Here is a 54189-nt window from a genome sequence, read left to right as displayed (position 1 = left end):
CGGGAAGATCTCATCGGTCGCCGAGGGCGCCCCGTTCCACGTCTCGATGAGCGCGCTGTATTCCGAACAGGAGATGAGGCCGTCGCCGTTGAGGTCGATGGCCTCGAACATCGCGTCGGCAGTGCCGGAGACCGCGTCGGTCATGTCACCGAGTCTTTCCACGACGCGAAGCACCTCGTCGAGGGAGACGGCGTCGTCGCGACCGGGGCCGGAGGCGGCTCGGAGCACGGGCCACCAACCGGTCATGATGGAGGCCAGTCGCTCTGGGTCGACGGACCCCCCGACGGCCGTCCAGCGGTGGGCGAGCGCCTGGAAGTCGGCCTGGGTCAGTCGGCCGTCGCCGTCCACATCCATCGCCCGAAAGACTCTGCCGACCTTTCTACGCTGGAACTCACTGGCCACATCCGCCTCCGCTCTTCGGAAGACTCAATGTTTTCGAGAGATCACCAATTGTGACCATAGTCATTTGAGTGATGAACACATTACTTAGCGTAGAAGCCCTGGTTCGTGACGTAGGAAATCGTCATCCGAAGGACAGGGTCAACGAGGACCAGAGAATCGTCCCGGCCGCCCCGAGAGCACGTGCGGTCGATCGCGCCACAGCCACCTTGCGGCCGTGGGAGCAGCGCCAAATGGTGGCGACAGTTTCTAGTGGGAGGGGAACGGACCGGTCCTGGTCAGGGACTGTTCTCGCGCGGTGTATCACCGTGGCACTACACACCGTGCCTATCGAACTCGCTGACCGAGTGCCGTACCGCCGCTCACGCACCAGAGTGCAGCTGCTCCACGGCCGACTCCACCGTCTCGCGGAACCTGAACGCCCGGTCCAGCCCTATCCGTCGACAGTGTGCCAGCAGGTCAGCAGGAGCTGCCGCGACAACCAGCGCTCCGCCACCTGTCATCACTCGCTTCGCGCTCGAAAGAACCGCTCCGATGGTCCAGCTGTCCCAGGCGTCAACGCCGGCAAGGTCGAGGACCAGATAGGGCGGATCCGGCATGGGCAGCGCCGTCATCGCATCGCGAAGACGAGCCCCTAAGCGAGCATTGTGGCAGAACTCACCGCTCACGTGCAGGACCGCATACCAATCGTGCAACGCTCCATGTATTTCCAGCGCAGTGCCAGGTTGCTCGCTCATGCTGCAACCCCCGTCTCTGCCGATTGCCCTCCATTCTGCCTCCGGCTCGGGCTCCAGCTCCAACTCCGGCTCCGGCTCCGGCTCCGGGGTGATCGCCGTACTGCGGCAGGGTCGTAGATGGCTGAGGTGAAAGCCTGGGCTCGACCTGGACGATGGCACCGAAGAACCGCTGCCGAGCGCGCTCGCGCTGGCCGAGCGTGCCACCGGAGTGCGGTTGCACCGCGCCGACTACATCAGACCTTCACTGATCGGCTCGGTTGGTCAGGCCTGAGCGAAGCGCGAGGAGATCGCGACCGCCTGCACAGGAACCGCCTACGGACGCTCATCGAATCCCGATGGCCTTCCACCGACTCGGCGCGGTAGGCGAGGTCATCGGCGGACGCGGTAGCGGAGGTGTGTGGCTTCCCGTCCTCGGATGACCTGGATGGTCTCCAGTTCGATGTGGTCGGCGCCGAGGTGTTCGAAGAGTCGGCGGCCCTCACCGAGCAGGACCGGGACCAGGTGGATCTGTATCTCGTCGAGGAGCCCGGCCAGGAGACAACCCTGGGCAGTACCCACGCCATGGACCAGCACGTTCTTCTCGCCGGCGGCCTCCTTGGCGCGGCGTACGGCGTCCTTGAGATCGCTCAGATAAGTGACGTTGGGCCACTTCGCGTATCGGGGGCCGGGTTGGTGGCGGCTGAGAATGAAGATGGGCACGCCGTCGTGATGATCTCCGTCCCAGCCTCCGGCTGGTTCGAAGGTCCCGCGGCCGGCGAGCACCGCTCCGGTGGAGAGAGAATCGTCAAGGACCTCACGATCGGCGCCGTCCAGTTGTTCGGCGTCGCCGACGCCTCCCGTCCATTCGTGGAGGCGGTGTCCGCCGTCACCCAGGCCGTTATCGGGTCCCTCATTGGGGCCGGCGACGAAGCCGTCGAGGGACATGGACATGTAGAGGACGGTCGACGACATGACAGGGTTCTCCTTTGTTCGAATGATGAGCAGGGGTGGCGCAAATCTGATATCGCTTCACCGCCGGGCCGCGCACAGCCGTGGGACGCCAGGTGTGTGAGTTGACCGACCTGATTCTCTTCGCGATCGGTGGCGTTCAGAACGGGCTGGAGAGGTGTGCGTCTGGAAGGTTGGGATCCTTGTCGGCCTTGCTGGCGTTGGTCGAGCGATGGATCGCCGCCCAGACGCCCAGAGGTCCGGAGAGTGGTTGGTTGCCGCATTACCGGTCGTGTGGCAGGTCAGGCCATTCGCCAGGTTCGTCGAGGTTTGTTGTGCGGGCGTCCGGGGATGCCGGGGCGTTGCTGCCATGGGCGGGGTCCGTCGGGCGGGCGGTAGGCGACGCCCAGCGCGTCCAGGCGGGCGTAGTGTGCCGCGTTCATCCGGCGCTCGAAGCCGTCGAAGTCGCGTTCGTCGGGAGCCGGCAGGTCCGACCAGGCCACTTCGGCGAACGCGACCAGCCGGGGAAACGCCTGGTAGTCCACTCGCCCGCGATTTTCGGCGACTTCCGTCCACAGGTTGGCCTGGGTGCCGATGACGCGGGCCGCGTGAACCGTGCCCGCCAGCCGGGGCGGTACGGGCTCGAACCGGTAGACGTCCTCCAGCGTGTGCACCCAGCCGAACGGCACGGGCTCCCGGGCATCCTGGGACTGGACGTGATCGAGGTAGACCTCCTGCTGAGGGCACATCACCACGTCGTGACCGGCCTCGGCAGCGGCGATGCCGCCCGTGTACCAGCGCCAGCACGCGACGGCGGCGCCCTCCGCCAGGCCGCCCTCCAAGATCTCGTCCCAGCCGATGAGACGACGGCCACGCTCGGCTAGCCAGCGGCCGAAGTGGCTGATCATCCAGGACTGGAGCCCGTCCTCGTCCTTGAGCCCCAATTCCCTGATGCGTGCCTGCGCCGTGGGTGACTCGCGCCATTGGCCTTTGAGACACTCGTCACCGCCGATGTGGATGAACAGGCTGGGGAAAACCTCCAGCACCTCTTCCAGAACGCCCTCATAGAAGCGCAGTACGGCGTCGGTCGGCGCGAGCACGTTTGGGCTCTTTCCCCATTCGGTCCACACCTCCAGCGCGGTGGTGTCGATGACGTCGGTGTTCCCCAGTTCGGGATAGGCGGCGATGGCCGCCTGCGAATGACCTGGGATGTCGATCTCGGGTACGACCGTGATGTGCCGCTCCCCCGCGTACGCGACGATCTCGCGTAAGTCGTCCTTGGTGTAGAACCCGCCGTGCGGCCGTTCCTCCCAGATCGCCGGCTCGCCCCAGCCCATGCGGGTACGCGGTCGCCACGCGCCGACCTCGGTCAGCTTGGGATAACGCTCGATCTGGACGCGCCAGCCCTGGTCATCGGTGAGATGCAGATGGAACACGTTGAGTTTGTGCGCGGCCAGCAAGTCGACGTACCGCATCAGGTCTTCCTTGGGCAGGAAATGGCGTGCGACGTCGAGCATGAATCCCCGCCAGGCGAACCGCGGCGCGTCGTGTACGGTCACGTACGGCACCATGACCGGCTCTCGTGCGATGGGGGCACGGCGAAAGGCGTCCAAGCCCTGGATCTGCCGTAAGGTCTGACACCCCCAGAAAACACCGGCCTCGTCACCGCCCGCGATCTCGGCGCCGTCGGCCGACACGGTCAGTCGATATGCCTCAGGCCGGAGCAACGGATCGACGCGGGTACGCACGACCCCTGTGAACGGCCCGGAACCTCCGGCCCATTCGAGCCGGCCCGGTGCGGGAATCAAGCCCAGTTCGATCGCCACCGGCCTATTCTGCGCTCGGCCGGCGGCATGGGAAAGGCAGCCGGGCCGGCAGAGATATCCACTGGAAATTTCGCCGCCGGACCGCGAACCTGGCGAGCATCCATCAAGGCCAGTGTTCGAACATCTGGAAGGCGTACCCGATGACACAGACCTCCCAAGAGCATCCGGACCTGCTGGTGAAGGGGCATCCTTTCCGGCAGTGGAAGACGTGGCGGATCCCCGGCACCGCGTTCACCCTCACCGGTTACTCCCGGGCGAACGACAAGACCTTCTTCCACATACCGGAGTTGCGATGCGCCCTGGACGCCGGGTTGTGCGAAGGGCGGCAGCCCGAGACGGTCTTCTTGACGCACGCGCACCACGACCACGCCAAGGATCTCGACTACCTCGCCTCCAGGCCATCCGGTGCCGACATCTACCTGCCGGCCGAGGCGCTGCCCTATGTGGAGGCTTTTCTGCGTGCGTCCGCCGAGCTGAATCACGCGGCGCCGTACGATCCGGCGCTGGCCCCGGCCTATCGTCTTCACGGCGTGCGGCAGGACGACGAATTCGCTTTCGGCTCCCGTGGCCACCACGTGCGCGTGGTGGGATGCGAGCACAAGGTGCCCTGCGTGGGCTACGCGTTCAGTGAGGACGTCAAAGAACTGCTGCCCGAATTCCAGGACCTGCGGGACGAACTCGTCCGGGACGGACGCGGCGCGGAGTTCGGCCGGATCATGGCGCGGAAACGGCGAGAAGGCGTGGAGGTCGACCGGCAGATACGCCGCCCCCTTTTCGCCTTCCTCGGCGATACGCATGTGTCGGTGTTCGAGCGGAACCTCTGGCTGTTCACCTATCCGGTCATCATCACCGAGTGCACTTTTCTCCACGACAGCGAGCTGCCTCGCGCGGACCGGGTCGGGCACACGGTGTGGAGCCGGCTCAAACCCGTGATCGAGGCGCACCCGGACACGCTGTTCGTGCTGACCCACTTCAGCCTGCGCCATTCCGACCAGGAGGTGGTCGATTTCTTTCGGCGGGAACGGCATGACAACGTCCTGGTGTGGGCGCATTCGGAAAGCCATCTGCCCGAGCAGCACCAGTCCGGGCACGCAGACCAGTAGACGGTCGAAGGAGAGGATGAGGTCATGCTGCCCGCGGACAGTCATGTTCACAGCGAATGGTCGTGGGATGCGCCGGGCGGCTCGATGGAGCGGACCTGCGCGCGGGCGGTGGAGTCAGGGCTGCCCGCGGTCGCGTTCACCGAGCACGTGGATTTCACGGCCTGGGTGGTCCTTGCCGACGACCTCGACGAATACGCGCATCTCAAGCCGTTCGTCACGCCGGCCGGAACGCCGGCCGGAACGCTGACTCCGCCGAGATTCGATCCCGGCGGATATCTGGAGTGCGTGCGGCGCTGCCGCGATCGGTTCCCGAGCCTGCGCATCATCACCGGGGTGGAATTGGGCGAACCGCATTGGTACGGCGACGAGGTCGCGAGGCTGCTCGCGGCCGGGCAGTTCGACCGGGTGCTCGGTTCGCTGCACTGCCTGCCGGTGGGGCGGCAGTTCTCCGAGCCGCCGTACCTGTACCGTCAGCGACCGGCCGCGGAGGTGATCCGGGAATACCTGGCCGAGATACCTCGCCTGATCAGGAGCTCGGACGCCTTCGGGGTGCTCGCCCACATCGACTACCCGCTTCGCTACTGGCCTGCGCAGGCCGGGTCGTTCGATCCGAACGCGTTCCAGGAGGAGTTCCGTCATGCCTTGCGCGTGCTCGCCGACAGCGGCCGGGCTCTGGAGGTCAACACGCGGGGGCCGCTCCATCCCGAGATCGTTCGCTGGTGGCGTGACGAAGGCGGAGACGCGGTCACCTTCGGCAGCGATGCCCACGACCCGACCGGAGTCGCGTACCGCTTCGCCGAGGCGACGGCCATGGTCGAGGCCCAGGGGTTCCGGCCCGGCCGTCACCCCCATGACTACTGGACGCGTACAGGCTGACCGCCGGTGAAGTACTTCCCCGCCATCCGCGTGTGCAGCGGGAACGCCAGCTCCTGCGGCCGGTCGATCACCAGCCACTCCGTCGTTTCGGCCGTGGCCGTCACCGGTGGAAGGGCGGCCGAGCTCGTACGCGGCCCCAAGCCGAAGATCAGCACCGTGCTGTCAGGGGCACTGAGCACATCGAACAGCCGGACGTCGTCCGCCTCGACGAGGATGCCCGTCTCTTCCCGAAGCTCTCGGGCGGCCGCCTGCTGCCAGGATTCGCCCAGGTCGATGAAGCCGCCGGGCAGGGCGAGCTCGCCGCGGTGCGGCTCGACGTCGCGGCGGATCACCAGCAGTCCCTCGTCCACCGGCAGCACCATCACGGCGACGGGCAGCGGGTTGAGGTAGCTGGTGTTGCCGCAGCCGGCGCAGGTCCGCGGCCACTCCTGGCCGGGGACGTAGGCCGTGCCGCAGAAGGAGCAATGCGAGTTTCTGGTCGTCACGATCACGAGGCTAACGCCGTGACCGAAAACGGCCGACTGTCGCTGAGCCGCCGGCCGCAAGAAGGAAGCGATGGAGAAGAGACACGGAAGCCCCGGCTGCCACGCTTTCGGCGCAATCGAGAAAGGACGAGTGGCTTCATGCTGTGGAACAAGGTCAGGAACGTGGCGGCGGCGGGGGCCGTCGGCGCGTTCGTAGCGGCAGAGGAGCTGGCGGTGCCGCAAACTGACGGGTGAGCACTGGGACCACAGCGCTACGGCATCCTGGCGACTCCGCTGAGCAGGGGCTCCTCCCAGGGGGGCGAGGGGCCAGGGATGCGGCTCGTCCGAGAAGTGCACAACGACGGGCTTCACCAGTGCGAGCCCGTCGAAGAAGCTCGTGGCGTGGAGCGTCACCTCCAGCCGGCGCCTTGGCCTTCGGGGGTTCGGAGGCCAAGGCGCTGTTGGAGGCCGGCCAGGTGATTACCCGACCGGCGCCTGTCCTGAGGAACGAGGGTCCGAGGGCAGTTCGGGGTCGTTCATCGGTTATGGAACGCTCTGACCCATGCAACTCAGAACGGGCGCGCCGCGCGACGCCGACCTCATCGCGGCGTTGCACGCCGAGAGCTGGCAGACGGCCTACGCCGGGATCATGCCCGCCTCCTTCCTCGACGGCCCGCTCCTGGAGGACCGCAAGGCGCTCTGGGCCGCCCGGCTCGCGTCCAGTGAGCCGGGCAGCGTCGAGAACGCCTCCCACCTGCTGCTCGCCGAGCAGGACGACGCGCTGCAGGGTTTCACCTACCTGATCGCCCAGCCCGACGGCCGGGTCCTGCTCGACAACCTCCACGTCCGCCCCGCCCGCAAACGCTCCGGTATCGGACGCCTGCTCATGAGCCGCGCCTTCGGCTGGGCAGCCGCCCAGCACCCCGGCAAGGCGGTCTACCTGGAGGTGCTCAGGGACAACGCCCCGGCCATCGCCTTCTACGAGCGATGCGGCGGCAGCGCCACGCGGGACTTCTGGGAGAGCGTGCCGGGAGGGGTCGAACTGCCCGTGATCGAGTACGCCTGGACGCCCGAAAGCGTCAAGGCCCTGGCCGGCTGATCAGAGGTTCAGTTGACCGGTTCGGCGAAGGCCGCCACGATCCCCCACTTCTCCTGGCCGATCAAGAAGCGTTATTCCTTGATGACGTTGTCGCGTGGACCGCCGTAGACAGGGTTGCGGTCGTAACGCTTGTCGGTGACGAGCAGGCGGATCACCCCGGGCTCGCGGATGGACTCCTCCGCCTCCCAGACGACCCAGTCGTCGCCCACGGGAGTGGTCCGCGTGGGGCCCTCGCCGAATCCGCCCGGGTTGCCCGGCGCGATCTCCATGATGAGGAAGGTGACCTTCAGTCCGCGCTTCCTGAGCTCGGGCAGGACCTCGCCGACGGTCTTCTCGTCCACCCGGAGCCCGGCGAGCGAGCGGCCCTTCACGGTCGCCAGCCGGTAGTCGGACTTGACCTCCTTCCGCACGGGCTCGTCCTCCAGGACGCACGGCCCGATCGGGCCGGTCATCAGGATGGTGGTGGTGGTCTGCTCTCCGATCGTCCAGACGAAGGTCTGGCCGGGCTTGAACAGCTTGGTGTCGATCCGCATCTGCCAGCCGCGCCCCTCCTCTCCGGGAATGTTCTCCGGTACGGAGTACAGGCCCCGGGGGATGTCCTCGACGTGGGTCCCGCGCGGCTCCCGGCACATCTTGCCCGGAGGCACGTAGTCGACGACGGCGGGGACGTTGAGCTCCTGCAGTTGCCTCGTCAGCCCCGCGGCGTCACGGAAATCCCGCAGCTTGACGTACACGACGCCGTCGGAGTCCTTGGTGACCGCGTACGAAGGCGGCACGCCGGTCCGCAGCAGGCCCTGCCCCACCACGATGCCCACGGCGAGTGTGGCCGCCACGGCCAGCCCCAGGAACAGGCGCCGGGCCCGGTACGGGCGCGGGCGGGCCGCGGGCGGGCCGGGCTCGGTGGCGGTGATCGAGGCCAGCAGTGTCCGCGCCCCCGCGTCGGACACCTGCCCCCCTGGCCGGCCCGGCTCCACTCGGGCCAGTGAGCGGGTGATCGTGTCGATGTCGTCGGTGTTCTTCACAGCTGCCTCTCCGCCGGGATCAGCCGGCTCTCCGACGTGAAACGGACGTCCGCCTCGGCCAGCGCGCGGGCGAAGCGCTTGCGGGCGCGGTGCAGCCTGATGCGTACGGCGTTGCGCGACAGGCCGAGCACGGCGGCGACCTCCTGCCGGTCCAGGCCCTCCCACGCGACCAGCGCCAGCAGCTCGCGGTCGTCGTCGGACAGGCTCCGGAAGACGTGCGCGATCGCGGACAACTCGACCCGGCTGTCGGGCGAGGCTCCGTACAGGTCGGCCATCTCGGTGTCGAGCTCCACGCTGCGCGCCTGACGGCGGACCTCGCCGCGATAGTGGTTGGCCAGCACCTTGCGTGCCGTGCCGTACAGCCACAGCGTGGCTTCCTCCCCGTCCGGGAGGTCGTGTATCCGCCGCCAGGCGACGGCGAAGGTCTCCGCCACCACGTCCGCCGCATCCTGCGGGGTGTCGCAACGGCGCGCCGCGTACGCCGTGATCAGGCCGTACGTTTCCTGGTAGACGGACTCGAACCTGGCCCGTTCCTCATCCACGAGGCATCCCCATGCCCGGCTCCTTCATAGTGCGATGTACGGACATCTGTGCCTATGTAAGGAGACGGGCCATCATTTCGCGTCAGAGCGGAGGAAGTTCGAGGGAGCTCAGTCAGTCGCGCGTTCGAAGGCACTGAGCACGCGGGTGGTCGGGTCCGGCGCCCCCTCGTCTCTGAGGCGGTCGGTGAGGAGGAAATCGGTCAGCTCGAACGCGGCGGCGTGCTCGTCCTCGCTCAGGACGAAGACCCCGCCGGCGGCGTCGGGGTCCCAGCCATGCGTCAGCGCATGGTCGATGACCTCCCGCACGTCCTTCGGGGTCGGGTAGGAGTTGTCGCTCGCGCAGCCCCACGGCAGGACCGCCTTCGACAGCAGGTCCGCCTGGAGCACGCGGCTGTTCTTCCCGGCGCCCCAGACCCGCAGGCGGACGCATCTGTGGCAGTCGCGCCCGCCGGACACGTGGTGGATCTCGCCCTTCCACACGAACTCCCGCCCACCCGCGCGGAGCTTGCGCAATCTCGTTCGTATGGTGCCCACCCCCGCGCCGAAGCCTAGCCGACCCGGCGAACGGGAACGCCTGGTCATCCTTCGAAGCGGATCGTCGCCCCCCGGTCGGTGATCGACAGCACGCGGAAGTTAAGCGTGCGCTTGCTCCCGTACCGGAACTCCCCCCTGGCGCCCTCTCCGAGTGACGAGGTGAGGCCGGGGGCCCGCACGACGACCATGTCCTGGTTGAAGAGGCCGCCCATGTACTCCTTGGAGACGCGCACTCTGCCGAGGCCGTACGCGCTGGAGACGCGGAAGCTCACGGCCCTCGTGAACGTGAACTTACACTTCCCGTCGTAACAGGCCCGGAGGTTCGGGGCGGAGGCGGCGGCCGGGGTCGCGGCGAGGACCGGCGTCGCGACCAGCGCGCAGGAGAGGGTCAGGGCGGTGATGGCCTTCCGGGGGTGCATGGTCTCCCTTTCGTCGGCTGTTGCGGCCCGGTACGCCGTGCTCGCGTGGCCCGGCCGCAGGGGGTGAGGCCTTTCTACAAGGCCTGCGCCGGGAGGGGTCCCGAGCGGAGGCGCTAACGCGGGCGGGCGAGGTCGTACACGGCGGCCACCAGGGAGAGGAAGATGAACAGCAGGACCACAGCCAGGCCGTGACGGAAGGCGGTCGCCCAGTCCGCGCCGAGCGCGCCGAAGAACGTGGAGCCGGCCGTCGCGATGCCGATCGCCGAGCCCAGCCGCTGGCCCGTCTGCAGGACCCCCGCCGCGCTCCCGCCGCCCTCGGGCGGCACCTCCGACAGGGTGATGGCCTGGTTGGGCGAGATGACCAGGCCGCTGCCGATGCCCGCGACCAGCAGCGGCAGGGCGGTGGCCAGGCCCGCGCCGGGCCCCGGCACCAGCACGGTGGCGGCCATGGTCGCCGCCAGGCCGGCGATCACCGTGAGCAGGCCGATGACCACCACGCGGCGTCCCGCGCGGGACACCAGCCGCCCGCCCACCACGCTGGACGACGCCGAGCCGAGGGCGAACGGCGTGATCGACAGGCCCGCCAGCAGGGGGCTGTAGTGGAGGCCGCTCTGCAGGTACAGGGTGAAGATGAAGAAAATGCCGGTGAATCCGGCGAAGTAGAACAGCCCAATGGCCGTGCCGAGGCGATAGGAGCGTTTCCTGAACAGCGCCAGGTCCACGAGAGGCTCGCGGCGGTAGAACCGTTCCCAGGTCACGAACCCGCCCAGGATCAGGAGCGAGGCGGGGATGATCAGCCATTTGGCGTTCCCCTCCCACTGGTGGCGCTGGATGAAGGGCAGCAGCAGGCCCGCCACCCCGACGCCCAGGAGGAGCACGCCCACCGGATCCATGCTCTCCCGCCGCCGCGGCACGTCCTGGCGCGGGGCCGGCAGGACGTGCCAGGCCAGCGGCAGCAGGGCCAGCCCGATCGGCACGTTCACCAGGAACACCCACCGCCACCCCAGCTCGGGCCCGGACAGGGTGACCAGTGCGCCGCCGATCAGCGGCCCGGCGGCCGTGGAGAGGCCGATGGTGGCGCCCAGCGCGCCGAACGCCCGGCCCCGCTCGTGCCGCGCGAACATCTGCTGGATCAGCCCCGACACCTGCGGGTTCACCGTTCCGGCGGCCATGCCCTGCACGAGCCTGGCCGCGATCAGCACCTTCATGTCCCAGGCGAAGCCGCACGCCGCGCTGGCGAGCGTGAACAGCGCCACACCCCACATGAACAGCGTCCTGCGGCTCCTGGCGTCCCCCATGCGCCCAGCCGGGACCAGCAGCAGGCCGAACGTCAGCGCGTAGCCGGAGACCGTCCACTGCAGGCCGTCCGCCGTCGCGTGCAGGCCGGCGCGGATCGACGGCAGCGCCACGTTGACGATGCTCACGTCCAGCCCGGTCATGAACGCCGACACCAGGCACACGGCCAGTGCGTGCCGCCGCCTGTCGAACCCGGTGGTCTCCGCGCTCATGCCGTCCAGACTCTCACCGACCGTCCAAGGGTTCTCTTACCGGGTATGGGGCGAGTAACGTCCGATCATGGACACGATGACCGTCGAGCAGAACGGCATCAACGCGGTCCCCGAGGCCGAGCGGCACGGCCGGCCGGGGGATCTCTTCTGGCCGTGGGCCGGCTCCAACCTCTCCCTGTTCGGTGTCGCCTTCGGCGTGTACATGGTCGGTCTCGGTCTGGGCATGATCCCCGCGATCATCACCGGGGCGGTCGGGTACGCGCTGTCGTTCCTGCTGGTGGGCCTGGTCGCGGTCGCGGGGACGCGGTCGGGCGTGCCGACGATGACGCTGGGACGGGCGCCGTTCGGGTACCAGGGGAACAAGCTGCCCGCCGTTCTCTCCTACATCTCGAACGTCGGCTGGGAGATCGTGCTCGTCACGCTCTCCGCGCAGAGCGGCGCGGCGATCCTCGCGCGGCTCGCGCCCGGCGTCCCCGCCACCACGGCCACCGCCGTGTGCTTCGCCGTCGCGGCCGTCGTGGTGATCGCGGTCGGCGTGTACGGCCACGCCCTGATCATGGCGGTCCAGCGCTACCTGACGTACGCGTTCGTCGTGCTGACGATCGTCTACATGGCCCTCATGGTGCCGAAGCTCGGCGGGGCGCTGAAGAGCGACGCGGGTCCCGGCGAGTGGGTCGGCGGGGTCGTCTTCGCCATGACGCTGCTGGGCCTGGGCTGGGTCAACTGCGGCGCCGACTACTCCCGCTACCTGCCCTCGAACTCCCGGGCCAGGTCGGTGGCGCTGTGGACCACGCTGGGTGGCGCGGTGCCGCCCATGGTGCTGCTCGTGTTCGGCGTGCTGCTGGCGGGCGGCGATCCGAAGCTGGCCGAGGCCGCCGGGGGCGACCCGGTGGGCGCGCTGGCCCAGGCGCTGCCGACGTGGTTCCTGCTGCCGTACCTGCTGACCGCCATCGGCGGCTTCCTGGCCGGGGCGATCATGGACATCTACTCGTCCGGGCTGTCGATGCTGGCGCTCGGCGTGCCGGTCAGGCGGCACTACGCGGTGCTGATCGACGGCGTGCTCATGGTGCTCGGCGGCTACTACCTGCTGTTCGTGTCCAGCAGCTTCCTCGGCACCTTCCAGGCGTTCCTGGCGATCATCGGGGTGGTGATGGCGGCCTGGGTGGCGATCTTCCTGGTGGACATGTGGCGGCTGCGCGCGGGCGGCAGGTCGTACGACGAGCGGCTGCTGCGGCCGGGCGCGCCCGCGCTCAACTGGGCCGGGCTGGTCTCGCTGGTCGTGGCGTCGGCCGTGGGCCTCGGGCTGATCACCTCGGGCGACCCGAACATCGCCAGGATCGTCGGCTTCCTGATGAGCGACGAGATGAAGGCGGGCACGTTCGGGGGGGCGAACATCGGCGTGGTCATCGCCCTCGTGCTGGCCGGGCTGCTGTACTTCCTGATCACCATCTTCACCGGGCGGCGCCGCGAGGCGTGACGGCGCCGAGTCCTGAGGTTACTCTTGGTGAGTAATGATGGACATTCCGTCGCGGTTGCTGCGGTGGGCGGTGCATGCCACGGCCTGCGGGCTTCTGGTGCCCGCGGTGGTGGGCTCGCTGCGCGAGGACCAGGTGGCCGTGGCCGTCGGGGGGCTGGTGCTCGGCTTCGCCTATGCCGCCGGTCCGCTGACGTCCGGAGGGCTGCGGGTCGTGTGGCTCGGGCTCGTGACGGCCGGATGGGTCGTGCTGGCGGTGGCGGCGCCGCCGTTCGTGTGGCTGGCGTTCCCGCTGCTGTTCGCGTACCTGGACGTGCTGCCGCTGTGGGGGGCGATGTTCGGGGTGGCGGTGCTGACCTCGGCGGCGATCCTGGCGGCGGTGTGGCACGCCGGTGAGCTGACCCTGCCGCTGGTGCTCGGGCCGGGCATCGGGGCCGCGGTGGTGACGCTGCTGGCGCTGGCCTGCAAGGCGCTGCGCCACGAGGTCGAACGGCCCGAGCAAGAGCCCTCGCTCAGGCCGTGACGACCTGAGCGAGGGCAGAGGCTCAGGCCGTGACGATGGCGAAGTCGGGTGTCGCGTGGTCGAGCACGGCGACCAGCCGTTGCAGCGCCCCCGTGTCCCCCTCGCGCTCCACGCCCCCGACCCCCTTGCCCGCCAGCAGCCCCACGAGCTGGTCCTTCGTCAGCCGCAGCGTCAGGTCGGCGCTCTCGTCCGCGGGCTCCCGCTGCTGGATGAGCGCGCCGTTCGAGAGCGTCGTACGGTACCGCTCCCCCAGGTCGGTCAGGTACCAGTCGATCGACAGCCGCTCGTGCCAGGCGCGCGGCCCGTCCACGCGGATGGCGAGCGAGTCGAAGATCTGCTCCACGGACAGCGCGGCGAGCAGGTCGAGCGAGCCGGCGTCCACGGTGGCGGGCACGATGCCGTCGGACAGCTCCAGGGCTCCCATGAGGTAGAAGTTGCGCCACACGGCGTTCTCGGCGCCGTGGCCGAGCCGGGTGTAGACCTCGGCGAGCAGGTCGCGGGCCTCCTTGTTGCCCTCGTCGGCGAAGACGGCGTGGTTGAGCAGTTGGGCGGCGAAGCGCAGGTCGTTCTCGTCGATGTAGCGCCTGGCGAACGCGACCACGGCCGAGCCACCGCCCAGGCAGTCGACGTACCGGACGGCGCTCTCCCGCGGCGGGTGCTCCCACAGATGCGCCGGGTTCCCGTCGAACCATCCCAGGTAGCGCTGGTAGACGGCCTTGACGTTGTGGCTGACCGAGCCGTAGTAGCCGTGCGTGTGCCAGGCCTGCTCCAGCTCGGGCGGCATGTGCATGGCCTCGGCGATCTCGGGCCCGGTCAGGCCCTTGTTGAGCAGCCGCAGCGTCTGGTCGTGCAGGTACGCGTACATGTCCCGCTGCTGTTCGAGGAAGCGGACGATGCCGTCGCGGCCCCAGGTGGGCCAGTGGTGCGAGGCGAAGGCGACGTCGACCCGGTCGGCGAACAGCGTGACGGCCTCGTTCAGGTAGCGCGCCCAGGCGCGGGCGTCGCGGACCATGGCGCCGCGCAGGGTGATGACGTTGTGCTGGTTGTGCGTGGCGTTCTCGGCCAGGCACAGGACGCGGCGGTCGGGGAAGAGGAAGTTCATCTCGGCGGGGGCCTCGGTGCCGGGCGTGAGCTGGAAGAGCATCCGGATCCCGTCGACGGTCTCCTCCTGGCCGGTACGGGTGATGTCCGTCGTGGGCGGGATGAGCGAGACGGTGCCCGTCGAGTTGGTCATGCCGAGGCCGCAGCCGATCTGGCCCTCGGGCGAGCGGGGCAGGGCGGGGCCGTACATGTAGACGGCCCGGCGGGTCATGGCCGGGCCCGCGTAGACGTTCTCCGACACCGCGTGCTCCATGAACCCCTCCGGGGCCAGGATCGGCACGCCTCCCCCGGTGACGCCGCGTACGCCGCCGAAGTGGTCGACGTGCGAGTGCGTGTAGACCACGCCGGTGACCGGGCGGTCGCCGCGGTGCTCGCGGTAGAGCCGGAGCGCGGCGGCGGCGCACTCCGTGGAGATCAGCGGGTCGATCACGAGGACGCCGCGCTCGCCCTCGACCAGGGTCATGTTCGACAGGTCCAGGCCGCGTACCTGGTAGACGCCCTCGGCGACCTCGTACAGACCTTGCCTGGCGCACAGCTGGCCCTGCCGCCAGAGGCTGGGATGGGCCGTCGCCGGGCACTCCCCCTGGAGGAAGTCGTAGGAGTCGTTGTCCCAGATGACCCGGCCGTCGGCCGCTTGGATCACTGCCGGACTCAGCTTCGCGATGAAGCCGCGGTCGGCGTCCGCGAAGTCGTCCTTGTCGTGAAATGGAAGGTCTGCCATGTCTAGCCGAGTGCCCGGGAATCACTCCAGATAGCTCAATAAACACCCCTAATAGCATGAATCTAGGGCAATACGGACAGACCTGACCCGGCTCCTCGGCGCCGAGTGATTGGGCCGTGTGGTTGGCTGGTCGGGTGGAAGCGTGCGTGTTCGACCTCGATGGCGTGCTGGTGGACTCCGAGCCCGTGTGGGAGGAGGTGCGCCGGGCGTTCGTCGCCGAACACGGCGGCACCTGGCAGCCCGACACGCAGTCCAGGCTCATGGGCATGAGCACCGGGGAGTGGGCCGCGTACCTGCACTCGCTGGGGGTCTCGATGCCTCCCGACGAGATCGCGCGTGGTGTGGTGGACCAGATGGCCGCCCGCTACCGCGACGGGGTGCCGCTGATGCCCGGGGCGGTGGAGACGGTGCGGCGGCTGTCCGACGCCGTCACGCTGGGGCTGGCCAGCTCGTCCCCGCGCAGGCTGATCGACGTGGTGCTGGACGCGGCCGAGCTCGACGAGTGCTTCGCGGCCACGGTCTCGACCGAGGAGGTCGCCCGCGGCAAGCCGGCGCCCGACGGATACCTCGAGGCCGCCCGGCGGATCGGGGCGGACCCGCGCAAGTGCGTGGCGGTGGAGGATTCGAGCAACGGGCTGCGTTCGGCGCACGCGGCGGGCATGCGCGTGATCGCCGTGCCGCACCCGCACTACCCGCCCGCTCCCGACGCGCTGGCCCTGGCCTGGCGCGTCCTGCCCGGCCTCGACGAGCTGACCGCCGATCTGCTGCTCGTTTGACCGCACCCCCGGGTCGCTCACGCGAACGCCGAGGCCGGGTGGCTATGCTTACGGAATCGTGCGAGACATCACGGTTTTCTCTGGAAGCGCCCACCCTGAGCTGGCTGAAGAGATCTGCAGGCATCTGGGTACGCCACTCCACCCGGTGCGCATCGAGCGCTTCGCCAACGACGTCCTCGAAGTACAGCTCCAGGCCAACTGCCGTGAACGCGACGTGTTCCTCATCCAGCCGCTCGTGCCGCCCGTACAGGAGCATCTGGTCGAGCTGCTGCTGATGCTGGACGCGGCGCGGGGCGCGTCCGCGGCGCGGACCACTGTGGTCCTGCCGCATTACGCCTATGCCAGGTCGGACAAGAAAGACGCCCCGCGCATCTCGATCGGCGCGCGGCTGGTCGCCGACCTGATGGTGGCCGCGGGCGCCAGCCGCGTGCTGGCCATGACGCTGCACTCTCCGCAGGTGCACGGCTTCTTCAGCGTCCCCGTCGACCACCTGCACGCGCTGCGCGAGCTGGCCGCGCACTTCCGCCGGTACGACCTGTCGAACACGGTCGTCGTCTCCCCCGACCTCGGCAACGCCAAGGAGGCCGCCCACTTCGCCCGACTGCTCGGCACCGGCGTCGCCATGGGCGCCAAGCAGCGCTTCAGCGACGACCGCGTGGTGATCAGCTCCGTGATCGGCGACGTCACGGGCAAGGACGTGATCATCCTGGACGACGAGATCGCCAAGGGCAGCACGGTCATCGAGCTGCTCGACCGGCTGCGCGAGCGGGGGGCCCGCTCGGTGCGGGTGGCCTGCACGCACGGGCTGTTCGCGGGCGGGGCGGTGGAGCGGCTGAGCGCGCTGCCGGAGGTCGAGGAGATCGTCTGCACCAACACCGTGCCGTCGCCCAAGCCCAGCGACAAGCTCACCGTGCTGTCGATCGCGCCCGCGCTGGCCGAGGCCATGCGCCGCATCCACGACGGGGAGTCGGTGAGCGCGCTGTTCAACGCGTCGTGACGACCTGACCGGAGCCGCGCGGAACCGCTGTGATCTGCGCGGCTTTCCCACTCGGCGGTTTATCGATCATAGTGACCAGTATGCACGCGGCCACCGAACGACTGCTGAGCGACTTTCTCCGGGGCGTCGAACCGGCCGTGCCCTTGGTCGCCTTATGGGCACACGGTTCGCTCGCCACCGATGACTATCAGCCCGGCCGCAGCGATCTGGATCTGATCGCGGTCATCGACGCCCCGGTGACGATGGAGCAGTGGCGCCGGATCAAGGCCGTCCACCGGGCGCTCGACGGGCCGCTGGCCGCGCACCTGCACTGCTCGTACCTGGCCAGGGAAGAGCTGGCCGACCCCTCGGTCGAGCACGTGACCTGGGCGCACGAGCGCATCTTCCGCCGTCCCGTCAGCGCGGTCACCCGCCGCGAGCTGCACGAAGGGGCCCTGGAGCTGTACGGCCCGCCGCCCGCCGGGCTGCTGCCGCCGGTGTCGGACGAGGAGCTGACCGGCTTCGTACGCGGTGACCTGCGCGACTACTGGCTCGTCAAGACGCGGGCCCGGCGGCGCTGGCTGCGCGACATCTGGGTGGACCTGGGCCTGCTCACGGTCGCCCGGGCCACGGTCACGCTGCGGGAAGGGCGGATGATCAGCAAGCGGGAGGCCCTCGACGTGCTCGCCGAGCTCGGGGCGCCGGAGAACGTGGTGGCCGACATCCGGGCACGCAGGTACGGCACGGCGCGGCCGGTGCTGAGTCGGTTCAGGAGGGGGAGGCTGGCCCGCGCGTTCCTCAGGTCCGCCATCAGGAAGGCCCTGACCTGAGGGTCGCCGTGAGCTCGGCCAGCGCCCGCGTGATCTGCTCCGGGGTCAGGCCGAGCACCGAGCGCTGGTAGCCGTACACCTCGGGGGCCAGGGGCGCGAGCAGGACGTCCACCAGCGCGTCGGGATCCGGGGTGCGGGCCGCGACCAGGAGCGCGCGCACGTGCGCCCGCCAGAAGCCGTACGCGCCCGTCTCGAAGCGCGAGCGGCCCACCTCCGAGCCGAGGACCAGGTGCCGGTGGTCCTCCAGCAGGCGCACCATCGCGGCGTAGAAGGCGGCGAGCCGCTCGGCGGGCGGCGCTCCCGGGCCGAGCGGCGGGTCGCCGCGCAGCAGCCGTTCCTGCAGCGCCCGCTCGTGCTCGTCGAGGAGCGCGACGGCGATCGACGCCCGGTCGGGGTAGCGGCGGTAGAGCGTGCCCCGGCCCACCCCGGCCTTCTTGGCGATGTCGTCCATCGTCACGTCCTGCGGGAGCCGCTCCGCGAAGAGCTGCGCGGCCGCCTCCAGGATGCGCGCGCGGTTCCGCGCGGCGTCGGCTCTCTCCATGCGTCCGATTGTATGTGGACACGGCGTCCGGTTATATTGAAGTGGACAGCGTGTCCGCTTAGGGCCTTTCAAGGGAGAGATCATGTTGCTGCATCTGGACGCGAGCGCGCGCCGGGCGTCGTCGTTCTCGCGCAGGCTGTCCGCCGTGTACGCCGACACGTGGCGGGCCGCGCATCCCGATCGCGGGTACGCGTACCGGGACCTGGCCGCGCAGCCCGTGCCGCACATCGGCGAGGCGTGGACCGAGCTCTGCGACCACATCCTCGAACACGAGATCACCGACATTTCGCGCTATCGGGAGGCGGTGCGGACGCCTGCCCAGCGGCAGGCGTGGGCCGTCGTGGAGCCGCTGCTCGACGAGGTGGTGGCGGCCGAGGTGATCCTGATCGGCACGCCGATGTACAACTACTCGATCCCCTCCTCGCTCAAGGCCTGGCTCGACCAGATCACGTTCCCGAAGATGTCGCTCGAAGGCCGCTCGTTCGTCGTGACGAGCGCGCGGGGCGGCGCGTACGGGCCGGGCACGCCCCGCGAGCCCTACGACCACCAGGAGCGCTACCTGCGCGACTTCTTCAAGGGGCACTTCAGGGTCGAGGACGTGACGTTCATCCACGCGGAGCTGGTCAACGCGCGGCTCGACCCGGCCCTGGCGCACCTGCGCGACAGCCACGAGCAGTCCCTGGCGGCGGCGCTCAAGGAGGCGGCCCGGTGAACTGGATCGTCCTGTTCCTCGCCGGACTCGTCGAGGTGGCGTGGTCGCAGAGCATCAAACCGACGCAGAACTTCACCCGGCCGGTGCCCACGCTCGTGTCCCTCGTCCTGATGGCCGCCGCCGTCTGGCTGCTGTCCCAGGCGATGAACACGCTGCCCGTCGGCACCGCGTACGCCGTCTTCACGGGCATCGGCGCGGTCGGCGCGATCACCCTGGGCATCGCGCTCAACGGCGACCCCGTCTCGGTCGGCCGGATGGCGGCGCTCGGCCTGATTGTCGGAGGGATAGTCTTGGCGCGAGTTACCACCTAAACCAGGGGAAGGGCGGCAAATGGGGGAAATCAGGCAGTCCTATCTGGTGGCCGCGACGTCGGCAGTCTCGCTGCTGCGCGATCCCGCCGTGGCGGCGGCCTGGGACAAGCCGAGCGCGCTGACCGAGTTCAGCGTCGCGGGGCTGGCGGGGCACCTGGCCCACCAGCTCGTCCGCGCCCGTGACGTGCTCGCCCCCGACGGGGTGGCCGGCGAGCCGGTCGGGCTCCTGGAGCACTATTCGAGGTCGCCGTGGGTGCAGGCGGGGCTCGACCACGAGAGCAACGTGAGCGTCAGGCGCGGCGGCCAGGCCGCCGCCGCGGACGGGCCCGGGGCGCTGGTGGACCGGACGCAGGAGCTGCTCGACCTGCTGACCGCCGCCCTGCCCGCCGAACCCCACGACCGGGTCGTGGGCCTGCCGTGGACGGGGTGGTCGCTGCGGCTCGACGACTTCCTGCTCACGCGGCTCGTGGAGCTGGTCGTGCACTCGGACGACCTGGCGGCGAGCGTGGGGCTGGACACGCCGGAGCTGCCGTCCTCGATCATCGATCCCGTGGTCGAGCTCCTGGCCCGGCTGGCCGTCCACCGGCACGGGGCCACGGCGGTCATCCGCACGCTCAGCCGCACCGAACGCGCCCCCGCCACCATCAGCGCCTTCTGACCGTCTCGTCAGGAAGCGAATGAGCGCAGGGCCGTGACCACCTCGCGGCCCGACAGGGCGCCGTCCGGGTCGAGGAGCCACTGCGACAGGAAGCCCGTCAGCAGCGCCTGGTAGAGCGTCCCCGCCAGCCGCTCACGCTCCGGATCACCCCCCAGCTCCACCCCCTCGAACAGCTCGGCCAGCCCCAGCCGCGCCTCCCCGGTGGCCCGCACCAGTTGCTCGCGCACCTCCGGCAGGTGGTCGATCTGCCCCAGCAGCTCGAACTGCGTCAGCCACAGCGGCCGCAGGCGGGTGAACGACTCCACCACCCGATCCCAGGCCGTCTCGAACCGCTCCAGCGGCGTGGCATCCGGTTTGACGTCGGCCGTCAAGGTCTGCGCCAGGTCGTCTCCCCACTCCCGCATCGCCTCGAAGAGCGCCTCGTTCATCAGCGCCTCCTTCGACTTGAAGTGGTAGCCGATGCCCGCCAGGCTCACCCCGGACGCGTTGGCGATGTCGCGCGCCGTCGTACGCGAGTAGCCCTTCTCGATCAGGCATCGCTTGGCCCCGGCCAGCAGATCTTCCCTGTTTCCCATGCTCGCACCCTAGCACAAACGTCTGGAAAATTCGTCCTAGACAAACGTCTGAGACATATGTACCGTCAGGGCCATGACGAAGAGCATCCTCATCTCAGGCGCAAGCATCGCCGGCACCGCGACCGCGTACTGGCTCACGCGGCACGGCTTCGACGTGACCGTGGTCGAGCGGGCCCCCGCGATCCGCGAGGGCGGCTACAAGGTGGACATCCGGGGCGTGGCCCTCCAGGTCATCGAGCGCATGGGCCTCATGGAGGCGGTCCGCGCGGCGAGCACGGACATGCGGATCGCCACCCACTACGACGCCAGGGGCAGGAAGATCGCGACCATGGACGCCGACCTGTTCGGCGGGCGCACGGGCGACGACGCCGAGATCATGCGCGGCGACCTCAACGAGCTCCTGTACGACCTCACCCGCCGCGACGTCGAGTACGTCTTCGACGACTCCGTCACGGGCATCGCAGCGGACGGCACGGTGACGTTCGAGCGCTCGGCGCCCCGCAGGTTCGACCTGGTCGTCGGGGCCGACGGCGCGCACTCCAACACCAGGAGGATCGCCTTCGGCGAGGAGTCCCGGTACGCCCGCGACCTCGGCTACTACATCTCCATCTGCACCGTCCCCAACACCCTGGGCCTGGACCGCGAGGAGGCCGTGCACGTGGCCCCCGGCCGGACCGCGAACGTCTACAGCACCCGCCAGGACACCCGCGCCAAGGCGCTGTTCATGTGGTCGTCCGAGCCGCTGGCCTACGACCACCGCGACGTCGAGGGCCAGAAGGAGCTGCTGGTGAAGGCCATGGCGGGGGTCGGCTGGGAGGTGCCCACGCTGCTGGAGTCCGTACGCGACGCCAAGGACTTCTACTTCGACTCGGTCACCCAGATCCACATGGACCGCTGGTCCAAGGGGCGCGTCGTGCTGGTGGGCGACGCGGCGTACTGCGCCTCGCCGGCCGCCGGGCAGGGCACGAGCCTGGCGCTCGTGGGCGCGTACGTGCTGGCCGGCGAGTTGGCCGGCGGCGGCGGGACGGAGGGCTACGAGCGCGAGATGCGCGAGTTCGTCGAGGCGAACCAGGCGCTCGGGCCGGCCAACGTCAAGGGCATGGTGATCGGCTCGTCCGTGGCCGTCTGGCTCCAGACCAGGATGATCAGGCTGCTCCCGCACCTGCCCGGCCGCGACCGGATGATCGACAGGATCGCCGGCCCCATCCACCGCGCCGCGAACGCCATCTCGCTCAAGAATTATTCGGAATGAAGCGTTCCGTTCTGCTATAGTAAGAGCAGAACATTCCGTTCCGAAGAAAAAGGGGTTCGCCATGACCATCCTCGTCACCGGAGCCACCGGGACCGTCGGCCGTCTCGTCGTCGAGGAGCTCCTCGCGGCCGGGCAGCACGTACGCGCCCTGACCAGGAACCCCGCCAAGGCCGGACTCCCCGAGAGCGTCGAGGTCGTCGCCGGTGACCTCGCCCGGCCCGAGACGCTGAAGGACGCCTTCGAGGGCGTCACCGGCGCGCACTTCATCAACTTCGCGGGCGACGACTACGCGCCCCTGCCGGATGGCGCCGCGATCGTGGAGCTGGCCGTCAAGGCGGGCGTGCGGCGGGTCACCGTGCTGGGCGGCCGCGAGGACGGCCCGCTCGAGCAGGCGCTGGCCGCGACCGACCTGGAGTGGACGCTGCTGCACCCGGTCGAGTTCATGTCCAACACGCTGCGCTGGTGGGCGCAGACGGTGAAGACGGAAGGCGTCATCAAGGAGCCGTTCGGCGACCGGCTGAGCGCCCTCGTGCACGAGCGCGACATCGCCGCCGTGGCCGCGACGGTGCTGGTCGAGGGCGGCCACGGCGGCAGGACGTACGTGCTGACGGGTCCCGAGGCGATCACGCTCAGGCAGAAGGTCGAGATCCTGGGGACGACGATCGGCAGCCACGTCGAGTACGTCGAGCTGACCGTGGACGAGGCGCGGGTCAAGTGGGCCGCCGACGGGATGGGCGAGCAGACCATCGAGTTCCTCGTCCAGGCCCTGGGCAACACCCCGGAGGAGGGCTACACGGTGGTCCCGACCGTGCGCGAGATCACCGGCCGGGACGCGCGCGGCTTCGCTCAGTGGGCCTCGGAGAACGCCGACGCGTTCCGGGTGTGATCGGTGACCTCGGGATGGTCCTCGACCGGAGTCCGCTTACCGAGCAGGTGCAGGTCGAGGAAGCTGACCAGGTGAGCGCGGGTGATCCGCAGCGCCCGCGCGCCGTCCAGCTCCTGCGCGGGCAGACCGAGCGCCGGCCTGAGCACGGCGTAGTCGACGAACGCCGAGTGGTCGGTCCCCGCCACCGTGATCCAGCGCTTCCAGCCCTTCAGGTTGACCCAGGCCTTGTCCCAGGAGCCGTAGCCGGGGGCGTGTACCGGCGCCCCGACCAGCATGAACGGCCGGTCGAGCGGCTCGTCCAGCGCGAACGTGCCGTCCAGGTTGACGCCGGCCTTGATCCGGGTGTCGGCGAGCATGGTCTGGGCGGTGGCGTACCCGCCCATGGAGTGGCCGACCATGGCGATCCTCGACCGGTCGATCGCCTTGCCCCACCGGCCCTTGAGCAGTTCGCCGAGCACGAACCGCACGTCCTTGACCCGGCTCGCGGCCACCTTGACGTTGTCCTGGCCCTTCACGCAGGCCAGGCAGGTGGTGGTCCGGCCGTCGGGGAACGTGGTCGCGACCGACTCGTACGTGTGCTCCACCGCCGCCACCAGGTATCCCCTGCTCGCCAGCTCCTCGGCCAGCGAGGTCAGGGTGGCGCGCGGGAAGGAGAAGCCCGGCGACATGACGACCAGGGGCAGCCTGCCCCCTCTCACGGGGGCGTCGAGCCTGGCGTACGTCCTGGTCTTCGTGAGCGCGTCCGGGGAGACGCCCGGGAAGCCCTTCACGATGGCGGCCGACTCCTGGGGCGTCACGTACGGCGCGGGCCGCCCCACGGCCTTCCTGGCTGGGTACCAGAGCGAGACCATCAGCTCCCGCCGGGACGCCTCGGGGTTCCAGGGGTCGGGGCGGCTCGAATCCACGAGGTGCAGGCTGGTCGTGCCGACGGGCCGCGGCCCGGTCGGCTTCGGAAGGGCGAGGTCGGCCGCCTGCGCCGGAGCGGCTCCGGCGAGGACGGCCAAGGACATCGCGACTGTCGCGAGGGTTTTACGCATGGGCCCAGGCTGGTGCCGGAGGCCGCCGCCCGGGACGCCCCGATCGTCGATCGGCTCTTACTACTTTCGTCGTAATGCCCCTTTCCGGGTGGCCCATACGCTGTGAGGCATGCGGTTCGTGCTGCTCGGCGCCGGTGTGTTCGCGGCCTCGCTGCTCGTGGTGAGGGGGCAGATCGGGGTGCCGTCGAGCCTGCCGCTCCCGGTGCTCGCCGCGGTCGCCGCGGTCGCGGGCCTGGCCGCCTGGCAGGCGCGGCGGTCCTGGTGGCCGCTGGCCGCGGTGGGCGCCGTCGGCTACGTGTGGCTGGTGATGTGGCCGCCGCTGCTGGTGGCCTCCTACTTCGCGGGCCTGACCCTGAGCGGGCGCCGCCTGGCCGCCTACCTCGGCGGCTGCCTGGCCGTGTGCGGGGTCGCCGCGCTCGCGGGCGCGCGACGGAGCGGCCCGTACGAGCTGATGACCGCCACCACGGGCAACGCGCTGATCCTGGCGCTGGCCGTGATCGGGCTGCCGCTGGCACTCGGCCTCCTGGTGCGCACCCGCCGGGACGCGGCCAGGGAGCGTGCGGAACGCCGCGAGCACGAGCAGGTCATGCGGGCCGAGCAGGCCAGGGCACAGGAGCGGGCCAGGATCGCCAGGGAGATGCACGACGTGGTCGCGCACCGGGTCTCGCTCATGGTGCTGCACGCGGGGGCGCTGGAGATGCGGGCGTCCGACGAGGAGACCGAGCGGGCCGCCGCCCTGATCGGCGGGATCGGGCGCGAGGCCCTGGCGAACCTGCGCGACGTGCTCGGCGTCCTGCGCACGCCCGAGAACCTTCCGCGCCGGCCACCGCCCGCCCTGGGGGACCTCGACCGGCTGCTCGACCAGTCCCGTGCCCTGGGCATCGCGGTGACCAGGCACGACGAGGGCGAGGCGCGGCCGGTCGAGCCGACCGTGGAGCGGACGGCGTACCGGGTGGTCCAGGAGGCGCTGACCAACGTGCACAAGCACGCGGGCGACGCCGCCACGGACGTGCTCATCCGCTACGGGCCCGAGGAGCTGGAGGTGGAGGTGCGCAACGAGGCGCCCAAGCAGCCGCCCGGGGAGCTGCCCGGGGCGGGCTGGGGCCTGGTGGGCCTGCGGGAACGGGTGGAGCTGCTCGGCGGCACGCTGCGTACCAGCGCCCAGGACGGCGGCGGCTTCCTCGTGAGCGCCAGGATCCCGGCATGATCAGGGTGCTGGTCGTGGACGACGAGGAGCTCGTCCGTTCGGGGCTGCGGCTGATCCTGGAGGCGGCGGGCGACATCGCGGTCGCCGGCGAGGCCCGCGACGGCGCGGAGGCCGTCTCCGCCGTGCGGCGGCTGCGGCCCGAGGTCGTGCTGATGGACGTCCGCATGCCGGGCATGGACGGCCTGACCGCCGCCGCGCGGCTCCTGTCCGAGCCGGACGCACCCAAGTTGATCATGCTGACCACGTTCGACCTGGACGAGTACGTGCACGAGGCGCTACGCCTGGGCGCGGTCGGGTTCCTGCTCAAGGACACCCCGCCGAGAGAGCTGGCCGCCGCCGTCCGCACGGTCGCCGGCGGCCAGGCCATGCTCTCGCCCTCGGTCACCAAGCGCCTGATCGCGTCGTACGCCAACCGCGCCCCCTCCCGCGCCGAGGTGGCGCGCAGGCAGCTCGACCGGCTCACCGGGCGGGAGGAGGACGTGATCAGGGCCGTCGCCCGCGGCCTGTCCAACGCCGAGATCGGCCGCGAGCTACGCCTGACGGAGGCGACGGTGAAGGCGCACGTCAGCCGCGTGCTGGCCAAGCTGGGCCTGGCCAACCGCGTCCAGGCCGCCATCCTGGTCCACGACGCCGACCTGGGCTAAGCGTCGAGGGCGTCCGCGTAGTAGCAGGCCGCCTGGGCCTCGGGCACGGCCGGCAGGATGTCCAGCAGCTCCGAACGGCACCTGGCGTCCACCCCCGCCTCGGCCGCCTTCCCGGAGGCGAGCACCTGGCAGCGGGCGTGGAAGCGGCACCCGCCCGGGATCCGGGTCGGGTCCGGCGGCTCGCCGGTCAGCACCACCCGCTCGGGAGACTCCGGCAGCACCGACATCAGGGCCTGCGTGTACGGGTGCCGCGGCGCGGTCAGCACCTGCTCCACCGGCCCCGACTCGACGATCCGGCCCAGGTACATGACCGCCACCCGGTCGGCGATGTTCCAGGCCAGGCCCAGGTCGTGGGTGACGACCAGCGCCGACAGCCCCAGCTCGTCGCGCAACCGCAGCATCAGGGCCAGGATCTCGCCGCGTACGGAGGCGTCCAGCGAGGCCACCGGCTCGTCGGCGATCAGCACCTTCGGGTTCAGCGCCAGCGCCCCGGCGATCACCACGCGCTGCCGCTGCCCGCCGGACAGCTCGTGCGGGTATCGCAGGAAGAACCGGTCCGGCGGCCGAAGCCCAGCCCTGGACAGGGCCTCGGCCACGACCTCCCGCTCGTCCGGCAGGCCGTGGATGCGCGGCCCTTCGGCGACCGCCTCGTACACGGTGTGCCTGGGGTTGAGCGAGCCGGTCGGGTCCTGCAGGACGAGCTGCACCTGCCTGCGGTACGCCTTGAGCGCCCTGGAGCCGTAGTCCAGGGCGGCGCCGCCGTAGCGGACCTCGCCCGAGGTGGGGCGTTCGAGGCCGAGCAGCGTGCGCGCCAGCGTGGTCTTGCCGCAGCCCGACTCGCCGACCAGGGCCACGATCTCGCCCTCGCCGACGGCCAGGTTCACGCCGTCCACGGCCTTGGCGCGGCGGCCGCGCGAGGAGAACTCCACGCGCAGGTCGCGGGCCTCCAGCAGGCTCGGCCGGGCCGTCGAGACCGCCTCGGCGGTGGTCTGCGTCTCGGTCATGAGGCCCCCTCCTTCTCGCGTACGTGCACGCAAGCGGCGGTACGGCGCTCACCCGCGGGCCACAGCTCCACGTCCAGCGTGGCGCATTCGTCCAGCGCGACCGGGCAGCGCGGGTGGAACGAGCAGCCGCCCGGGAGCTGCATCGGGTCGGGCGGGTCGCCTCCGAGGCCCTTCGGGGCCAGCCGCGAGGCCGGGTCACCTACCGTGGGGAACGCCGCCGCCAGCGCCCGGCTGTAGGGGTGCTTGGCGTCGTGGAACACCTCGGCGGACGGCCCGTACTCGACGACGCGGCCCGCGTACATGACCGCGAGCTGCCCGCACACGTCCGCCAGCACCGACAGGTCGTGCGAGATCATGATCAGCGAGATGCCGTGCTCGGCGACCAGCTCCTTGATCAGCGTCAGGACCTGTGCCTGCACCATCACGTCGAGCGCGGTGGTCGGCTCGTCGGCGATGATCAGCCGGGGCGAGCAGGCCAGCGCCATCGCGATCATCACGCGCTGCCGCTGCCCACCGGACAGCTCGTGCGGGTAGCTGCGGGCCCGCCAGGTGGGCAGGCCGACCTGTTCGAGCAGCTCGGCCACGCGCTTGCGGGCGGCCTCCGGCTTGGCCAGGCCGTGGACGAGCAGCGGCTCGGCGATCTGGTCGCCGATCCTGCGCACCGGGTTGAGCCCGTGTTGTGCGCCCTGGAACACGATCGAGGCCTCGGCCCACCGTACGGCGCGCATGCGGCCCCACTTCATGGTGAGCACGTCCTCGCCGTCGAGCAGGATCCGGCCACCGACGCGCGCGTCGCGGGGCAGGAGCCGCATCAGCGCCATGGCCAACGTCGATTTGCCGGATCCCGACTCGCCGGCGACTCCGAGTGCCGCCCCGGAGTCGAGCGTCAGCGACACACCGCGCACGGCGGGCACCTCGCCCGAGGCGATGCGGTACGTCACCGACACGTCGTCGAGTTCAAGCAAGCTGCTGTGTTTGATCGTTCTCTCGCTTCGCTCGCTCACGCCGCCCTCCTGAGCCGCGGGTTCAGCACGGCCTCCAGCGACCGCCCGACGAGGGTGAACGCCATGACGACGGCCAGGATGGCGAGACCGGGGATGAGGATGTACCACCACGCGCCCTGCGTGGCCGCGCCGTAGTCGTAGGAGGAGCGCAGCATGGTCCCCCATGACGTCTTGTTCGCGCTGGCGCCCAGGAAGGCCAGCGTGGACTCGGTGACGATCGCGCTGGCCACCTCCAGCGTGGTGCTGGCCAGCAGCAGCGGCGCCACGTTGGGGAGCACGTGCCGGGTGGTGATGTGCCAGTGCCCGCCGCCGAGCGCCTTCGACCGCTCGATGTACGGCCGGGCTTCCACAGCGAGCGTCTGCGCTCTGATCAGGCGGGCGGTCGACGGCCAGGAGGTGACCGCGATCGCCATGATCACCGTGAACGTGGTGCCGCCCAGGATGGCCGCCAGCACCAGCGCGGTCACCAGCGAGGGCAGCACCAGGAACCAGTCCGTGACCCGCATGAGCGTGCCGCCGGCCCAACCGCGGAAGTGCCCCGCGGCGATGCCGATGACCGTGCCGATCACGATGCTGAGCAGGGCGGCCAGGAAGCCGATGAGCAGCGACGTGCGCGAGCCCCACCAGATCATCAGCAGGATCGAGCGGCCGGACTCGTCGGTCCCGAAGGGGAAGTCGAGGCTCGGCGCGGCGAACTTGCCCCCGGTGGCATCGACGACGCTGGTCACGCCCTCGTCGATGAACAGCGGCGCGATCAGTGCGAACACCACGGCGATGAGCAGGACCACCATCCCGGCGAGGCCTGCTCGGTGAGTGCGGAACTCGGCCCAGAACCGGCTCAGGACGAGCCGTCTGCGGGCCGCGGCGACGCTGGTCATGCCGACCTCACTCTCGGGTCGAGCATGTGATAGACCACGTCGGCCAGCGTGTTCATGAGGATCACGGCCACGGTGATCAGCAGGAACGTCCCTTGCATGAGCGTGAAGTCAGGCACCTTGATCGCGCGGTAGAACAGCTGCCCCAGTCCGGGCCAGGTGTAGATCGTCTCCACGGTGACCGCGCCGCCGACCACGAAGCCGATGCGCATGAACACCAGCGTCACCGTGGGCAGCAGCGCGTTGGGCACCGCGTGGCGCCGCCGGACCTCGTCGTCCCGGAGTCCCTTGGCCCTGGCCACGGTCACGTAGTCCTGGCTGACCTCCTCCAGCAGCGACGAGCGCATGATCAGCAGGTACTGGGCGTAGACCACGCCCACCAGGGTCAGGCACGGCAGGACCATGTGCGAGGCCACGTCCAGCACGTACGCGAAGCCGTCGGGCGCGTCCACGCTCTCGATGCCCCTGAACGGGAAGAGGCCGGGAATGGGCCCGATGCCGACGCCGAGCACCATCATCAGCAGCAGTCCCAGCCAGAACGTGGGCACCGACCAGAGCACCAGCGACACGCTGGTGGAGAAGCGGTCGAACTTGGTGCCCGGCCGCCATCCGGACCGCGTGCCCTGCCAGATCCCGAGGCTGACGGCGATGACCAGACCCGTGCCCGCGAGGAGCAGCGTCGGGCCGATGCGCTCGCCGATCAGGTCCAGGACCGGGCGCTTGTACTCGTAGGACGTGCCCAGGTCGAGCTTGAGCGTGTTGCCCACGAAGTCGAAGAACTGCTGGAGCACCGGCTTGTCCAGGCCGAGCCGGTGGCGTTCGAGGTTGAGCTGGTCCGGCGTCATGTTGCGGCCCTGCGCCAGGTTGCGCACCGGGTCGCCGGGCAGCAGCCGGAACACGAAGAATGTCCCGACGATCACCATGGCGATGCTGAACAGCGCCCCACCGGCCTTGGACAGCGCGTACTGCAGCGTGCCGCGGCGGGTGGAGCGCTCATCACCAGGGCCCGCCGCCTGGACGGCGGGCTCTGCTGCTTCTAGCGGAGTGGTCATTCGCGCTCGTCTGCGACGCTCTTACGCCGCCTGCTCAGGAAGAAGCCGGCCAGTCCGATGACCACGACGCCGCCCACGATGCCGGCGATGAGGCCGGTGTTGGAGCCGCCGCCGCCGCTGGCGCCGCTCGCCGCCGCGGCCTTGACGTCCACGGTGTAGAACGGCCAGTAGCCGCTGCCGCCGTACAGGAGGCCCTTGTCCTCGGGGATCGGGGTGATGCTGGTGACCCGGTCCTTGCGGTAGCCCTCAAGGTCGTTCGGGTAGTAGATCGCGATGACCGGGGCCTCGGTGTAGAGCCGCTCCTCCATCTTCTTGATGGTCTCGGCGCGCTTGGGCCGGTCGAGCTCCTTCAGCTGCTCCTGGTAGAGCTTCTCGAAGGTCTCGTCGCAGAAGAACGACTCGGTGCCGCCGCCCTCGCCGCCCGGGGCCGGCCTGCGGCTGCACAGGTGCGTGGCCAGGACCTCCTCGGGGTCGGGGTTGACCGACCAGCCGCTGATCGCGATGTCGAACAGAGCGGTGACGCCCGTCTCCTCGGAGAACTTGCTGGAGTCGACCTTCTTGGTGGTCAGCGTGATGCCGATCTCCTTGAAGAAGCCCGTCAGGTACTCGGCGAGCTTGTCCTCGACCGGGGTGTCGGTGTGGATGCTGAAGCGGAACTCCAGCTTGCGCTTGCCGTCGGGCATCGTGCGGATGCCGTCGGAGCCCTTCTTGTAGCCGGCGTCGTCGAGGATCTTGTTGGCCTTGGCGGGGTCGTAGCTGACCTTCTCGTCGCCCGTGGCCTCCCAGAAGAAGTCCTTGAACATCGGCGGCACGATCGAGCCGTCGGCGGGCTTGGCCAGGCCGTTCTGGACCTCGTCGACCAGCTTCTGCTTGTCGATGGCGTAGTGCAGCGCCTGGCGGACCTTGACGTCCTTCAGGGCCGGGTGACCGTCACCGACGGGCTTGTTGTCGGTGGTGGTGGCGCCGTGGTTGATCTGCAGGTACGCCGCGCGGCGGCCCTGGGTGTTCCAGGCCTCGATGTTCGCGTCGTTCTGGATGGCCTCGAACTCGGCCGGGGACATGCGGCCGAGCAGGTCGATGTCGCCGTTCTTGAGACCGGCGACGGCGGCCTGCGGGTTGTCGTAGAAGATGACCTGCAGCTCGTCGATCTTGGGCTTGCCCCGCCAGTAGTTGGGGTTGGCCTGCAGCTTGACGTACTGGTCCTTCTTGTGCTCGATCGCGATGTACGGGCCGCTGGTGACGGCCGGGTACTTCTCGGCGTCGTAGTTGGCCATGTCGGTGACCGACTCCCAGACATGCTTGGGCATGATCGGGATCGGGTTGTCCAGCATGGACGCCTGCGGCGACTTGAGCTTGATCGTCAGGTCCTGGCCGCTGGCGGTGACGCTCTCGAAGTTCTCGACCGCCGGGCCGTTGGCCGTCTTGGCGGCCTCGTCCGTCATGATCTTGTTGAACGTCCAGGCCGCGTCATCGGCCGTGACCGGCTTGCCGTCCGACCACTTGGCCGCACGGATCTTGAACGTCCACGTGAGCCCGTCGGGCGTGGTGGTCCACGACTCGGCCAGGTCCGGGCTGGGCTGCAGCGTCTTGGAGTCGGGCACCGTGAGGAAGCCGTACATCCAGCGGTGGATCGAGGTCGAGACCAGGCGGACCGCCAGGAACGGGTTCATCGAGTCCATCGACTGGGTGGCCCCGACGCGCAGTACCTTCTTCCCCGCCGCCGGCTCCTGGGCATGGGCGGCTGTCGCGCCCTGACCCGCCACTAACAGCGCGACACCCAGCGCTGCCAGGCGCGCGATCCATTTCCTCATATGTGCCTCACCTTCAGGCGGGGGTTTTCCTGTGTAGAAGAAGGCACACCATAGAGAGTCCGCGTGTCAACGCGCTGCGGAAAATTGTTTCATTCTCGTTTCCTTTTGCGGTGTAAATTTTCAGTCCCCTTGGGACTGCCGTGATGCGGCACCCCCAAGGGGACGATGAGGCATCCTACGGGGCGATCAGTGGCAGCCGCCGGAGCCGCAGCACGAACCCCCCGCCTGCGGCAGGAGCTCGATCGCCCCCGCAAGCTCGTAGCCGGCCTCCACCACCGCCGCGTCGATCAGCACGCGGTCGATCGGCGCCTCGCTCGTGACGGTCACGGCCTTGGCCGCCAGGTCCACCTGGACCCCGCTCACGCCCGCGACCTTGCCGACCTCCTCGGTCACGGCGCTCACGCAGTGACCGCAGGTCATGCCCTCAACCTGGTACGTCGTGACGGTCATGCCTCGCTCCTCCACTCCTTGATCCTTGGCCGTCACTATACCCCCTTGGGGTAAAGGTGCATACTACGGCCGCGCCCGGAAAGGGGAGAGGGAAGCACTCAACCCGAGGGGGAGATCACATGTTGGACGGCAAGACCATCGCGTTCCTCGTCGCTCCCGAGGGAGTGGAGCAGGTGGAGCTCACGGAGCCGTGGAAGGCGGTCAAGCAGGCGGGCGGCACGCCCAGGCTCGTCTCCACCAAGCGGGGCCAGATCCAGGCGTTCCACCACCTGGACAAGGGCGACCGGTTCGCCGTGGACGACACGGTGGAGGACGCCGACCCGGCCTCGTTCGACGGTCTCGTGCTCCCTGGAGGCGTCGCGAACCCCGACTACCTGCGGATGGACCCGCGGGCCGTCCGGTTCGCCCGCGCCTTCTTCGACCTGGGCAAGCCCGTGGCCGCCATCTGCCACGCGCCCTGGACGCTGATCGAGGCGGACGTCGTGCGCGGCCGTACGATCACGTCCTGGCCGAGCCTGCGGACCGACCTGCGCAACGCGGGGGCGACGTGGGCGGACCAGGAGGTCGTGATCTGCACGTCAGGGCCCAACACCCTGGTCAGCAGCCGCAAGCCGGACGACCTCAAGGCCTTCTGCCAGGCCGCTACCGACGCGTTCGCGAAGTAGCCGCGCCTTCGAGCAGGGCCTCGGCCAGGCCCCTGACCGCGGACTTGAGCCGCGCCACCCCGCCGTCCGCCATGACGTGCCGGGCCAGATCGGCGTCGAAGGAGCCCAGCAGCGCGTGGGCGGCGAACTCCGCGTCCAGGCCGCCTTCCGGCCGGGCCGCGGCGATCAGGGCCGTCACGTGCGCGTGCCAGCGCAGGTAGGTCGGATCGCGGTACTTGTCCTCGGCGCAGGCCCGCTCGTGCGCGGCGAAGAGCGCCAGGTTGCGCTCGGCCAGCTCGCACAGCTCGTCCAGGAAGGCCGTCAGCCGGTCCTCGGGCGGCGTGCCGGGCCCGAGCGCGGAACCGGGCGTCTCGATGTCCAGCGCCAGCGCGGCGGCCCGCTCGGCGAGCAGCTCCTGGAAAAGCCCGGTACGGCTGCCGAAGCGCCGGAACAGCGTGCCCTTGCCGACCCCCGCCGCCGCGGCCACCCGGTCGAGGGAGATGTGCTCGGCGCCGTGGGCGGCGAGCAGCTCCTCCGTGGCCCGCAGGATCGCCTCCCGATTACGGGTCGCGTCTGACCGCACCGGCCTTACCTCCTCTTGCAAGCGGACCGTCGGTCCTCATACTATCCCTGCCATCGAAGCGGACCGACAGTCCGTATCCTGACAGCGGGGAGAATGAGCATGCGTGCGTTGGTCGCGGGCCCGGGAGCCGAGGGACGCTTCGCGGAGGTGCCGGAACCCGAGCCGGGGCCCGGGCAGGCGCTCGTCGAGGTCCGTCACGCGTCCGTCAACTTCAGCGACCTGCGGCACATGGGCCGCCTGCCGGAGGGCACCGTGCTCGGCTACGACGCCGCCGGAGTCGTCCTGCGCGCCGCCGAGGACGGCACGGGACCGCGCGAGGGGGCGCGGGTGGCGGCGTTCGGGGCGGGCGCGTGGGCCGAGCGGGCGGCGTTCGACACCGGCTCGCTCGCGGTGGTCCCCGACGGGGTGGACCTGGTACGGGCCGCCGCGCTCCCGATGGCCGGCCTCACGGCGCTGCGTTCGCTGCGGGCCGCCGGACCCGCGCCGGGCTCGCGCGTCCTGGTGACCGGGGCGTCGGGGGCCGTGGGACGGCTGGCCGTACAACTGGCCGGGCGCGCCGGCGCCCACGTCATCGCCTCCGTCAGCAGACCGGAACGCGCCGAGCGACTGGCGGCCGGCCTCGGAGCTCCCGTCGACATCGTGGTGGGCCTGGGCGGGGTCGAGCCGGTCGACGTCGTGATCGAGACGGTCGGCGGCCCGGCGCTCGTCGCCGCCTGGGCCCTGCTGAAGCCGGGCGGCAACCTCCAGAGCGTCGGCTGGGCCTCCGGGCAGCCCGCCGTCTTCCCTCCGAACTCGACCTTCTCCCTGGGCCGGGCCAGGTCGCTCAACTCCTTCGGCGACGTGACGGCCCCCGCCGACGACCTCGCCCACCTGCTCGCCCTCGTGGCCGCGGACGACATCTCCCTCGAAATCGGCCTGGCCGGCTCGTGGGAGGACCTGGACGACGCGAAGGCCGCCCAGCTCGGCGGTTCCCTCACCGGGAAGATCGTCCTGGCGGTTGGCCGAACGCCCTGACGGGCCCGAAACCCACCTGTAACGCCTTGTCGTCGCCAAAGAAATGGTCTAGATGTAGTCCAAATGGAGCGTCCTCCACGCCCCCCAGGGAGACCTCAATGACCACTGAAGAGGATTCCAGGCGACTCGCCGAGCTCGGCTACAAGCAGGAGCTGGCCCGCACCTGGAGCGGTTTCTCCAACTTCGCCATCTCCTTCTCGATCATCTCCATCCTCGCCGGCTGCTTCACCACCTTCGGACAGGCCTGGAACTACGGTGGCCCGATCGCCATCTCCTGGGGCTGGCCGCTGATCTCCGCGTTCATCCTGATCATCGGTTTCTGCATGTCGGAGCTGGTGTCGGCGTACCCGACGGCGGGCGGCATCTACTGGTGGGCCGCCACGCTGGGCAAGCCGATCCACGGCTGGTTCACCGGCTGGCTCAACCTGATCGGCCTCATCGCCGTCACCGCGTCGGTGGACTACGGCTGCGCCACGTTCCTCAACATGACGCTCAAGCTGCTCACCGACGGCGCGTGGGAGGCCACGCTGCCACAGGCGTTCCTGCTGTTCGTGATCATCCTCGTGGCCCACGCGCTGATCAACATCTACAGCCACAAGCTCATCTCGCTGCTGCAGAATATCTCGGTCTGGTGGCACGTCGCGGGCGCCGCGATCGTCGTCGGGATCCTGATCTTCGCGCCCGACCACCACCAGTCGCTCGGCTTCGTCTTCGGCGGCACGAACAACAACTCCGGCTTCGGCGCCGGCTCCGACGGGCTGTCGTTCTGGTTCTACGTGCTGCCGCTCGGCTTCCTGCTCACCCAGTACACGATCACCGGTTTCGACGCCTGCGCGCACGTGTCGGAGGAGACCCAGGGCGCGGCCAGGACCGCCGCCCGCGGCCTGTGGCAGTCGATCTTCTACTCGGCGATCGGCGGCTGGATCCTGCTGCTGTCGTTCCTGTTCGCGGCCACGAACGTGGACGAGATCAACAAGCAGTCCGGCTTCGTGGGAGCCATCTTCGAGACCGCGCTCTCAGCTCCGCTGGCCACCGTGGTGTTCGCGATCTCCACGATCGGCCAGTTCTTCTGCGGAATGAGCTGCGTGACGTCGATGTCGCGCATGACGTACGCGTTCTCCCGGGACCGCGGCGTGCCCGGCTGGCGGCTGTGGTCGAAGGTGGACCGCAACCGCACCCCGGTCAACGCGATCATCGGAGGCTGCGTCGTGGCCGCCCTGATCACCCTGCCCGCCCTCTACGCGCCTCCCGGGCTGACCACGCCGGTCGCGTTCCTGGCCGTCGTGTCGATCGCGGTCGTCGGCCTCTACCTGGCCTTCCTCATCCCGATCTGGCTCCGGCTCCGCGCGGGCGACGCCTTCAAGCCGGGCCCGTGGACGCTCGGCCGCAAGTACAAGGTGCTCTGCTGGATCGCCTGCGTCGAGATCGTCGTCGTGTCGATCTACTTCATCATGCCGATCTCGCCCGCCGGGGTGCCCGGCAACAAGGCCTTCGACTGGACCTCGGTCAACTACGCCCCGATCGCGGTCGGGGTGGTGCTGGTCGGCATCGCCCTGTGGTGGGCGCTGTCGGCCAAGCACTGGTTCACCGGCCCCCGCCGCACGGTCGACGAGGTCCCGATCTCCTGACCCGGCCCGCGGGTACGGCCACCGCGGCCGTACCCGCCGCTCAGGAGGCTTCGAAGGCGGTGGCCACGGCCGTGCGGACCTCGGCCATCGAGGCCGTGCCCAGCTCGCGCTTGAGCGAGGTCATGTCCACGTCGGGCATGCCGCAGGCGACCGCCCAGTTCCACGGCTCCAGGTCGCCGTCGACGTTGAGCGCGAACCCGTGGCTCGTGACGCCCCGGCTCTGCCGCATCCCGATCGAGATGATCTTGCGGCCGGTCTCGGCGGTCCAGACACCGGTCAGCAGCTCCGAGCCCGGCGGCGTGTCGCGGCGCTCGGCGGGCAGCCCGAGCTTGCCCAGCGCCTCCACCAGCCGCAGCTCCACCTCGCGCACGTAGTCGACGATGCCCTGGTCCTCGGCGAGCTTGACGATCAGGTAGCCGACGAGCTGGCCCGGCCCGTGGTAGGTGAGCTGGCCGCCGCGCCCGGTCTCCATGACGGGGATGCCGCGCTCGGGGGCCGGTAGGTGGGCCATCGGCGTGCGGCGCCCGACCGTGTAGACCGACGGGTGGCTGAGCAGCCACAGCGTGTCCGGCCGCTCGTCCCGCTGGCGCTGCCCGACGAGGTCGGTCATGCGCTCCATCGCGGCGTCGTAGTCGACGAGATCGTCCTGGACGAGTGTCAGCGGCCTTGCCCTCATCCTTCGAGGATAAGCGGCATCCCGGGCATCGGCGCACGCGGCCCGGACCGCCGTTCCTCGCCCGCCGCGTCGAGGATCCGCACACCGTCGCGGATCTGGTCGCCGAGGTCTTCGTGGCGGTGCTGGACTCGGCCCACACCTACCGCGCCGACCTCGGCACCGAGATCGCCTGGCTGTACGGCGTGGCGCGCAAGACGATCTCGGCCGAGCGGCGGCGGGCGTACAAGCAGTACCGGCTGACCGACCGGGTGAGCGGGCGGAGGCCGTTGGACACCGACGACGTCGCCCGGCTCGAAGAGCGCATCGACGCGGAGCGGCACGCCCGGCGGGCCTTCGAGGCCATGGCCGGCCTGCCCGAGGGGGAACGCGCCGTGCTGGAGCTGGTCGCCATCGACCAGCTCACGGTCACCGAAGCGGCGCACGCCCTCGGCATCCGGCCCGGGACCGCCAAGGTACGCCTGCACCGCGCACGCCGGACGCTGCGGAACCTGCCCTTCGTCATGGATGGAGCACCACGATGAGATTCGAGGAGCAACTGCTGATGGATCTGAAAGCGGAGATCGGCGCGCGGACCGAACGGCGTCGCCGCGTCACCCGCCGGCTGCTCGCCGGGGGCGCGGTGGCCGGGCCGGCCGCCGGAGCGGCGATCGCAGTACCCCTGCTGGCCGGGGCGGAGACGCCCGCGTACGCCGTGACCAAGCAGGGCGACGGCACGATCCGGGTCGAGATCAAGGAGTTCGGCGACGCCGGCAAGCTGGAGCAGGACCTGAAGGCGGCGGGCGTGACCGCCGACGTCACCTATCTCAAGCCCAGGACGACGTGCGCCCCGGGCAGAGGCGAACCCGTCGGAGGCGAGGCCACCACCCCTGAGGAGTGGCGCCGGTCCGTCTCCTACAAAGCCGCCCGCCCCCGGACCTCCGGGGTGGACATCAGTCCCCGGTACGTCGGCGCGGGCCAGACCCTGGTGCTGGAGTTCGCCGAGAAGCCGTACTGGAAGCTCAAGGCTCAGGTGATCACCGGCCAGGTCAAGCCCTGCACGGTGATCGACGACCCGGGCGGCTCCTCAGCGGGGCAGCCGCCCATGGGTAACTAGCGACCGGTCGAGCCGGCCGTCCGCCGATCCACGGCGGGCGGCCCACCGGCGCCTGTCACGGACGTCACGCCGCCGAACGGTAGCCCCTCGGCTCCTCCGGGATGAGGATCCACATGACGACGTAGACGACCCACAGCGGCCCGGGGATGAGCGACAGCAGGAGCCACAGGATCCGGACGAGAGTGGGCGGCAGGCCCATCTTGTCGGCGAGACCGCCGCAGACGCCGGCCAGAATCCTGTGCTCTCGTGAGCGGTACATGATGTTTCCTCCGTGTGTGACGACCTACCTGTTCAACGGGCGGACAGGCCGACGGACTCCCGTCAGGAACCCTGAGAAAACCCTGTAAGGGTCAGCCACTCATGTGCCATGCCCAGATGTCGGCTGGTCAGTCCCCGTGCCGGGTCCACGTGGATGAGCAGGAAGTCAGCCAGACCCTGATGCACCCTGAGATACTCCTCGTCCTCCGCCCACACCTGGTCGTCGAACCAGACGAACGGCCGCCGGCCCACATAGCGGGCCACGTGCCGCGTCTTGAACATCTCCCCATGCTCTGAGACCACGTTCGGGTCCACGGGGATGACGGGCAGCGAGGGCAGGCCGATCCTGGGAGCGATCCAGTCGTTGGCGTGGTGCTCCCACGTCGTCGCCCAGACCAGCTCGGAGCCGGTCGCCAGGGCCAGGTCGAGGAGCCTGCGGCCGTGGCGCGGGTTGAGGTGCACGGTGTAGACCTCGCCGTCGATCGTGCACCGGTAGCGCCGGAAGTCCGGAGTGGGCCGGCCCATCGGGTTGAGCACGCCGTCCACGTCCAGCAGCAGCAGTGGTTTCATCCGGCCCGGTACTCCTGCGGGCTGACGCCGCGTACCCGCTTGAAGGCCGCGCTGAGCGCGAACGGGCTCCCGTACCCCACCTTCCTGGCCACCGAGCCGATCGTCGCGTTCGGCTCCCGCAGCAGGTCGGCGGCCAGCGCCAGGCGCCAGTCCGTGAGGAAGGACATCGGCGGCTCGCCGACCAGTTCGGTGAAGCGCCTGGCCAGCGACGCCCTGGACACGCCCACCTCGGTGGCCAGCGCGGCGACCGTCCACGGGTGCGCCGGGTTGTTCTGCAGCAGGCGCATGGCCCGGCCCACCACCGCGTCGCCCATCGCGCGGTACCAGGCGGGCGCCTCGTTCGCGTGAGTGGCGAACCACGAGCGCAGCACCGCGATGAGCAGCAGGTCGAGCAGCCGGTCGAGGACCGCCTCCTGGCCCGGCTCGTCCTTGACGATCTCGGCGCCGAGCAGCGAGATGATCGGGTCTCCCGGCTGGACGAGCAGCTGCGGCAGCGCGTCCAGCAGCCGCCTGCTGACCTCGCCCTCCAGGTTGTACGTGCCGGTGAGCAGCACGGTGCCCCCCGACGGGTCGTTCCCCCACGTGCGCACGCCCATGGACATGGTGTCGTAGGGCGACTCGCCGTCGATCGTGCGGCACTCCTGGCCGGGGAGGATGACGACCTGCGGCTTGAGGCCGGGCTCCGAGGCCACCGTGTACGGCCGCGGCCCCCGGGCGATCGCGACCTCCCCCGGCGACAGGCGCACGGGCTCGCCCGAGTCGAACGCGATCCACGACTCCCCGCGCACCTGCGCGATCAACGACAGCGGGGCCTCGTCCTGGATGCGCATCGACCAGGGCGGATCCAGGATCGAGCGGAGCAGGAAGGCGCCACGGGCCCGCGGGCCGTCCAGTAGCGCCGCCAACTGGTCCATGGGTTAGACGATCGCATATGCCATTGCGCTTCTCAACCATGGAGAGTCTTATGGGTATGGCGGCTTACTAGATATATGACGATTCTGGTTCTGGGCGGCACGGGCAAGACCGGCCGCCGTGTGGTTGACCGCCTCAACGCTCTCGGCCTGCCCGTGCGGATCGGGTCCCGCCCCCTCTTCGACTGGCAGGACCGCTCCACGTGGCCGACGGCCCTCGACGGCGCGACGGCCGTCTATCTCGCCTATGTCCCCGATCTGGCCTTCCCCGGCGCGTACGAGGACGTCAAGGCGTTCACGGAGCTGGCCGTGAGCGGCGGCGTGCGGCGGCTGGTCCTGCTGTCCGGGCGGGGCGAGCCGGAGGCGGAGGCCAGCGAGCGGACCGTGCGGGAGTCCGGGGCCGAGTGGACGATCGTCCGCTGCAGCTGGTTCATGCAGAACTTCAGCGAGGGCTTCTTCTACGACCAGGTGCTCGAAGGCGTCATCGCGCTGCCGGTCGCCGACGTGCCCGAGCCGTTCGTGGACGTGAACGACATCGCGGACGTGGCCGCCGCCGCGCTCAGCCGGAACGGCCACGCGGGCCGGCTCTACGAGCTCACCGGACCGCGGCTGCTGACGTTCGCGCAGGCGGCCGAGGAACTGTCCAGGGCCACCGGCAGGGAGATCTCGTTCGCGCGGGTGACGCCGGAGGAGTACGTGACCGCGGCCGTCAAGAACGGCGTGCCCGAGGAGGAGGCCGCGGGCCTGGCCGCGCTGTTCACCGGCATCCTGGACGGCCGCAACGCCTCGGTGGCGGACGGCGTGCGGCAGGCGCTCGGCCGCCCGGCCCGCGACTTCACCGACTACGCCGAGGCCGCCGCCGCGATGTGGCAGCGCCTCTGAGATCTCACGGGGTCGGTGCTCCTCGTGGCCGTACGGGACTCTGTACGCGACGCGAGCAACCCACCGGCCCCGGCATCCGCTAGCCTCACCCTCGTCACTCCCGCGTTCTCGGAAGGTTGTCGTCGTGATCGGCTGGCTAGAAGCGGTGGTTCTGGGGTTGGTCCAGGGGCTCACGGAGTTCCTGCCGATCTCCTCCAGCGCCCACATCCGGGTGGTCTCCGCCATCGCCGGCTGGCAGGACCCAGGGGCGGCGTTCACCGCCGTCATCCAGATCGGCACCGAGCTGGCCGTGCTGATCTATTTCCGCAAGGAGATCTGGGAGATCATCTCCACCTGGACCAGATCGCTGTTCAACAAGGACCTGCGCGGTCACTGGGCCGCCCGCATGGGGTGGTACATCATCGTCGGCTCGCTGCCGATCGTGGTGCTCGGCGTGACGTTCAAGGACCAGATCGAGACCGTCTTCCGCGACCTGCGCCTGGTGGGCACCACGCTGATCGTCTTCGCCCTCCTCCTCTGGTTCGCCGACCGCACCGCCCGCAACAAGCTCACGCTGGAGAAGCACCTCAGCTTCCCCCACGCGATCGTGTACGGCTTCGCCCAGGCGCTCGCCCTGATCCCCGGCGTGTCCCGCTCGGGCGGCACCACGACCGCCGGCCTGCTGCTCGACTACCGCCGCGAGGACGCCGCCAAATACTCGTTCCTGCTGGCCATCCCCGCCGTGCTGGGCTCGGGCGTCTTCGAGCTGCGCGAGATCGGCAAGGGCCCGGCCCCCGAGTGGGGGCCGACGATCCTCGCCACGGTCATCTCGTTCGTCGTCGGATACCTGGCCGTGGCCTGGTTCCTGCGTTACATCAGCACCCACCGCTTCACCGGCTTCGTGATCTACCGGATCGTCCTGGGCTTCTTCCTCATCCTCGCGGTCACCGCGGGCTGGATCCCGGCCCTAGGCTGACACGAGGGCCGGAGCCGGATAGTACGCCGCCCACGCCTCGTCGCCCATGCGCAGGATCTTCAACCCGGTCCAGCCGAGGGCGACGACGGGCAGGATCCAGAACACCACGGTCAGGGGCCCGTACGGGACGGGGAACGAGACGACGTAGCCGACGAAGACGAGCAGCGGCACCCACCAGCCGACGAAGCCCGCCCGCCACACGGCCGCGGTCAGCAGCGGCAGGCCGAGGATGGCGAAGAACATCCACGGCATCTGGAAGCCGATGATGACGCCGGGCAGGTTCAGCATCTCGTCGAGGATGCGCTGCGCCTCCGCCGGCGAGTTGTGCTGCCCCAGCCACCACTCCACGGGGTCGATCATCAGCAGCGCGGACAGCGCGAGGTAGCCGATCACCGTCATCCCCGCCCCCACGTGGCCGAGCCGCGTGGCCCTGCGCCGGGTCAGATGGGCCAGGCCGAGCGCGGCCACGCCCATGAGCAGGTAGCTCCAGTGGTAGAGCGCGGACTCGGTCTGGGCCAGCGCGGGGTTCGCGCCGTAGCTGACCGCCTCCCGGTCGTCGCCCCAGGTGCCTGGATCGACGACGACGGCGACGGCCTGGAGCAGCGGGGCCACGATGAGCAGTACGCCCGCCGCGATGCGCCGAAAGGTCACCTGGTCGTTCAACATGCCGCCGACGGTAGGCGCCGCGCCCGCCGCCCGTCGTCCGTCTGCGGACCGATCCGGCGTCCCCTACGCGGTGGAGAAGATCACGTCGGCCGGAGGGTCCGGGGGTAGCGGCTGCAGAGGGCGAAGACGACGGCGAAGAGGGTCCAGGCGGCGACGTACGCGACGGGGTGGGCCCAGGCGTCGCCGACGAGGTCGCTCAGCGCGGCGCGGCCCTCGAAGTAGAGCGCCAGGCCCGCCACCGCGCCGGGGATCGCACCCCACCACCGCTGCCACCACACCTCGTGGACGACCACCTCGAACACGACGAGGGCGATCGGGCCGAACAGCAGGAACTTCAGCCCGGGCGGCTGGGACAGCAACGCGGTGAGCCCCATGATCGCCACCGCCGAGGCGGCCGTCAGGAGCACCACGGCCCCGAAGGGCGCGGGCTCGTTCCGGGGGTCGATGTCTTCGGACATGATCACCATTCTGGCCGACGGCGCGCTACCCGACGGACACGCCCTCCTTCGGGGAGACCGCCTGCGGACGGTAGGTGGCCAGCGTGAACAGCAGCGCCACCAGCCCGAACGCGGTGGCCAGCACGGTCACGCCCGTCCTGCCGTACCAGTCGAGCGTCGCGCCGCCGGCCAGCCCGGCCAGGAACAGGCCCACGTACTGGGCCGACGACAGCAGCCCCAGGCCGATCGGCACGTTGCCGGGCACCACGGAGACGGTCCTGAACTGCTGGGCGGGGGCCACCAGCCACCCGAGCGCGCCCCACAGGAACGCCCATACGAGGGCGACGGGCAGGGCCAGGTTCGCAACGGGGATGAGGGCCAGGAACAGGGTGCTCGCGCCCAGGGCGAGCAGCACCATCCTGCGCGGCCCGTACAGGTCGGTGAAGCGCCCGCCGAGCTGGTTGCCCACGATGCCGCCGATCCCCCACGCCCACAGCACGGCGGGCAGCGGCAGGTCGATCAGCGACCCGATGTAGGTGTACGCGGTGAACGCCGCCGCGAACAGCAGCAGCTGCGTCACCAGCACCGCCAGCACCTGCCGGTCGCCCAGCGGCGCGAGACGCTCCCGCAGCCGCCCCGACGTCGGGATCCTGACCACCGGCACCACCGTCGCCACCCAGGCGAACCCGATCACGCCCAGCCCCGCCACCATCCACAGCGTGGACCGCCAGCCCGAGACCGAGCCCAGCCAGGTGCCCAGGGGCACGCCGATCGCGTTCGCGACCGTCATCCCGCCCATCACCAGCGCGAGCGCCCGGCCGCGCCGCTCGGGCTCGGTCAGCGCGTTCGCCACGCCGGACGCGGTCGGCGTGAACATCGCCGCCCCCGCCGCCGCGACCACCCGGGTGGCCATGACCAGCGGGTACGTCGGAGCCAGCGCGGTCAGGACGTTGCCCAGCACGAACACGCCGAGGGCCACCAGCAGCAGGGTCCTGCGCGACAGCCGGGCGGTCAGGGCGGCGAGGACGGGCGACAGCACCGCGTACGCCAATGCGAAGACGGTCATGAGCTGCCCCGCCGCGGAGGACGAGATCCCCAGTTCCTTCGAGATGGGCGGTAAGAGCCCGGCGGTCACGAACATGCCCGTACCGATGGCGAAATTTCCGGCAGCAAGCGGGTAGAGCCGCGAAGTCATGGGGCCTCCAGAAAAAAGTTGGACATGCATCAAACTGACGTATAGTTGGATTGTTGTCAAACAATAGAACGAAGGTAGGGTTTGACCATGCGCCTGCTACCTCACCCGGCTACGGAGGACATCGAGCTCACGGAGGTCCTGCGGGCGCTGTCCGACCCCGTCCGCCTGGAGATCGTCGTCCGGCTCGCCCTCAGCGGCGTGATGAACTGCGGCGAGGCGGGCGACGACCTGGGCGTGCACAAGTCGACGGCCTCGCACCACTACCGGACGCTGCGCGAGGCGGGCGTGGTCATCACCAAGCAGGAGGGACGGCTGAAGTTCATGAGCCTGCGCCGCGACGACCTCGAGTCCCGCTTCCCCGGCCTGCTCGACTCCGTCCTCTCCGCCGCCGGGATCCCGAGCCCTGCCCTGATCCCGAGCGCCGACGTCCCCGCCCCGCGTTGATGCGCCACGACTCGCTGCCCATCCGGCACGTCCTGCCCGACCTGCTCGCCGCGCTCGACCGGCACGGCAGCGCGGTGCTCACGGCCCCGCCCGGCACGGGCAAGACGACGGTCGTGCCCCTGGCCCTGGCCGAGGCGGGCATGCGGGTGCTGGTCGCCGAGCCGCGGCGGCTGGCCGTGCGCGCGGCGGCCAGGCGGATGGGCGTGAGCTACACGATCAGGGGCGAGCGCCACACGGGCGCGAACCCGATGGTCGAGGTCGTCACCACCGGCGTCCTGCTCCAGCGCCTCCAGCGGGACCAGGAGCTGGCCGGGGTGGACGCGGTCGTGCTCGACGAGTGCCACGAGCGGCACCTGGACGCGGACACCTCCCTGGCGTTCCTCCTGGACGTACGCGACACGCTCCGGCCCGACCTGCGCCTGCTGGCCACCTCGGCGACCGCCGACGCCGAGCCGTGGTCCCGGCTGATCGGCGGCCCGATCGTCGCGGCCACCGGCGCCGCGTACCCCGTCGAAACGGTGTGGGCCCCGCCTGCCCGCCCGGTCGCCCCGCCGCACGGCCTCCGCGTCGACCCCGCGCTGCTGTCCCACGTGGCCTCGGTGGTCCGCAGGGCGCTGGCGGAGCGGGACGGCGACGTGCTGTGCTTCCTGCCCGGCGTGGCCGAGATCGCCAGGGTCGCCGGGATGCTGGACGGCGTGGCGGTGCTCCAGGTGCACGGACAGGCCCCGGCCCACGTCCAGGACGCCGTGCTCGCGCCGGGCCCGGCCCGCCGGGTGGTGCTGGCCACGTCGGTCGCCGAGTCGAGCCTGACCGTCCCCGGCGTCCGGGTGGTGGTCGACTCCGGCCTGGCCCGCGAGCCCCGTACCGACCACGCCCGCGGCCTGGGCTCCCTCACCACGGTCAGGGTCTCGAAGGCGTCGGCCGGCCAGCGCGCGGGCCGGGCGGGGCGCGAGGCGCAAGGCACGGTCTACCGCTGCTGGTCGGCGGCCGACCACGACCGTCTCGCCGACCACGCGCGGCCGGAGATCGCGCTCGCGGACCTGACGGGGTTCGCGTTGCAGGCGGCCTGCTGGGGCGCGCCCGACGCGTCGGGCCTGGCGCTGCTGGACCCGCCGCCGCCCGCCGCGATGTCCGCCGCCGGCCGCACCCTGGAGGCGCTGGGCGCGCTGGACCCGGCCTCGCGGGTGACGGAGCGCGGGCGCCGGATGGCGCTCGCGGGCGTGCATCCCCGCCTGGCCAGGGCCCTGCTCGACCTCGGCCCGAGCGCGGCCGAGGTGGTGGCCCTGCTGTCGGAGCAGCTGCCGCGCGACGCCGGCGACGACCTGGTGGAGGTCTGGCGCGCGGCCCGCCGGGGCGGCACCGGCTTCGCCGCCCGCTGGCGCCAGGAGACCAGGCGCCTCCAGCGGACCGCCGGCACGGGCCGCCCGGACCTGCCCGGCGACGCGCCGGCCGGGACGGCGGTGGCGCTGGCGTTCCCCGAGCGGGTGGCGCGCAGGCGGGGCGGCGGCTACCTCATGGCCTCCGGCACGCAGGCCCAGCTCCCGGAGGGGTCCAGGCTGCACACCGCCGAGTGGCTGGCCATCGCGGTCGCCGACCGGCAGTCGGGCTCGGCCTCGGCCCGCATCAGGCAGGCCGTGGAGATCGACGAGGCGACCGCCAGGCTGGCCCACCCCACCACCACCCAGGACGAGATCGCCTGGCACGTCCCTCCGGGCGAGCGTCGCGGCGACGTGCTCGCCCGCAGGGTCGAGCGCCTGGGCGCAATCGAGCTGTCCGCCGCCCCGCTCAAGGACGCCGACGTCCGCGAGGCCGTCCTGTACGGCCTGCGCACGGAGCCCGACGTCCTGACCTGGACGAAACAGGCCAAGGACCTACGGGATCGCCTGGCCTTCTGCCACCGCGCCATCGGCGCCCCCTGGCCCTCCACGGACGCGCTCATCGACCTGGCCGACCAGTGGCTGGAGCCCGAACTGTCCAGGGCCCGCCGCCGGGCCGACCTGGAGCGCATCGACGTGGCCGCGGCGCTGAAACGCCTGATCCCCTGGAGCGAGCGCCTGGAGCGGGCGGCTCCCGAACGCATCGAGGTCCCCAGCGGCTCCCACATCCGCGTCGACTACTCGGGCGACCGGCCGGTGCTGGCGGTGAAGCTGCAGGAGCTGTTCGGCTGGCAGGAGACGCCCGAGATCTCCGGCGTGCCCGTCCTGGTGCACCTGCTCTCCCCGGCGGGCCGCCCGGTGGCCGTCACCGCGGACCTGGCGTCGTTCTGGCGCGAGGGCTACCGTTCGGTACGCGCGGAGCTCCGCGGTCGCTACCCCAGGCACCCCTGGCCGGAGGACCCGCTGACCGCGCCTCCCACCCGCCGCGCCAAGGAGAGACGAGCATGACCAGCGTGGCAGCCGCCGCCCGCGACAACGCCGAGTGGTGCGACGCGATGTGCCGCGCGCACGGCATGCCCGGCGCGTTCGCGGACCCGGCCTGGACCAACCCCGCCAGGACCCCGCCCTTCTACCCGGACGCGGTGACGCTCTCGCCCGACGCGACGGCGGCCGACGTGCTCGGCCGCATCGACGCGGGCCCGGGGGCGTCGGTCAAGGACAGCTTCGCCACGCTCGACCTGCCGGGCTTCGAGGTGCTGTTCGAGGGGCAGTGGATCCACCGTGAGCCGCCGGAGCGCCGCGAGCCCACGATCGCCATGGAGGTGGTGAGCGACGCCGCCACGCTGCGCGCCTGGGAGCAGGCGTGCTTCGACGGCGAGGTCGGCGGCCTCTTCCTGCCCACGATCCTCGACGAGGCCACGATTCTGTGCGGCAGGAGAGGGGGCGCCATCGTCTGCGGCTCCGTGCTCACCCCGCGCGAGCGGGTCGTGGGCGTCTCCAACGTGTTCGGCGAAGCCGCGTGGGAGGCGACCCTGGCCGTGGCGGCCAGGGTGTTCCCCGGCCGGCCGCTGGTCGGCTGGGAGGTCGACCCGGCGGACGCCCTGCGGCACGGCTTCAGCGCGATCGGCCCGCTACGCGTCTGGAGCAAGATCGTCTAGGGTCGGGTTCTCCAGCACCGGAAAGCGCTCGGCCCCCACGCCCACGTCCTTGAACCCGCTCGACGTGGCCACGCACACGACGGGCCCGTCGAAGTCCCGCCGCAGCTTCCGGTGTCCCGCGAGCCCCGCCGCGCCCGACAGCTCCTGCCACAGCCCCTGCCCGGCCAGGTCCCGCTGCGCCGCCCGCAGCTCCTCGTCGGTCACGAGCAGGGCCTCGCCGCCGCTGTCGCGCACGGCCACCACCCCGCGGTGCCCGCCGACCGGCCCGGCGATGCCGTACGCGTCGCTGGCCCCCAGCTCGCGGAGCTCGACGATCGCGGCCGGAGCGCCGGTGGCCAGCGCCCGCGCGTGGGGCCCGCCGGCCGCCGTCTCGCAGGAGAACATCCGCGGCACGGCCTCGGTCAGCCCCAGCAGCCGCAGCTCCACGAGCCCCTTCCACATCCCGTAGAGCAGCTCGGCGTACCCGGTGGGGGTGAAGACGGCCGCGGGCACGCCTCCGAGCTGCAGGAACAACTCGTAGGCGATCGTCTTGTAGCCCTCGGGCCCGAACGGATGCCCGGTGTGCGTCACCGTCTGGTTGCTGACCGGGTGGTAGCCGAGCCGGTCGACGACCTCGCGCAGCAGCGGCCAGCGTGCCTCGGCGGGCACGGAGACGACCTTGGCCCCGTACGCGCGCACGAACGCCTGCACGGCGGGCGGCGAGTCCGCCGAGGTCAGCACGATGGCGGGCAGCCCTGCTCGGGCGGCGTAGGCGGCGGCCGAGGCCCCGTGGTTGCCGGACGAGGCCACGACCACGCCGGGCGCGCCCGAGGCGACGGCGGCGCTGACCGCGACCCGGTTGAGGCGGTCCTTGTGCGACCAGGTCGGGTTACGGGACTCGTCCTTGACGTAGATCCCGTCGAACTCCACCAGCGGCGTCCCGCCCTCTCCCAGCGTGGGCGCCTCCAGCGGCGGCAGCAGTGGCGACCAGCGCGCGAGGTCCGTGCCCGGCTCCTGCTCGAACAGGCGCGGATCCACCCGCCCGTAGTCGTACGTGATCTCCAGCGGATAGGCGATCTCGTCCGTGCTGGTCCTGGGACAGCCCCGCGTCAGCGGCGGGAACAGCGGGAACTCGGTCGCGGGGTCGCCCAGCGAGCGCTGGCGGAGGGCAAGGGAGGGTCCGTTCACGTGCATCGACCCTATCGAGCCGCGCGGCCAGGATGCAGACTCTAGTCATGTTGTGGGCAGGCAGGTCCGCTGTCGAGATCGCGACGGCCGTCCGGCGTGGGGACGTCACGGCCACGACCGTCGTCGAGGAGCACCTTCACGCCATCTCGGAGCGGGATTCCAAAGTAGGGGCGTTCCGGCGGATCAGAGAGCGGGCCGTGGAGGAGGCGCAGGCCGTGCAGAAACGGCGCGACCTGGCGGACCTGCCGCTGGCCGGCGTGCCCGTGGCGGTCAAGGACAACCTGGAGGTCGCGGGCGAGGCCACCCGCGGCGGGTCCGCGGTCACGGCGGACGCGCCCGCGCCGGAGGACCACGTGACGGTGGCGCGCCTGCGGGCCGCGGGGGCGGTGGTCGTCGGCCTGACGAACCTGCCCGAGCTGGGGCTCGTCGCGCTCGGCGACAGCGCGTACGGCATCGTCCGCAATCCCTGGAACCCGGCCAGGACAGCCGGCGGGTCGTCGTCGGGCAGCGCGGCGGCCGTGGCGGCGGGCATGGTGCCGCTGGCGCTGGGCAACGACGGCATGGGTTCGCTGCGCATCCCGGCCGCCTGCTGCGGCGTGCTGGCCGTCAAGCCCGGCACCGGGCTCGTGCCCCCGCCGACCGACCACTGGGACGGGCTGACGGAGAACGGCCCCCTGGCGACGACCGCGTCCGACCTGGCGCTGGCGCTGTCCGTGCTGGCCGCCGACCCGGCGCTGGCCGAGTCCTGGCGCGGCGGCCGCCGGATCGAGCCACGGCCACCCATGCTGCGCTCGGTCTGGGCGGACGACGACGAGATCTGGGAGCCGCAGCCGCCCCAGGACAGCCCCGAGCCGTTCGACCTGCGGGTGGCGTACGCGCCCCAGCCGCTCCCCGTCGGCCTGCCTGTCGACAGGGAGTTCCAGGCGGCGGTGCGCGGGGCGGCGGAGACGCTGCGCCAGGCCGGGCACACGGTGGTCGAGCACCGCGACAAGCTGCCCGCCTGGCTCGGCCCCGCCACGATCGCCACCTGGCTCACCAGGGCCGCCGCGTCGGCCGACGGCCTGGACCGGCGCCGGCTCGAACGCCGCACCCGCGGGCTGGCCCGCGCGGGCCGGGTGCTCGGCGCGCTCAAGCTCGACGGCGTGCGCGGCCGGGAGCGCTGGAGCGGCTACGGGGCCGACCAGTGGTTCGGGGACGCCGACGTGCTGATCACGCCCGCACTGGCCACCGTCCCGCCGAAGGCCGAGCGCTGGGGCGAGCGCGGCTTCGTCCGCAACGCGCTGGCCAACATCAGGTACGCCCCCACCACCGGCCCCTGGAACATGTGCGGCTGGCCCGCCATCACGGTCCCCCTGGCCACGCACTCCACCGCGCTGCCCATCGGCGTCCAGATCGTCGCCCCGCCCGGCGGCGAACCCCATCTGCTCGGCCTGGCCGCCCAGCTCCAGGCCGCCCATCCCCCGGTCAGGCCGCCCGGCTTCGCGTTCTGAGCCGCTGTTTCGAGCCGCTGTTTCGAGCCGCTGAGGGTGCACCTGACAGGTGTACCTCCAGCGGGGCGCTGGTCGGCGTGCGGGCCGTGCCGCAGCCTGGTCCGCATGAACACACGTGAATGGCTCGTGCTCGTCACGCTGTGCGGCGCGACGTTCATGACAGGTCTGGATTATTCGATCATCACGGTCGCGCTCCCCGAGCTCGGCCGCGATCTGGGTTTCGCCACGCGGGGCGACCTGCAGTGGGTGGTGACGGCCTGCCTGCTGCCGACGGCCGCGTTGATGCCGTTGTTCGGGCGGGTGTCGGACGTGGTGGGGCGGCGCAGGCTGTTCGCGGCCGGCGTGACGGCATTCACCGGGTTCTCCCTGCTGGCGGCCCTGGCTCCAGTGCCGGGGGTGCTGGTCGGCGCCAGGGCCGGGCAGGGCGTGGCGGCGGCCATGATCGGCCCGACGGCGCTGGCCCTCATGACCACGGCCTTCGCCGAGGGCCCGAAGCGTACGAGGGCGATGGGCGTCAACGGGGCGCTGCTCTCGCTCGGCTTCGTGGCCGGGACCATCGGCGGCGGCCTGGTCACCAGCGGGCTGAGCTGGCGCTGGACCATGCTCATCCTGGTGGGGATCGGCGTGGTCGTGCTGGTGGGCGCGCTCACCGTGCTCCCCGGCGACTCCGGCGGGAGCGCCGTCCGGCTGGACGTGCCGGGGGCCGTGCTGGCGAGCGGCGGGCTGTTCGCCCTGGTCTACGGTATTTCTACGCTCACGTGGGTCGGCGTAGCGGCGGCCGTGCTGCTGCTGGGGGCGTTCCTCGCGGTCGAGGCCAGGCACGCCGCCCCGCTGGTGCCACTACGGCTGCTGCGCCGGCCCACGGTGAAGTGGGGGATGGCGGTGGCGTTGGTGACGTTCGGCATGTGCGGCGGGGCGACGCTGCTGCTGAGCGTCTACATGCAGGACGTGCTCGGCTGGTCCGCGCTGCGGACGGGGCTCGGGTTCCTCGGCGAGGGCGTGGCCGCCCTGGTAGCGGGCGGCCTGGCGGCCCGGCTGATCGGTGCGTACGGCTCCCCCGCGACCGTGGCGGCCGGCCTGACCGCGCAGGCCGTGGGGACGGCGGCGATGGTGTTCCTGCCCGCCTCGGGAGGGCTGGGGGTGCTGCTGGCCACCTCGGCGGCGATGGGCTTCGGTCACGTGCTGACCGTGGTGGCCGCGATCACGACGATCACGTCCGGGCTCGACCCGGCCGACCAGGGGGTGGCGGGCAGCCTCGCGCAGATGCCCACGTTCGTCGGGGCGATCGGGGTGGCCGGGCTGACCGCCGTCGCGTCGGCGTACGCCGAGCTGCTGACGGGCCTGCACGCGGCGTTCGCGGTGGCGGGGGCGGTCGCCCTGCTCGGGGCGGCCGGTGGCGCCCTGCTGCTGCGCCGCGCTACCCCTGCCGCAGCAGGCGTCTGAGCGGCTCCTCCGAACCGGGCTCCGGCTGGAAGAGCACCACGCCCTGTCCCTCGTCGTCGGGCGTACGCAGCAGCTCGGCGGTGAGCGTGACGACGCCGAGCTCGGGGTGGCGGTAGCCGCGCGAGATGGAGGCGCAGTTGCTCACCGGATGCCGCGTCCACATGGCCCTGAACTCGGCGCTCCCGGCCGTCAGCTCGTCCACCAGCGCGCGCAGCCCCTCGTCGCCGGGGAACTTGCCGAGCGACACCTGCAGGTACGCGATGTCGTCCAGGGCCTTGCTCTCCCAGTCGACGTAGAACTCGCGGGAGCGGGGGTCGAGGAAATCCATGCGGGCGAAGTTGGGGCGCGGCTCGCGCTCCGGCGCGTCGAAGTCCAGGTGCGGGGTGAACAGCGCGTGCGCGAGCCGGTTCCAGGCCAGCACGTCGGCGCGCCGGCCCACCGCCCAGGCCGGCACCTCCGTGAACGACTCGACCATGCGCCTGATCCCGGGCCTGAGCAGCTCAGGCCCGACCGGCGGGCGGGACCGGACGGCGCGGGCCAGGCGGTGCAGGTGGGCCCGCTCGTCGTCGTCCAGCCGCAGCGCGCGGGCGAGCGCGTCGAGCACCTCGTCGGAGACGTTCGGGCTCTGCCCCTGCTCCAGCCGGGTGTAGTAGCCGACGCTCAGGCCCGCCAGCGGCGCCAGCTCCTCCCTGCGCAGCCCGGCCACGCGCCGGTGCCGCACCCCCGGCCCGAGCCCGACGTCCTGCGGCTTGAGCCGCGCGCGCCGGGCCCGGAGGAATTCACCGAGACTCATCGATGTGCCGTGCTCAGACCCCGACCGGATGCCAGACGGTCTTGGTCTCCAGGAACCGCGTCATCCGGCCGGTCCCCGGGTCGGCCGCCCAGTCCTGCCGGGAGGGGCGCAGGACGCGCTTGAGGTTCTCCGCCGCCGCCTGCTCGCAGCTCAGCGCCAGGTCGGCGTCCTCGACCCCGGTCAGGTCGAGCCCGTTGACGTCCATGTGCGCCGCCAGCCAGGGCGCCAGCTCGGCCTGGTGCCCGGTGAGGACGTTCACCACGCCCCCGGGCAGGTCGGACGTGGCCAGGACCTCCGCCAGCGTGATCGACGCGAGCGGCGTGCGCTCGGACGCCACGACGACGCACGTGTTGCCGGTCACGATCACGGGCGCGACCACCGACACCAGCCCGAGCAGCGGATCGGCGGGCGCGATCACGGCCACCACGCCGGTCGGCTCGGGCGAGGACAGGTTGAAGTACGGGCCCGCGACCGGGTTGGCCGCGCCGTGCACGGCGGCGATCTTGTCGGACCACCCCGCGTACCAGACGAGCCGGTCGATCGCGGCGTCCACCTGCTCGAGCGCCGCCTTCTTGCCGCCGCCGACCTCCTCGGCGAACTGCGCGCGGCGGCCCTCCAGCATCTCGGCGACCCGGTAGAGGATCTGCCCCCGGTTGTAGGCGGTGGCGCCCGACCAGCCGGGGAACGCCTTGCGCGCGGCCACCACGGCGTCGCGGGCGTCCTTGCGCGAGGCGCGGGACGCGTTGCCGAGGAATTCGCCCTTGGCCGAGGTCACGGGGTAGGACCTCCCACTCTCCGAGCGCGGGAACGCCCCTCCGATGAACAGCTTGTAGGTCTTTTTGACGGACAACCTACTCATCGCCCCGCCCCCTCCACGTGGACTCCTGCGACATCTGGACCGGCACGAAGACCTGGCCGCACCGGCTCACGCCGCAGCGGTGCGCGTACCAGCCGGTGCGTACGGGCCGCCCGGCCCTGGCGAAGGCGTGGCCCCTGGTGGCCTGTGCCCGCCGCCTGGCGCGGCGGGGACGGCGATGCTCACACGTCAAGGTAGGCCTCCAATCCGTGCAGACCGCCTTCGCGGCCGTAGCCGGACTCCTTGTAACCGCCGAACGGCGAGGCCGGATCGAACTTGTTGAACGTGTTGGCCCACACCACCCCCGCCCGCAACCGGTCAGCCATCCACAGGATCCGCGACCCCTTCTCCGTCCAGATCCCCGCCGACAACCCATACGGCGTGTTGTTGGCCTTCTCCACCGCCTCAGCCGGCGTGCGGAACGTCAGCACCGACAACACCGGCCCGAAGATCTCCTCCCGGGCGATCGTGTGCGACTGCGCCACCCCCGTGAAGATCGTGGGCGGGAACCAGAACCCCCGCTCCGGCAGCTCGCAGGCCGGCGACCAGCGCTCGGCGCCCTCCGACTCCCCGACCGCCGACAGCTCTCTGATCTTGGCCAGCTGCTCGGCCGAGTTGATCGCGCCGACGTCGGTGTTCTTGTCCAGCGGATCACCCACCCGCAGCGTGCCCAGCCGCCGCTTCAACGCCGCCAGCAACTCCTCCTGAACCGACTCCTCCACCAGCAGCCGCGAGCCGGCGCAGCACACGTGACCCTGGTTGAAGAAGATCCCGTTCACGATCCCCTCCACCGCCTGGTCGATCGCGGCGTCGGCGAACACGATGTTGGCCGCCTTGCCACCCAGCTCCAAGGTCAGCCTCTTGTCCGTGCCGGCCACCGTCCGGGCGATGATCCTGCCCACCTCGGTCGAACCGGTGAAGGCCACCTTGTCCACATCCGGGTGCGCCACCACCGCCGCGCCGGTCTCGCCCGCGCCGGTCACGATGTTCACCACCCCCGGCGGCAGATCGGCCTGCCGGCAGATGTCAGCGAACCACAACGCCGACAGCGGCGTCGTCTCGGCCGGCTTGAGCACCACCGTGTTCCCGCACGCCAACGCCGGCGCGATCTTCCAGGCCAGCATCAGCAGCGGGAAGTTCCACGGGATCACCTGCCCCGCCACCCCCAGCGGCTTGCTCCCGAACCCGGCATACTGCAGCTTGTCGGCCCAGCCGGCGTAGTAGAAGAAGTGCGCCGCCACCAGCGGCACATCCACATCCCGCGACTCGCGGATCGGCTTGCCGTTGTCCAGCGACTCCAGCACCGCCAGCTCACGCGCCCGCTCCTGGATGATCCGCGCGATCCGGAACAGATACTTGGCCCGCTCCACGCCCGGCAACGCCGACCAGGCGCCGAACGCCTTGCGGGCGGCCTGCACCGCCCGATCCACGTCATCGGAAGAGGCGGTGGCCACCTCGGCCAGCGTCTCCTCGGTCGCGGGGTTGATCGTCTTGAACGGGGTGCCCGCCCCGTCCACGAACTCGCCGTTGATGAACAGCCCGTACGACGCCTTGAGGTCGACCAGGTCACGCGA

The 54189-nt window shown here is 70.9% G+C and carries 60 protein-coding genes (1 of these 60 only partly in view); 27 read left to right on the top strand and 33 right to left on the bottom strand.

Annotated features, from left to right (window positions below; all coding sequences use genetic code 11):
- The 4 genes from ACWDRB_RS58345 to ACWDRB_RS58330 form a co-directional block, all read right to left on the bottom strand.
- Window positions 1-402: the 5' portion of an EF-hand domain-containing protein gene (locus tag ACWDRB_RS58345; RefSeq protein ID WP_449910061.1), read on the bottom strand. Its footprint begins 126 nt before the window's first position; the window shows 402 of its 528 coding nt (coding positions 1-402); it begins with the start codon at window positions 400-402; its stop codon lies off the left edge, out of view.
- A gap of 359 nt (window positions 403-761) precedes the next feature.
- On the bottom strand, window positions 762-1136 hold the full coding sequence (locus tag ACWDRB_RS58340; RefSeq protein ID WP_449910059.1) for an STAS domain-containing protein: 375 nt from the start codon (window positions 1134-1136) through the stop codon (window positions 762-764).
- A gap of 369 nt (window positions 1137-1505) precedes the next feature.
- On the bottom strand, window positions 1506-2087 hold the full coding sequence (locus tag ACWDRB_RS58335; RefSeq protein WP_363961949.1) for a dihydrofolate reductase family protein: 582 nt from the start codon (window positions 2085-2087) through the stop codon (window positions 1506-1508).
- A 278-nt stretch (window positions 2088-2365) separates the two neighbouring features.
- Window positions 2366-3889 carry a beta-N-acetylhexosaminidase gene (locus tag ACWDRB_RS58330; RefSeq protein ID WP_449910057.1) on the bottom strand — a complete coding sequence of 508 codons (1524 nt, stop codon included), beginning with the start codon at window positions 3887-3889 and terminating at the stop codon, window positions 2366-2368.
- Window positions 3890-4029: 140 nt separating this feature from the next.
- On the opposite strand from ACWDRB_RS58330, the gene ACWDRB_RS58325 reads away from it, so the two are divergent.
- Together ACWDRB_RS58325 and ACWDRB_RS58320 are read left to right on the top strand one after the other, a co-directional pair.
- Entirely contained in the window at window positions 4030-4992 is a 963-nt protein-coding gene (locus ACWDRB_RS58325) for an MBL fold metallo-hydrolase (protein WP_449910055.1), read from the top strand.
- Between the two features lie 24 nt (window positions 4993-5016).
- Window positions 5017-5868, top strand: coding sequence for a PHP domain-containing protein (locus ACWDRB_RS58320; RefSeq protein WP_449910053.1), 852 nt, complete (start codon window positions 5017-5019; stop codon window positions 5866-5868).
- Here the strand turns inward: ACWDRB_RS58320 and ACWDRB_RS58315 are convergent.
- Window positions 5847-6353: an NUDIX domain-containing protein gene (locus tag ACWDRB_RS58315; RefSeq protein WP_449910052.1), complete on the bottom strand. Its 507-nt coding sequence runs from the start codon at window positions 6351-6353 to the stop codon at window positions 5847-5849. The two genes, ACWDRB_RS58320 and ACWDRB_RS58315, sit on opposite strands and share 22 nt — an antisense overlap.
- Window positions 6354-6894: 541 nt before the next feature.
- Here ACWDRB_RS58315 and ACWDRB_RS58310 point away from each other — a divergent pair.
- Window positions 6895-7431 carry an N-acetyltransferase family protein gene (locus ACWDRB_RS58310; RefSeq protein WP_449910050.1) on the top strand — a complete coding sequence of 179 codons (537 nt, stop codon included), beginning with the start codon at window positions 6895-6897 and terminating at the stop codon, window positions 7429-7431.
- A gap of 71 nt (window positions 7432-7502) precedes the next feature.
- On the opposite strand, the gene ACWDRB_RS58305 is transcribed toward ACWDRB_RS58310, so the two are convergent.
- The 5 genes from ACWDRB_RS58305 to ACWDRB_RS58285 form a co-directional block, all read right to left on the bottom strand.
- The gene (locus tag ACWDRB_RS58305; RefSeq protein WP_449910049.1) at window positions 7503-8453 is read right to left on the bottom strand and encodes a hypothetical protein; all 951 of its coding nucleotides are present in this window, start codon (window positions 8451-8453) and stop codon (window positions 7503-7505) included.
- Window positions 8450-8995 (bottom strand): RNA polymerase sigma factor, encoded by a 546-nt coding sequence (locus ACWDRB_RS58300; protein ID WP_449910047.1) that lies wholly within the window; start codon window positions 8993-8995, stop codon window positions 8450-8452. The genes ACWDRB_RS58305 and ACWDRB_RS58300 overlap by 4 nt, the downstream gene beginning before the upstream one ends.
- Before the next feature lie 108 nt (window positions 8996-9103).
- Window positions 9104-9508, bottom strand: a complete 405-nt coding sequence (locus ACWDRB_RS58295) for a hypothetical protein (RefSeq protein ID WP_350741918.1) — start codon at window positions 9506-9508, stop codon at window positions 9104-9106.
- A gap of 65 nt (window positions 9509-9573) precedes the next feature.
- Window positions 9574-9948: a hypothetical protein gene (locus ACWDRB_RS58290; RefSeq protein WP_449910044.1), complete on the bottom strand. Its 375-nt coding sequence runs from the start codon at window positions 9946-9948 to the stop codon at window positions 9574-9576.
- 113 nt (window positions 9949-10061) lie between these two features.
- A complete protein-coding gene (locus ACWDRB_RS58285) occupies window positions 10062-11456 on the bottom strand; it encodes an MFS transporter (protein WP_449910042.1) in 1395 nt (464 codons plus the stop codon).
- A gap of 67 nt (window positions 11457-11523) precedes the next feature.
- Here ACWDRB_RS58285 and ACWDRB_RS58280 point away from each other — a divergent pair, with 67 nt between their 5' ends.
- Together ACWDRB_RS58280 and ACWDRB_RS58275 are read left to right on the top strand one after the other, a co-directional pair.
- Window positions 11524-12933, top strand: a complete 1410-nt coding sequence (locus tag ACWDRB_RS58280) for a purine-cytosine permease family protein (protein WP_449910040.1) — start codon at window positions 11524-11526, stop codon at window positions 12931-12933.
- A 34-nt stretch (window positions 12934-12967) separates the two neighbouring features.
- A complete protein-coding gene (locus tag ACWDRB_RS58275; protein ID WP_350741911.1) occupies window positions 12968-13453 on the top strand; it encodes a hypothetical protein in 486 nt (161 codons plus the stop codon).
- 22 nt (window positions 13454-13475) lie between these two features.
- Here the strand turns inward: ACWDRB_RS58275 and ACWDRB_RS58270 are convergent, their stop codons facing one another.
- Window positions 13476-15275 (bottom strand): alkyl/aryl-sulfatase, encoded by a 1800-nt coding sequence (locus tag ACWDRB_RS58270; RefSeq protein ID WP_355204087.1) that lies wholly within the window; start codon window positions 15273-15275, stop codon window positions 13476-13478.
- A gap of 146 nt (window positions 15276-15421) precedes the next feature.
- Between ACWDRB_RS58270 and ACWDRB_RS58265 the strand changes: the two genes are divergently transcribed.
- The 3 genes from ACWDRB_RS58265 (at window position 15422) to ACWDRB_RS58255 (ending at window position 17857) form a co-directional block, all read left to right on the top strand.
- Window positions 15422-16051, top strand: a complete 630-nt coding sequence (locus ACWDRB_RS58265) for an HAD family hydrolase (RefSeq protein ID WP_449910038.1) — start codon at window positions 15422-15424, stop codon at window positions 16049-16051.
- 58 nt (window positions 16052-16109) lie between these two features.
- A complete protein-coding gene (locus ACWDRB_RS58260; RefSeq protein WP_449910036.1) occupies window positions 16110-17048 on the top strand; it encodes a ribose-phosphate diphosphokinase in 939 nt (312 codons plus the stop codon).
- 80 nt (window positions 17049-17128) lie between these two features.
- Entirely contained in the window at window positions 17129-17857 is a 729-nt protein-coding gene (locus ACWDRB_RS58255; protein WP_449910034.1) for a nucleotidyltransferase domain-containing protein, read from the top strand.
- Here the strand turns inward: ACWDRB_RS58255 and ACWDRB_RS58250 are convergent.
- Entirely contained in the window at window positions 17838-18398 is a 561-nt protein-coding gene (locus ACWDRB_RS58250; RefSeq protein ID WP_350741902.1) for a TetR/AcrR family transcriptional regulator, read from the bottom strand. The genes ACWDRB_RS58255 and ACWDRB_RS58250 overlap by 20 nt on opposite strands.
- 82 nt (window positions 18399-18480) lie before the next feature.
- Here ACWDRB_RS58250 and ACWDRB_RS58245 point away from each other — a divergent pair, with 82 nt between their 5' ends.
- From ACWDRB_RS58245 to ACWDRB_RS58235, 3 genes are read left to right on the top strand one after another with little or no spacing between them, the layout of a single operon-like run.
- Entirely contained in the window at window positions 18481-19110 is a 630-nt protein-coding gene (locus ACWDRB_RS58245) for an FMN-dependent NADH-azoreductase (RefSeq protein WP_397369097.1), read from the top strand.
- Complete coding sequence (locus ACWDRB_RS58240; protein ID WP_350741898.1) at window positions 19107-19421, top strand: DMT family transporter; 315 nt, start codon at window positions 19107-19109, stop codon at window positions 19419-19421. The genes ACWDRB_RS58245 and ACWDRB_RS58240 overlap by 4 nt, the downstream gene beginning before the upstream one ends.
- 19 nt (window positions 19422-19440) lie before the next feature.
- On the top strand, window positions 19441-20079 hold the full coding sequence (locus ACWDRB_RS58235) for a maleylpyruvate isomerase N-terminal domain-containing protein (RefSeq protein ID WP_449910031.1): 639 nt from the start codon (window positions 19441-19443) through the stop codon (window positions 20077-20079).
- Between the two features lie 8 nt (window positions 20080-20087).
- On the opposite strand, the gene ACWDRB_RS58230 is transcribed toward ACWDRB_RS58235, so the two are convergent.
- Window positions 20088-20654, bottom strand: a complete 567-nt coding sequence (locus ACWDRB_RS58230) for a TetR/AcrR family transcriptional regulator (RefSeq protein WP_449910029.1) — start codon at window positions 20652-20654, stop codon at window positions 20088-20090.
- A 73-nt stretch (window positions 20655-20727) separates the two neighbouring features.
- On the opposite strand from ACWDRB_RS58230, the gene ACWDRB_RS58225 reads away from it, so the two are divergent.
- On the top strand, window positions 20728-21906 hold the full coding sequence (locus ACWDRB_RS58225) for an FAD-dependent monooxygenase (protein WP_449910027.1): 1179 nt from the start codon (window positions 20728-20730) through the stop codon (window positions 21904-21906).
- A gap of 61 nt (window positions 21907-21967) precedes the next feature.
- A complete protein-coding gene (locus tag ACWDRB_RS58220) occupies window positions 21968-22792 on the top strand; it encodes an NmrA family NAD(P)-binding protein (protein ID WP_449910025.1) in 825 nt (274 codons plus the stop codon).
- Here ACWDRB_RS58220 and ACWDRB_RS58215 read toward each other — a convergent pair.
- The gene (locus ACWDRB_RS58215; protein ID WP_449910024.1) at window positions 22753-23829 is read right to left on the bottom strand and encodes an alpha/beta hydrolase family protein; all 1077 of its coding nucleotides are present in this window, start codon (window positions 23827-23829) and stop codon (window positions 22753-22755) included. The two genes, ACWDRB_RS58220 and ACWDRB_RS58215, sit on opposite strands and share 40 nt — an antisense overlap.
- A gap of 109 nt (window positions 23830-23938) precedes the next feature.
- Between ACWDRB_RS58215 and ACWDRB_RS58210 the strand changes: the two genes are divergently transcribed.
- Complete coding sequence (locus ACWDRB_RS58210; RefSeq protein ID WP_449910022.1) at window positions 23939-25036, top strand: sensor histidine kinase; 1098 nt, start codon at window positions 23939-23941, stop codon at window positions 25034-25036.
- On the top strand, window positions 25033-25680 hold the full coding sequence (locus ACWDRB_RS58205) for a response regulator (protein WP_449910020.1): 648 nt from the start codon (window positions 25033-25035) through the stop codon (window positions 25678-25680). The genes ACWDRB_RS58210 and ACWDRB_RS58205 overlap by 4 nt, the downstream gene beginning before the upstream one ends.
- Here ACWDRB_RS58205 and ACWDRB_RS58200 read toward each other — a convergent pair.
- From ACWDRB_RS58200 to ACWDRB_RS58175, 6 genes are all read right to left on the bottom strand, one after another.
- Entirely contained in the window at window positions 25677-26684 is a 1008-nt protein-coding gene (locus tag ACWDRB_RS58200) for an ABC transporter ATP-binding protein (protein ID WP_397369089.1), read from the bottom strand. The two genes, ACWDRB_RS58205 and ACWDRB_RS58200, sit on opposite strands and share 4 nt — an antisense overlap.
- On the bottom strand, window positions 26681-27688 hold the full coding sequence (locus ACWDRB_RS58195) for an ABC transporter ATP-binding protein (protein ID WP_449910017.1): 1008 nt from the start codon (window positions 27686-27688) through the stop codon (window positions 26681-26683). Before ACWDRB_RS58195 ends, ACWDRB_RS58200 begins: the two co-directional genes overlap by 4 nt.
- A complete protein-coding gene (locus ACWDRB_RS58190; protein ID WP_449910015.1) occupies window positions 27685-28566 on the bottom strand; it encodes an ABC transporter permease in 882 nt (293 codons plus the stop codon). The genes ACWDRB_RS58195 and ACWDRB_RS58190 overlap by 4 nt, the downstream gene beginning before the upstream one ends.
- Window positions 28563-29615 carry an ABC transporter permease gene (locus ACWDRB_RS58185; protein ID WP_449910013.1) on the bottom strand — a complete coding sequence of 351 codons (1053 nt, stop codon included), beginning with the start codon at window positions 29613-29615 and terminating at the stop codon, window positions 28563-28565. The genes ACWDRB_RS58190 and ACWDRB_RS58185 overlap by 4 nt, the downstream gene beginning before the upstream one ends.
- Window positions 29612-31426: an ABC transporter substrate-binding protein gene (locus tag ACWDRB_RS58180; protein ID WP_449910011.1), complete on the bottom strand. Its 1815-nt coding sequence runs from the start codon at window positions 31424-31426 to the stop codon at window positions 29612-29614. The genes ACWDRB_RS58185 and ACWDRB_RS58180 overlap by 4 nt, the downstream gene beginning before the upstream one ends.
- A 186-nt stretch (window positions 31427-31612) precedes the next feature.
- Window positions 31613-31876 (bottom strand): copper ion binding protein, encoded by a 264-nt coding sequence (locus ACWDRB_RS58175; protein WP_397369085.1) that lies wholly within the window; start codon window positions 31874-31876, stop codon window positions 31613-31615.
- Between the two features lie 119 nt (window positions 31877-31995).
- On the opposite strand from ACWDRB_RS58175, the gene ACWDRB_RS58170 reads away from it, so the two are divergent.
- Complete coding sequence (locus tag ACWDRB_RS58170) at window positions 31996-32541, top strand: type 1 glutamine amidotransferase domain-containing protein (RefSeq protein WP_449910010.1); 546 nt, start codon at window positions 31996-31998, stop codon at window positions 32539-32541.
- Here ACWDRB_RS58170 and ACWDRB_RS58165 read toward each other — a convergent pair.
- Entirely contained in the window at window positions 32519-33103 is a 585-nt protein-coding gene (locus ACWDRB_RS58165) for a TetR/AcrR family transcriptional regulator (RefSeq protein WP_449910008.1), read from the bottom strand. The genes ACWDRB_RS58170 and ACWDRB_RS58165 overlap by 23 nt on opposite strands.
- 99 nt (window positions 33104-33202) lie before the next feature.
- On the opposite strand from ACWDRB_RS58165, the gene ACWDRB_RS58160 reads away from it, so the two are divergent.
- Together ACWDRB_RS58160 and ACWDRB_RS58155 are read left to right on the top strand one after the other, a co-directional pair.
- On the top strand, window positions 33203-34117 hold the full coding sequence (locus tag ACWDRB_RS58160) for a zinc-binding dehydrogenase (protein WP_449910006.1): 915 nt from the start codon (window positions 33203-33205) through the stop codon (window positions 34115-34117).
- Window positions 34118-34215: 98 nt separating this feature from the next.
- Entirely contained in the window at window positions 34216-35745 is a 1530-nt protein-coding gene (locus ACWDRB_RS58155; RefSeq protein ID WP_355204042.1) for an amino acid permease, read from the top strand.
- Between the two features lie 40 nt (window positions 35746-35785).
- Here ACWDRB_RS58155 and lipB read toward each other — a convergent pair whose 3' ends face one another.
- Window positions 35786-36421, bottom strand: a complete 636-nt coding sequence (gene lipB / locus ACWDRB_RS58150) for a lipoyl(octanoyl) transferase LipB (protein WP_449910004.1) — start codon at window positions 36419-36421, stop codon at window positions 35786-35788.
- On the opposite strand from lipB, the gene ACWDRB_RS58145 reads away from it, so the two are divergent.
- Window positions 36412-36942 carry an RNA polymerase sigma factor gene (locus ACWDRB_RS58145; protein ID WP_449910002.1) on the top strand — a complete coding sequence of 177 codons (531 nt, stop codon included), beginning with the start codon at window positions 36412-36414 and terminating at the stop codon, window positions 36940-36942. The two genes, lipB and ACWDRB_RS58145, sit on opposite strands and share 10 nt — an antisense overlap.
- Window positions 36939-37514 carry a hypothetical protein gene (locus tag ACWDRB_RS58140; RefSeq protein WP_449910000.1) on the top strand — a complete coding sequence of 192 codons (576 nt, stop codon included), beginning with the start codon at window positions 36939-36941 and terminating at the stop codon, window positions 37512-37514. The genes ACWDRB_RS58145 and ACWDRB_RS58140 overlap by 4 nt, the downstream gene beginning before the upstream one ends.
- Window positions 37515-37578: 64 nt before the next feature.
- Here ACWDRB_RS58140 and ACWDRB_RS58135 read toward each other — a convergent pair whose 3' ends face one another.
- The 3 genes from ACWDRB_RS58135 to ACWDRB_RS58125 form a co-directional block, all read right to left on the bottom strand.
- A complete protein-coding gene (locus tag ACWDRB_RS58135) occupies window positions 37579-37773 on the bottom strand; it encodes a PspC domain-containing protein (protein ID WP_350741857.1) in 195 nt (64 codons plus the stop codon).
- A 62-nt stretch (window positions 37774-37835) separates the two neighbouring features.
- Window positions 37836-38342, bottom strand: a complete 507-nt coding sequence (locus ACWDRB_RS58130) for an HAD domain-containing protein (protein WP_449909997.1) — start codon at window positions 38340-38342, stop codon at window positions 37836-37838.
- Window positions 38339-39256, bottom strand: coding sequence for an AraC family transcriptional regulator (locus ACWDRB_RS58125; protein ID WP_355204026.1), 918 nt, complete (start codon window positions 39254-39256; stop codon window positions 38339-38341). The genes ACWDRB_RS58130 and ACWDRB_RS58125 overlap by 4 nt, the downstream gene beginning before the upstream one ends.
- Window positions 39257-39331: 75 nt before the next feature.
- Between ACWDRB_RS58125 and ACWDRB_RS58120 the strand changes: the two genes are divergently transcribed.
- Both ACWDRB_RS58120 and ACWDRB_RS58115 read left to right on the top strand, forming a co-directional pair.
- Window positions 39332-40135 (top strand): NmrA family NAD(P)-binding protein, encoded by an 804-nt coding sequence (locus ACWDRB_RS58120; protein ID WP_449909995.1) that lies wholly within the window; start codon window positions 39332-39334, stop codon window positions 40133-40135.
- A gap of 124 nt (window positions 40136-40259) precedes the next feature.
- Window positions 40260-41090, top strand: a complete 831-nt coding sequence (locus tag ACWDRB_RS58115; RefSeq protein ID WP_350741849.1) for an undecaprenyl-diphosphate phosphatase — start codon at window positions 40260-40262, stop codon at window positions 41088-41090.
- On the opposite strand, the gene ACWDRB_RS58110 is transcribed toward ACWDRB_RS58115, so the two are convergent.
- The 3 genes from ACWDRB_RS58110 to ACWDRB_RS58100 form a co-directional block, all read right to left on the bottom strand.
- On the bottom strand, window positions 41082-41756 hold the full coding sequence (locus ACWDRB_RS58110) for a hypothetical protein (protein ID WP_397369076.1): 675 nt from the start codon (window positions 41754-41756) through the stop codon (window positions 41082-41084). The two genes, ACWDRB_RS58115 and ACWDRB_RS58110, sit on opposite strands and share 9 nt — an antisense overlap.
- Window positions 41757-41836: 80 nt before the next feature.
- Window positions 41837-42214 (bottom strand): hypothetical protein, encoded by a 378-nt coding sequence (locus ACWDRB_RS58105; protein ID WP_449909992.1) that lies wholly within the window; start codon window positions 42212-42214, stop codon window positions 41837-41839.
- A 25-nt stretch (window positions 42215-42239) separates the two neighbouring features.
- Complete coding sequence (locus ACWDRB_RS58100; protein ID WP_449909990.1) at window positions 42240-43388, bottom strand: MFS transporter; 1149 nt, start codon at window positions 43386-43388, stop codon at window positions 42240-42242.
- 87 nt (window positions 43389-43475) lie between these two features.
- On the opposite strand from ACWDRB_RS58100, the gene ACWDRB_RS58095 reads away from it, so the two are divergent.
- The 3 genes from ACWDRB_RS58095 to ACWDRB_RS58085 are packed head-to-tail and all read left to right on the top strand — an operon-like array spanning window position 43476 to window position 46866.
- On the top strand, window positions 43476-43832 hold the full coding sequence (locus tag ACWDRB_RS58095) for an ArsR/SmtB family transcription factor (protein WP_350741841.1): 357 nt from the start codon (window positions 43476-43478) through the stop codon (window positions 43830-43832).
- Window positions 43832-46216 carry an ATP-dependent helicase HrpB gene (gene hrpB / locus ACWDRB_RS58090; protein WP_449909987.1) on the top strand — a complete coding sequence of 795 codons (2385 nt, stop codon included), beginning with the start codon at window positions 43832-43834 and terminating at the stop codon, window positions 46214-46216. Before ACWDRB_RS58095 ends, hrpB begins: the two co-directional genes overlap by 1 nt.
- A complete protein-coding gene (locus ACWDRB_RS58085; RefSeq protein WP_449909985.1) occupies window positions 46213-46866 on the top strand; it encodes a hypothetical protein in 654 nt (217 codons plus the stop codon). Before hrpB ends, ACWDRB_RS58085 begins: the two co-directional genes overlap by 4 nt.
- Here the strand turns inward: ACWDRB_RS58085 and ACWDRB_RS58080 are convergent.
- Complete coding sequence (locus ACWDRB_RS58080) at window positions 46840-48033, bottom strand: threonine synthase (RefSeq protein WP_449909983.1); 1194 nt, start codon at window positions 48031-48033, stop codon at window positions 46840-46842. The genes ACWDRB_RS58085 and ACWDRB_RS58080 overlap by 27 nt on opposite strands.
- 47 nt (window positions 48034-48080) lie before the next feature.
- Here ACWDRB_RS58080 and ACWDRB_RS58075 point away from each other — a divergent pair, with 47 nt between their 5' ends.
- Window positions 48081-49523, top strand: a complete 1443-nt coding sequence (locus ACWDRB_RS58075) for an amidase (RefSeq protein ID WP_449909981.1) — start codon at window positions 48081-48083, stop codon at window positions 49521-49523.
- Between the two features lie 105 nt (window positions 49524-49628).
- Window positions 49629-50966, top strand: coding sequence for an MFS transporter (locus ACWDRB_RS58070; protein ID WP_449909979.1), 1338 nt, complete (start codon window positions 49629-49631; stop codon window positions 50964-50966).
- On the opposite strand, the gene ACWDRB_RS58065 is transcribed toward ACWDRB_RS58070, so the two are convergent.
- The 4 genes from ACWDRB_RS58065 to ACWDRB_RS58050 form a co-directional block, all read right to left on the bottom strand.
- Window positions 50941-51759 (bottom strand): helix-turn-helix transcriptional regulator, encoded by an 819-nt coding sequence (locus ACWDRB_RS58065; protein WP_397369069.1) that lies wholly within the window; start codon window positions 51757-51759, stop codon window positions 50941-50943. The genes ACWDRB_RS58070 and ACWDRB_RS58065 overlap by 26 nt on opposite strands.
- A 13-nt stretch (window positions 51760-51772) precedes the next feature.
- Window positions 51773-52618, bottom strand: a complete 846-nt coding sequence (locus tag ACWDRB_RS58060) for an aldehyde dehydrogenase family protein (RefSeq protein ID WP_449909977.1) — start codon at window positions 52616-52618, stop codon at window positions 51773-51775.
- Complete coding sequence (locus tag ACWDRB_RS58055) at window positions 52611-52808, bottom strand: hypothetical protein (RefSeq protein WP_185070165.1); 198 nt, start codon at window positions 52806-52808, stop codon at window positions 52611-52613. The genes ACWDRB_RS58060 and ACWDRB_RS58055 overlap by 8 nt, the downstream gene beginning before the upstream one ends.
- Window positions 52798-54189 (bottom strand): aldehyde dehydrogenase family protein (locus ACWDRB_RS58050; RefSeq protein ID WP_449909975.1); only part of this gene is annotated, 1392 nt, incomplete at its 5' end. The genes ACWDRB_RS58055 and ACWDRB_RS58050, both read right to left, overlap by 11 nt.

This window comes from Nonomuraea sp. NPDC003707 (genome assembly GCF_053587055.1).
The sequence above is the reverse complement of the archived record's forward strand: the minus strand, read 5'-3'. Positions and strand labels throughout refer to the sequence as shown.

Coding starts and splice junctions, on each gene's coding strand:
- ACWDRB_RS58340 (WP_449910059.1), bottom strand. CDS start 1,136: ATGAGCGAGCAACCTGGCACTGCGCTGGAAATACATGGAGCGTTGCAC.
- ACWDRB_RS58335 (WP_363961949.1), bottom strand. CDS start 2,087: ATGTCGTCGACCGTCCTCTACATGTCCATGTCCCTCGACGGCTTCGTC.
- ACWDRB_RS58325 (WP_449910055.1), top strand. CDS start 4,030: ATGACACAGACCTCCCAAGAGCATCCGGACCTGCTGGTGAAGGGGCAT.
- ACWDRB_RS58320 (WP_449910053.1), top strand. CDS start 5,017: ATGCTGCCCGCGGACAGTCATGTTCACAGCGAATGGTCGTGGGATGCG.
- ACWDRB_RS58310 (WP_449910050.1), top strand. CDS start 6,895: ATGCAACTCAGAACGGGCGCGCCGCGCGACGCCGACCTCATCGCGGCG.
- ACWDRB_RS58290 (WP_449910044.1), bottom strand. CDS start 9,948: ATGCACCCCCGGAAGGCCATCACCGCCCTGACCCTCTCCTGCGCGCTG.
- ACWDRB_RS58285 (WP_449910042.1), bottom strand. CDS start 11,456: ATGAGCGCGGAGACCACCGGGTTCGACAGGCGGCGGCACGCACTGGCC.
- ACWDRB_RS58280 (WP_449910040.1), top strand. CDS start 11,524: ATGGACACGATGACCGTCGAGCAGAACGGCATCAACGCGGTCCCCGAG.
- ACWDRB_RS58275 (WP_350741911.1), top strand. CDS start 12,968: ATGATGGACATTCCGTCGCGGTTGCTGCGGTGGGCGGTGCATGCCACG.
- ACWDRB_RS58270 (WP_355204087.1), bottom strand. CDS start 15,275: ATGGCAGACCTTCCATTTCACGACAAGGACGACTTCGCGGACGCCGAC.
- ACWDRB_RS58255 (WP_449910034.1), top strand. CDS start 17,129: ATGCACGCGGCCACCGAACGACTGCTGAGCGACTTTCTCCGGGGCGTC.
- ACWDRB_RS58250 (WP_350741902.1), bottom strand. CDS start 18,398: ATGGAGAGAGCCGACGCCGCGCGGAACCGCGCGCGCATCCTGGAGGCG.
- ACWDRB_RS58245 (WP_397369097.1), top strand. CDS start 18,481: ATGTTGCTGCATCTGGACGCGAGCGCGCGCCGGGCGTCGTCGTTCTCG.
- ACWDRB_RS58235 (WP_449910031.1), top strand. CDS start 19,441: ATGGGGGAAATCAGGCAGTCCTATCTGGTGGCCGCGACGTCGGCAGTC.
- ACWDRB_RS58230 (WP_449910029.1), bottom strand. CDS start 20,654: ATGGGAAACAGGGAAGATCTGCTGGCCGGGGCCAAGCGATGCCTGATC.
- ACWDRB_RS58225 (WP_449910027.1), top strand. CDS start 20,728: ATGACGAAGAGCATCCTCATCTCAGGCGCAAGCATCGCCGGCACCGCG.
- ACWDRB_RS58220 (WP_449910025.1), top strand. CDS start 21,968: ATGACCATCCTCGTCACCGGAGCCACCGGGACCGTCGGCCGTCTCGTC.
- ACWDRB_RS58215 (WP_449910024.1), bottom strand. CDS start 23,829: ATGCGTAAAACCCTCGCGACAGTCGCGATGTCCTTGGCCGTCCTCGCC.
- ACWDRB_RS58210 (WP_449910022.1), top strand. CDS start 23,939: ATGCGGTTCGTGCTGCTCGGCGCCGGTGTGTTCGCGGCCTCGCTGCTC.
- ACWDRB_RS58205 (WP_449910020.1), top strand. CDS start 25,033: ATGATCAGGGTGCTGGTCGTGGACGACGAGGAGCTCGTCCGTTCGGGG.
- ACWDRB_RS58200 (WP_397369089.1), bottom strand. CDS start 26,684: ATGACCGAGACGCAGACCACCGCCGAGGCGGTCTCGACGGCCCGGCCG.
- ACWDRB_RS58190 (WP_449910015.1), bottom strand. CDS start 28,566: ATGACCAGCGTCGCCGCGGCCCGCAGACGGCTCGTCCTGAGCCGGTTC.
- ACWDRB_RS58185 (WP_449910013.1), bottom strand. CDS start 29,615: ATGACCACTCCGCTAGAAGCAGCAGAGCCCGCCGTCCAGGCGGCGGGC.
- ACWDRB_RS58180 (WP_449910011.1), bottom strand. CDS start 31,426: ATGAGGAAATGGATCGCGCGCCTGGCAGCGCTGGGTGTCGCGCTGTTA.
- ACWDRB_RS58175 (WP_397369085.1), bottom strand. CDS start 31,876: ATGACCGTCACGACGTACCAGGTTGAGGGCATGACCTGCGGTCACTGC.
- ACWDRB_RS58170 (WP_449910010.1), top strand. CDS start 31,996: ATGTTGGACGGCAAGACCATCGCGTTCCTCGTCGCTCCCGAGGGAGTG.
- ACWDRB_RS58160 (WP_449910006.1), top strand. CDS start 33,203: ATGCGTGCGTTGGTCGCGGGCCCGGGAGCCGAGGGACGCTTCGCGGAG.
- ACWDRB_RS58155 (WP_355204042.1), top strand. CDS start 34,216: ATGACCACTGAAGAGGATTCCAGGCGACTCGCCGAGCTCGGCTACAAG.
- lipB (WP_449910004.1), bottom strand. CDS start 36,421: ATGAGGGCAAGGCCGCTGACACTCGTCCAGGACGATCTCGTCGACTAC.
- ACWDRB_RS58140 (WP_449910000.1), top strand. CDS start 36,939: ATGAGATTCGAGGAGCAACTGCTGATGGATCTGAAAGCGGAGATCGGC.
- ACWDRB_RS58135 (WP_350741857.1), bottom strand. CDS start 37,773: ATGTACCGCTCACGAGAGCACAGGATTCTGGCCGGCGTCTGCGGCGGT.
- ACWDRB_RS58130 (WP_449909997.1), bottom strand. CDS start 38,342: ATGAAACCACTGCTGCTGCTGGACGTGGACGGCGTGCTCAACCCGATG.
- ACWDRB_RS58125 (WP_355204026.1), bottom strand. CDS start 39,256: ATGGACCAGTTGGCGGCGCTACTGGACGGCCCGCGGGCCCGTGGCGCC.
- ACWDRB_RS58120 (WP_449909995.1), top strand. CDS start 39,332: ATGACGATTCTGGTTCTGGGCGGCACGGGCAAGACCGGCCGCCGTGTG.
- ACWDRB_RS58110 (WP_397369076.1), bottom strand. CDS start 41,756: ATGTTGAACGACCAGGTGACCTTTCGGCGCATCGCGGCGGGCGTACTG.
- ACWDRB_RS58105 (WP_449909992.1), bottom strand. CDS start 42,214: ATGTCCGAAGACATCGACCCCCGGAACGAGCCCGCGCCCTTCGGGGCC.
- ACWDRB_RS58100 (WP_449909990.1), bottom strand. CDS start 43,388: ATGACTTCGCGGCTCTACCCGCTTGCTGCCGGAAATTTCGCCATCGGT.
- ACWDRB_RS58095 (WP_350741841.1), top strand. CDS start 43,476: ATGCGCCTGCTACCTCACCCGGCTACGGAGGACATCGAGCTCACGGAG.
- hrpB (WP_449909987.1), top strand. CDS start 43,832: ATGCGCCACGACTCGCTGCCCATCCGGCACGTCCTGCCCGACCTGCTC.
- ACWDRB_RS58085 (WP_449909985.1), top strand. CDS start 46,213: ATGACCAGCGTGGCAGCCGCCGCCCGCGACAACGCCGAGTGGTGCGAC.
- ACWDRB_RS58075 (WP_449909981.1), top strand. CDS start 48,081: ATGTTGTGGGCAGGCAGGTCCGCTGTCGAGATCGCGACGGCCGTCCGG.
- ACWDRB_RS58070 (WP_449909979.1), top strand. CDS start 49,629: ATGAACACACGTGAATGGCTCGTGCTCGTCACGCTGTGCGGCGCGACG.
- ACWDRB_RS58065 (WP_397369069.1), bottom strand. CDS start 51,759: ATGAGTCTCGGTGAATTCCTCCGGGCCCGGCGCGCGCGGCTCAAGCCG.
- ACWDRB_RS58060 (WP_449909977.1), bottom strand. CDS start 52,618: ATGAGTAGGTTGTCCGTCAAAAAGACCTACAAGCTGTTCATCGGAGGG.